This window comes from Rhizobium jaguaris (genome assembly GCF_003627755.1).
GTDB classification, from domain to species: domain Bacteria; phylum Pseudomonadota; class Alphaproteobacteria; order Rhizobiales; family Rhizobiaceae; genus Rhizobium; species Rhizobium jaguaris.
The window spans coordinates 57,672-115,342 of sequence record NZ_CP032697.1; the positions used below are offsets into that span (position 1 = coordinate 57,672).

Here is a 57,671-nt window from a genome sequence, read left to right on the forward strand (position 1 = left end):
CTCGGTATGGAGTTCAAAGCGTCCATGCATCGGGCAAGGATTGCGCCTGGAACTGCCGGCATGGCGCTCGACAGCACCGCGCAGATCAAACCGCAGCCCAACGACAGCAATGTCGCCGCGACGCAAATGAACATCGTTACGCTGCCGGCACGAAGAATTTCGGACAGCATATCGCGGCCTAGATAGTCGGTTCCCAGAAGGTGCACCTGGGACGGGCTTTCAAACAGGTCGCCTCCGGAAAAGCTATCTGCCGGGGTCCCGACGAAAAATGGAGCGATGATGAAGAACAGGATGAAGCCGATGAATATCAGAGCGCGCATTGCTGTGGCCCACTCTCGCTTTTGAAAATAGGTGCGGATAAATAGTGCCCGGATGTGGAGGGCTGCTGACCGTCTCCGATCGGCTGCACCACCTGACCATCGCGCAGTTCGAGAACGTCGCTTGCAAGGCGAGCGACAATCTCTGGCTGGTGCGAAACGAGCAGCATGCCAATGTTCCCCCTTTCTCGGTGCCGGCCGAGAATATCTGCAACGATCCGCGCATTCTCCGGATCCAGAGAGGCCGTGACTTCATCGAGCAGCAGCAGTGACGGACCGCTGGCAAGCGCCAGCGCTATGCCCAATCGCTGACATTCCCCGCCCGACAGTTCCGCGCTTGTTTTGTGGCGATAGTCCTCCGGTAGGAGGACCTTGCCGAGAATGTCCGCGACGGCATCGGCTGAGTGATTACGCCCAGCCTGACGCAACCGCCTGCGAATGAGATAGTCGGCGCTCAGAGACGGGTTCAGGTGCAGCTTCACCGACTGCGGCACATATTCGAGTTGGCGCCTTTGCTCCACCGTCCGACGGGAATAGTGCAGCGGCAACCGCTCGCCATCGACCTCGATCGTCCCCTTTGCATCGCCGTGCTGCCCAAGCAAGCTGCGCAGGATCGTCGTCTTTCCGGCGCCGGAGGGGCCAACGATGCCCAGGCAGCTTCCCGGCCGCACCTGAAAACCGACATTGCGGAGCAGCGGCCGGCCGTTCTGCGCGTTGACGCAGAGGCCTGCGACCCGCAATCGCGGCTGGTCGACCGGCTTCGGCGCGAGTTGCAATGTGGGACGCGTTGCCGTGGCAGGCTGCTCAGTTGGACTGACCGGCTCCGGCTTTCTGTCCGAGACCACAAACCCGCTCAGATCAATTGTTTGATCCGAGCACTCGGCGAAGAATGGCAATTCGTGCGAAATGACAAGCGCTGCAGCACCGATCTCCTCAATGCGAGCCTTTATGTCCTGCATAACGCCAGCTTTGAGGTCGGGCTGCAATGCGGTCGTTGGCTCGTCGAGAATAATCAGTCGAGGCGTGGCGCAGAACACCAACGAGATCAAGACGCGCTGCAATTGCCCGCCGCTATATTGATGCGGATAGCGACCCTCCTGAAATCCTGGAACCTCCAGCCGATCGAAGGCAGCCTGGAGAAGCCTCAGGCGCTCGTTTCGCTCTTGGGCGGTATCGCCCGCGAACTCAGCGATCTGACTGACGACATTGCGCGACGCCACGAGCGCCGTCGCGGAGGATTGCGGAACGTAGAGAATCTCGCGTCCCCAAAGGGACTGCCGCTGGCGCTGTTGCATCTGCAGCAATGGCTGGGTACCCAGAAGGACCTCCCCGCCCAGAATGCGAACGTTGGGTCTCATCCATCCCATGAGGGCGAGACAGAGGCTAGTCTTGCCGACGCCTGAGGGCCCTATCATTGTCGATAGCGTGCCGGGTTTCAAAGCCAGTGAGAGCTTTTCGATACGCCGGGCGCCTGTCGTCGAGTTGGAAATGACCGCTGAAAGGTCTTTGACCTCGAAAGCGTTGGCCGTCACATCTGCCGCACTTTTTTGCTCTGAGCTGGTCGGTTTCATAGGGCACCTCTTTTGCTGAAACGGCCGGCGATCAGGTCGGAAAGGGAATAAATGCCCACATAGATCGCAGTTATGAACACGGCGCAGAACTGCAGGACCGGGACATCGCGCCAAACGACCGATGACACTGCCAGCTCGCCGATCCCGGAAATCCCGAAGACGACCTCGATCACCAGCACGCCGGTTAGCAGGTAGGCGCAGTAGATGAGCAGAAGGTTGAGGATCGAAGGAAGAATAGACGGAACCGCATAATTGAGCGCAATCCAGCTACGGCTAAAGCCGCGCAGGCGAGCAAACTCGAAATAATCCTTCTTTTCTTCCATCAGCAGCAGCGACAGCAGCATGCGAGCGACATAGGCAATCATGCCGATCCCGAGACACGCGCTGGGCAGGAGGAGCACGCGGATGTGCTCGGTCAGCGACTGATCTGGTGCCAGTCGCGAAACGGCCGGCAGCAGATGGAGCTGGACGGCAAAAACATAGATGAAAATATAGGCGATGAGAAACTCCGGTGCGCAGAGCACAATTTGCATGAAGAGCTGGAAACAGCGCCGGACCTGCGGTGGCGCGAGGAACGAAGCCACGCCAGCGGCAAAAGCGAGCGGAAACCAGCAAAGTGCGGCGGCGGCAAGCATGAGCGTGTTGGCAAGACGCGGCTGAACGACCTCCCAGACCGGTATGCGACTGGTAAATGATTGACCGAATTCTCCCTGCAGGAAGTGAAACAGCCAAATGGTGAAGCGCTCCAGCAACGGGCGATCCAGCCCGAGGCTATGGCGCAGTTGGGCGCCCAGTTCCGGCGTATAGTCCTGACCGAGCAATTCCGTCACGAAGTCGCCCGGAATGAGAGCCGTTCCGAAGAATATCAGCGCGGCCGCGCCCAGGAGAATGGCCAACCTGATTGCCAGTTCAAGAGCAATCGATTGGAGGTTCGCCAGGGGCGACCTCCGCTCGTCTTGCTCAAGGGTGAGAGAGTGATCGGACATCGCAGATCAGGCGCCCGGATCCAGCCAAAGGTCGGCCATGGCCGGACCGGTCAGCGAGCCAAGGGGCGAGGGCGAAACGCCCTTCACCTTGCTGGTGATGGCGTCGAGCTGGTCGAAGAACAAGGGGATGCCCGCACCGCCATCGTTATGGATCGTCTCCTGGATTGCCCAGTACAGTTCTCGACGGCGGTTGACATCGGTGGTGGCGACCGCCTCGTCCATCATCGCGTCCACCTTCGGTCGGCTCCAGTGCGTTTCGTTCCATTTCGCACCAGAGCGGTAAGCGACGCGCAGCATAAGGTCGGGTGTGAAACGCGTACCCCATCCGCCCACCATCAGCGGCTGCTTCAGCCAGACATTGTCCCAATAGCCGGTGACCGGATCGCGTTTCGGATCGAGCGAAATACCCGCCTTGCGCGCGCCGTCGGCGTAAATCTGCGCCAGATCAACCGCAACGCCGGGCGTGACCGCGTCGGAGGCATGCAGAACCTGTGTCGGGAAATTCACACCTGCCTTCTGAAGAATGGACTTGGCCCGATCCGGATCATAGGCGCGGACCGGCAACTCGCTGTGGTAGAAGGGACTGAAGGGTGGAATTGGGTGGTCATTGCCAATCTGCGCAAACCCGGCGCAGAGGCGGTCGCGCATCTGCTCGCGATCGAAGAGGTACTTCATAGCTTCGCGTACTTCCGGCCGATCGAAGGGAGGAGTGTCGGTCAGCATGGCCACGACGTTGTGCACGCCGCTGGGGGAATTGACGACCTGGAAACCGGATGTCGCCGCAATGCGCTTCGCGAGCGTAAAGTTGACCGTCTGCACGGCATCGACATCACCGGCGAGAAGAGCAGAAACACGTGCGACAGGATCCTGATTGCCCTGGAATGCCACCTCGTCGAGGTAAGGCTTGCCGTTCTGCCAGTAGTTTTGATAGCGGCGATAAACGTTGACGCTGGTAGGGTTCAGCCCATTCGCCACGAAGGGGCCGGTGCCCACCGGCTTGTCGAAGGTCGAGAAACCTTCCGGGAAGATATAGAACCGATCCTGCGCCAACAATAGGGGAAAGTCAGCGTCGGGGCGCGAGAGTGTGAAGCGGAGGGTATGCGTGTCTTCCTCGACGATGTCGGTGATGTGTTCGAGAAGAACGCGCAACGGCGACTGCAAAACGGGGTCGCGAAGCCGGTTCAGACTGAAGATGACGTCCTTTGCGGTCAGGCCCTTGCCGTTGTGGAACTCCACGCCACGGCGCAGCTTGAACAGCCAGCCATCGACCTTGTTGTTGACCGGCTCCCAACTCTCGGCAAGCATTGGGACGGGATTGAGACGGCTGTCGACACCTACCAGCCTTTCTCCGACTGCCGCATAGGCAAAGTAGACGCTGAAGGAGGCGACCTTGGTGGGATCGAGCAGAGAAGAAGATGCAGTCTCCTGCAACATGACTCTGAGGCGACCACCCTTGCTGGGAGTGGAGTTTGCGTGTGCCAGACCGGGACGCGTTATCGCCGCAAGGGCGGAAGCGCCGAGAGAGACGTTGAACATGCGTCGGGAAATGGGACGATTAAGCATTGCCGAATCCGTTGTTCGAGGAGACTTTGCATTCGCGACCAACCGACGTAATCTCTGCCGGCGATTGAGAACTCGTATATACGAGTGTCAGTGACAACTGCATGACAGAAGGATAATTTTATGAGCTCATCCCCCTCCGGGTCCTCAGCACAACCCCGTTGGAAAACGATTGTGGAGACGTTGCATCGCGAAATTCTGGACGGAGAGTTTGACGCGGAAGGGCGTTTGCCCGCAGACACAAAAGTAGCCGAGCGCTTTGGCGTTAGCCGCATGACCTCGCGCAAGGCGCTCGCGATGCTTCAGAATAAAGGACTTATCAGGATAGAACACGGCCGAGGAGCATTCATCGAAAACGATGTGCTCGAATATCGTATGGCCTCACGCGTTACATTTCCTCAGAATGTCCGGGCCAACAATCAATTGCCCAGCCGAAAGCTGATCTCCTTCGAAAGTAGGCCGGCTGACAGGTGGATATGTTCCTGCCTCGACCTTGTTCCTGGAACTATTGTACTGGCCGTTCAGCTAATCGCAGAAAGCAATGGCCGACCGGTTGCCTTTAGCACCAATTTCCTGGAAAAGCGCAGGTTCTCGGGTTTCGTAGAAGCTATGGGGCCGGAGGCAGATGTCGAATCCGCAATGGCGAAATTTGGATTTGTATCCTTGTGGCCCGGAACTGCCAAGGTAATCGCGCGGATGCCGACAGAAGAGGAAGCAAAGCTACTCGATCAATCCCTGTCGAGACCGATCGTCGAAAAGCAAGCCGTGCAAGTGGACGAGAAGGGTAGTCCCGTATGGTGCCATGTTACCTGCTACGCCGCTGATCGCATCCAGTTTGTTTTCGATGGTGCCGAAGTAGGTAGGTAATGCGGCAGCCTGGCAATTTACGAAGGCTTCGACCGTAATTTCGCGAACCGCTTTCACTTTGCAACCGCTTTGCCCGCCGTTGATCTGCACACCACAGTAGTTAATTGTCCAAACGCGGGCACGAGATGTTCTCTGCGAGCAGACGCCCTTCGTGCCTGACCTCATGCCAGATCTTCGGTACTGTTCCATTGCTTGGTCGAATCATCACCCCACCGGTCATAAGCTCTCACTCGTCATCATAGTGTCATACTGTAGAGAGTATTGAGTGTGCTCAAATCGTGGACATTCAGATGCGGAGAGTTCCAACATCGCTGGCTCCGATCGTGAGCATGAACTCAATTTTTCGGAGATCATCCTCTTGGAGGCTTCCTTTTTCATTCTGGAGCTGAGTGCGCAGGCGCGTTGGTTCGGGCGCGGCTACTGCTAACGGCTCCGTCGGATTCCGGCTGCACAATAGCATCAATCCTGCCTTGCCAAGATCTTGACCAATATGACCGTCGCCCGGGGACCATTGCAGAGTGTGCTGGCAACTCGGGGACCTTCGAGTAGCTGGAGCCATGCCCTTGAGAATCACGTCGGTCAAAGCGACCCCTGTCCTTGTGCCAATCAGCAAAAGCCACGGGGGCTTATGGCTCCGGAGGACCCATATCGACCGCACAATCGTGGAGATTGAGACCGATGTTGGGATTTCGGGTGTTGGGGAAACGCGCGGCTTATGGGCCGCTGATGTCATTAACAGCAAGTTCGCGCCTCAACTGATTGGGCTTCCTCCACTCGCCAGAGGTCTCATGCGTTCACGTTGTCTGAATGGAGTCCTTGATTACGGATTCCCAGAGTATCAGATGGAGCGTTTGGCCTATGCGGCGGTGGATTTGGCTGCATGGGACATTGCAGGAAAATGTGCCGATCTTCCCTTATATACGAGATGATTGGTGGTTTGCAACGCGACAAGGCCCCATTCGTTGCTTACGGCTACCCGGTAAACCCGGAGATTTGCGGCACAAAAGAGGTGCCAGGTCGTCTCGCGGAGTGGGCGGTCGAAGCGGTTGAGCTCACCGGAGCTACTTACTTCGAATTCAAGATCGGCCGTTGCAACGATCTTCAATGCGACATCGACACCGTTCACGCCGTGCGTGAGGCATTAGGGGAAAAGATCGAAATTGGGGTAGATGTCAACATGACGTACTCCTCCGAAGCCGCAACCTACTTTCTCGACAAAACTATGCCGGCATCCATATCGAACGTGGAGGAACCGGTTGCGAGTCTCTCGGAAATGGACCGCCTGCGAGCCGATTACGGAATCCCACTTTCGAGCCATTGCACAAACCTTGATGCAATAAAGCCCTATCCAAATATCGACGCCATTGTTCCAGATATTTCTCTGCTCGGCGGCATCGACTCCACGCTGGAGCTTCTTGCCGCGGCAAGAGCACTGGGAAAACGTTGCTGGCTGAGGTCAATGTGGGAGCTCGGCATCGCCTTCGCGGCAATGTGCCACGTTGGGATTTCCCGGCCGGAGTTGAGCAGGCCTGCTCAATCACTCGCCGGTTTTGCGGAAGACGATCTCATTAAGGGGCAGCCATGGCGCGTCCGGAACGGGGGGGTTCGCCCGCCCGATCGACCCGGGCTTGGTATTGAGTTGAATTATCTGGCCCTTGCCAAGTATAAAGTTGCCTAGCGGCAACTTTATATCCTGCATCACTTCCTGACAGTCCATGAGTATGTTCTGTAAAGTGGGGCGATTTCGTCTGCTAAGCTGATTACATCTTCTATAGCGGCAAGAACCCGTGCCCAACGACTTGGGCCAATCTGGTTTGGTATATCCTGAACACTTCGAAATACGTTGATGTAACGCAGTTTTTCCATATGCACAGTATGATCTGATGCAATATAGATGCAATCGTGCAATGATCCGGATGACTGGAGAGAGGCTTCGACGTTCTCCATTACTTCTAGTGCTCTTCTGTAGGCTCGGTCTAACCCTGGCTCCATCTCTTCGATCTTAGCCTCGATGCATGTCCTCAGCGGGTCGTTTGTGAAGTCGGGTAGGACCCAGATGACTGAGGCATATCCCCCGGGCGACAGAACGCGCTGAAACTCCCCCACAGCCTCGCTGGCGTCCACCCAATGAAAGGCGTTAGCCATGCAAATCCAATCAACAGCCTCATGCTTCAGCCCGGTGCATTCCGCTGTTCCGTTTACCCACTGGAAAGAGAAATCGCGTCCGTGAATGCGCTCACCTTCCGCTCTCATGGAGGCGTTTGGCTCCACGGCATAACCACGAAAACCCCGGTTGGCGAGGGTTGATGCTAGCAGTCCCGTGCCGGCACCGATATCCGCAACGACTGCATTCTCGGCATGCAATTCGGTGTACCGGACGAGGCATGAAATAACATTATCAGATAGCGGCACACGATTTTTGTAGTAGCGTGATGCGACCGAGAACCTCGACCAAGTTTCGTCTTTGAAGTCATGAGTCAATATTTCCTCTCCTGCCTGCCCTGATTTGCAGCCCAACTCGCAAGGCAATCGCGGCTGTCCCGCTGGAGACAAGCTTGCGATCACTAGGCTAGTGTTGATACTGAAGACCCAGTCCCGAATCGGAAGGGAGCAGGCGTTCCGCTGCCCCCTTGAGGGTCGGTGCGAGGCTGTTCCTCCGAGTCTAAGTTATTCGGATCGGCCTGTGACACAGCACCCTCCATAGGCCCAACGGTCGGTTAAGTCCGCGAGGCGTTCCGCCACTTTGATGGTCACCATGGTAGAGCCCCATTACCTCAGCAGCCCCGCGACTAGGTTGATGCCTATTAGCAGGAGAACTCCTGTCATCACATGCGGTACGACGGTGTCTCGGCCCCGAGGGAAATAGAACGAGCAGATGTTCAAAATCGAAAGGGCAATGGTCACAAGCTCAAAGGCAACCCCAAACCCCTTCCCAATGACAATTGGGTACAAAGGCGTGAAAACCGCCAGGAGCGGAATGTTGTGGGCGATCGGCAGTCCTTGTACTCGCCCATCGCCGGTAGCTCCGAAGGCATTGAAATAACTTAAGCGGATAACACCACAGAGGACGATAAACGTGAAGGCGATTGCCTGCCAGGCACCGATACCGTTTAAGGAAAGCGCAATCGTTGCCGGAGCAAGACTGCTGCTTAGGAAATCGGCAAAGCAGTCCAGAAATGGGCCGACCTCACCTGCTGCCGGCATCCTGTTATGTGCGCGGCGTGCAATGATTCCATCGATCCAATCGAGAGCGACAGCGAAGAGCGCGAGGCTCATTGACAGGTGGATGTCGCCGGTGATAGCGGCAATGATGGCCAGCGCTGAGAAGGCTGTCCCGGCCAAAGTCACAAGGTTGGCGGCGTCCTGCAGCGGGCTGAGAATTGACCGGGGCCTATCTGCTTCTGGGGTAACTTTCATCACGTTCTCTCAAGCCGCTACGCCAGTGCCGGGTAGTACGTCGGCAGAAAGCCAATCTCGCGAAGTCCTCCTAGCAGCCGCTTGAGTTGAATCACTCCAATGTCAGGCGCCACCATGACTCCGATCATGCGTCCACTGTGGGCGACTTGAACTCCCAAGCCGCCAGAACACAGGGAGGATTCGAGCACTTCTTGAAAACGTGGCTGGGGCAAGAAGCGTTCGTTGATGAGCGCGCTACGAGTGGCGGTCTGTCCCAACAGAGCGGCGTCGTCATTGGCAATAGCACGAGAGGCCATTCTTAAGAGTTCCTGGAACTCGCCAACTTCATCTTCGTTGTAGCGAGCGGGTTCGAAGCAGATTGTATCGACGGGACGATCAGGGCTGGCATTGAAGCTCACGAGGCCGAAATGCGGGAGGCTCTTGGCAAAGGTCTCGAGAACCCGTCCTTCACGATGGGCGACCAGACAGGCGTTCCCTCTGAACATCGTTCCGTCGCTGGCCTCCTCCGCCTTAACGGCGATCTGGAAGATCTCTTTGGGAGAGATGCCGCACCCTAGGGCACGTGCACATGCGCGCACAGCGGCCACAATGTCGGCTGTGGATGAGCCAAGACCGAAGCCCATTGGTATGTTGGAGCAGACCTGAACGTCAACTCCTTCTCCGCGCTTGAGATGATTCCGCAGGAATAGCATCACAGCCCGATGGGCCTTCTCCCGCTCAATCGGCGAAAACTGCAGCCCGGGTGTTGCGGACGGAGCCGCCCAAGCAATGGTTTGCACATAAGGGAATGCTAAGGTGATTAGGCCCCGGTGGTGTCCCCCGTGCTTGTCGACAAAAACGCCTTGGAGGACCTCACCATGGTGACCGTTTGCGACCCCCATTGCCCCAGCACAAGAATTACGCGGCCTCTGTATTGCCGTGTTCATATTGTTGCTCCCCTGAAGTTGCCAGCCACGGACATTGCGCCGACCTCGCCAGTCGATAGATAAGATGAATTCTCACGTGAAGCACTCCAAGGAGCTGTCCCAAACTGCTCCCGAAAAGCTGAACTATCGTGCTCTCGCCGGGCCATTCCCCCAGACACTCGGCCCCGTATTCCTTTTGGTGTGACCGTCCCCTCAAAGCGGTAATAGATTGTCCACTCGTCGTGGGCTGTTTCGCAGCTAATACGAAGTTTATTGTTATCGATTGATGCCTTTGCGATTACTTCTTGGCCATCAATGTTGACAGTAGCCTCGGAGAGCAATCGACCATTCGGTATAATAATTGTGCCTTCTCTCGCGTGCATCGGGTAGTCGATCCTATACCGCCACAGGCCCTCCAGCGATTTTACTTCGTTTCTCTCTTGCACACCGATTCGCAGAACAGCACTCTTCAGCTCTTCGAGCACGCCGATTGCGACGGCATCGGCTTCATCATCTCGGAGACAGGTCGGGTCAATACTGACTTCGTACGGTAGTCGTCTGGGATCATCGATCATGATCCGCGGCGTTCGCTTCAGCAACCGATTCCGGAGCTCTGATACGGTGGTGGGTATTTTTGCCGGATCCCACGAGATCCGTAACCTTGGAGCAACGTTCCCTGGTGCTCTTGCTATCGAGACCGATATGCCGGCCTCGCAAGCCAAGCGATTTGAGATTAAATTCAGACGACGTTCCAACATCGTGGGGAGTTTGGCGCAGCAGCCGTCACGAAACCACTCCTCCAGCGCTGCCACAGCGCCGGCAATTTGCTCTTTGCCGATCTTGAAGCCTCGGCCAAACCCCTGATGAGGCGCGGCTATCGCTGAAGCAGCCTCCACCAGGTCGCGGCGTCCGGCGAGCAATCCAGAGGCTGCAGGACCGCCGACAAACTTGCCCAAGCTGTACGCAACTAGGTCCGCCCCTTTCGCGAGCCAAGGATCAGGGTGCGTCGGACAAAATCCTGCTGCATCGACCAGAATTGGAATCTGGCCGCCTGTGAGAACCTTTAGGCGACGAATCGACAGAACGGAATCCTCTGAACGACGGGCTAGAGCGCAAATCATGCACGGCTTCTTGCCAAGTTGGCAAAGTAGCTCTTGCTTGTCCCGGGGGAACTCAATGTTGCAGCCGGCCAGGCGCAAAGAATGCTCATAGGAGAACCGTTGGTCGGCCGGCACAAGGACGAGACGTCGGTCAGGATCACTCAGAGGCAATTTGAGGATCCGATGAGGGTCGTTCCCGGCTACGCAAGCGGCAACTGCGAGCGTCAAAGAGGCCGCCGAGCCGGACGTAATCAGTGCGTTCTCAGCCGCTATCATTTCAGCTGTATATCGTCCCGCCGCTCGCTGTAGCTCGTCCATGTTGACGAACACCCGGGATGCTTCGTCCATCGCGGTCCGGACCGACTTAGTCAACCGCGAATTGCCATTGATGGCGCGCACGCCGGTGCAGTTGATGATTGGCTCCACACCAATGCGATGTAGGAGAGGGGAGCCTCGGTTGAGAGGATTGGTCATAATCTGCTCACCAGATTTTTGATTCAGCAAACATTTGCTCCGCGGCTGCAAGGTCCGCGGGCGTATCGATTTCTATCCAGCGTGATCGGGAGCAAATCACGCCACGCGCTCGCATTCTGGAAGCGGTCAAGGAACGCGCGATGTATTCTTCATAGAAAGCTTCACCGGATTGCGCGGAAGCGCACTCTCTCAGTGAGGACACTAGATGCTCCTGGCAAAATGACGCACTGAGCTTGTAAATGCTGAGAGTCTTCCACCAGTTGCCATGCGAAAGCTCGCTGAGGCCTCCTTTCGCAATAACTTGAAAATGCTCTACAGCGAAGTCGTCAGCAAGGCGGACGACTGCACCAGAGGTCGAATTGTCAGGTATATGGTCAACGGGTATCACACAGTGGGCAGGCTCCGCTTGGGTGCGTTTGATGATCGTATCACTAAGAATAGTATCGCCGTCCATAATGAGCGTATTGCAAGTTAGGAACTCACGCGCCGCCCAAAGGGAGGTCGAGTTGTTTTTAGATCGGTAGCAGTCCGTTTCAATGAAGTGCACCTCTTCCAGCGGACTCCACTTGGCTAGACTTTCCCTTATTTGCTCTGCGCGATAGCCGACTACGATGATCGCGCGCTTCAGGCCACACCGAGCCAGCGTCGCCAGAGATCGTTGGATAATTGGGACTCCGGCAACCGGCACGAGCGCTTTGGGGATCTCTGCCGTGATCGGCATCAATCGGCTGCCAAGCCCAGCTGCAAGTATGACAACTTGATCTGCACCGGCATCATTCATGGAAACACTCCGCTAGTCGGCGATGCCGTAAAGGCACATGGCCTCGCAAGCAAATTGTGGTGCAGTGGCGGCAGCCGATGCGGTTCGTGCCATTTGTTGGGGACAGTATTCCGGCATCAAGCTGGAGCCGTGGCGAGTGACGAATGAGCTCGTAATCGTGAATTCTGCAATGCGGGCATTCCTCATTGCAGTGTAACGTCGAACCTCTTCCCGGAGGTTGACTTGCTATCCGTCCAGTTGACCGGGAGTGCTTCTCGGCAGAGCTGTGCATTTCCATATGTGCAACTCCTTCCCGCTACTGCAGCTCGCGGACTTCCCTCTGCAATTTCTTGACATCTAACATAATTCCTTCCCTCAAACGCGCCGCCATCACGCACGCCTCACGTCGGGATTGGGGTCGATGGCTGCGATAGCATTGTCGACCACTTTGGTAGCGGCCCAGTGGGTCTCCAAACGTCTAGGAGCCGGACCGCCGATGTAGTAGTTGGGGCGCTGCGGCCAGGAATATCGACCATGCTCGACCAAATAGTGCGGTCCTGCGCGGCGGGATGGAGGACAGAATCCTCTGCCTTCAGGTACAGGATAGGGCGGGCGGAGCTGCTCTCGGGGTCGCACCCGAGATCAATCTTCCGTCCGACCACTAGGAGGACGCCGGGTCTATTTTGGGACGTGGCAGATTTGCCCATATCTCCTTTCCCAGAAGATGTGATCTGGCGCAGACTTGGCATGTTGCTGTCGCTCCTTCGTGATGTCACATGGCAGTGTAGCTGCCGCCAGCCCACCATGAGAGGCATCCAAAAGTCATGCCAACTACGCAGAAAAATTCCCGGAGATTGATTCTCTGTCTTATTCAATGGCTTAAATAAAAGTGCAGCGGCAAGAGTCGACACTGCAGTGTCGCGGACTCGACAAGTCCCGACAGCTGGTGTCGGCTGCCCGGCAGCTTCTCGGGAGACCGCCAAGGGCTCTGTTGCAAATTTCCATTTTGGTCATGATGGCCGTAGGTCGGGACGCGGATTACCTGGCAGCCTCTCGGTTTTCGAGATTCCGGGCGAGTAATTCTACCGCCGCCGTCAGCGCGCTCGGTCCGATGCCGAAAGCACGTTCAACGATGCGTGCTTCCCCATGGACGTCGCCTGTCAGGTTGAAAATAGCAGCCTGGCCCTTGCGCAGAGCCCGCATAACCTCGAAACCTTTGATCGTCGCATAGGCCGTTTTCAGCGTCTTGAACCCTCTCACCGGCCTGATCAATTGTTTTAGCTTGCCGAGATCGGCCTCAACAACCTTGTTCAGATATTTGACCTATAGCGCGGCAATTTGACCTGCCGGTGCACGAGTTCCTCAGGACATTTGTCCTCAACCATGTCGCCGAAATGCTCGGCGAAGACCTGGAACTCCTGGAGGCGATCGTCAGCAATTCCGACAATCTGACCTATGGAAGTATCATCAGCGTCATACACGGCGACGATGAGAGAATCACCGCCCTGACTGACGACGGCTTCGACGAGCTGACGCAGATGCTTTCCCATGCTCGGCGTTTGCCCGAAGCCTGGAACGATTTCCTTGACGGCTTCGACAGCCTCTCAGATCCAGACGCCATCGCCCGCATCAAAGCGAAATCTCCGCGGTAACAATCGGTCGGTTACCCAGGGTAGCGAACCGATGATTCCACCGCGCCGTCACCGAAAGAGCCGCATGGCTGCGATCGCAACGCCTACAAGGCGCGGTAAGGGATCGAGAGCTTTTTTACAAAGCTCAAGCAATGGCGAATTGCAACGCGCTATGACAAAGCAGCCGGCAATAGCTCTGGCGCAAATGATTAATTATCACTACGGTCTAATTCGATCAGGCGCCTAGATACGCCAAACCGAGCACATTTTTAGAAGTAACGAGCTCAACCGAAAAAGCACAACTGGCCTTTGCCACGTACGCTGATCCGGCGCCAATATCAACTTCGACGTCCTGGAATTCCAGGAATACGCGGTTCATTGGAAAACACGCCTTATAAACCGCCTCCTTTAAAACAAACAGGTCCCTCCGCCGGAGCAGATCTAAGTCATACATGCTTTGCTCCCTGGAAGTTGCGATCAATTCAATGAGATCCTCCGGAAGAGGCTCATTAGGTTCAATGTCGATACCAAGCGCTGCAATGGTTTTCTTCTCTGCAATGGCGGCGGCGGCTACCGTGTCATGATGCGCCAAAGATCCAACAACGCCATCTGGCCAGATCGGAACGCCAGATCGCGTCTTCAAGATCGGCATCGGTGGAAATCCTAGTTCGGCAAGGAGTGTTCGGGCGATAATCCTTGCCGCACCGCTTTGGCGATGGACTTTGGCAACAGCGCGCCCCAACCCGGCAACTTCCGAAGCGAACAAGCCGGCCTCGTCGGAGGTTTCCACTGAACGAATGCCGGCGAGGATCTTCTGTTGTTCAAACGTCATGATCTCCACCTATTTACCCCTCTAAGCTTTCCGAACCAGAACCGCAGCCGTACGCTCTAGTCTAGTAGGTTTTCGACTGGGACGACATGCTCCGCCGACAAGCCAGCTTTGCGACATCGAGACAACAACATCGGCGCTTCATTCTATGGGAACCGCTCTGGCTGATGCGCCTCCATCATTTCTCGAGGCAGACTTCGGCGGAATATGGCATCCATACCACCATTGGCGACGCAACTTCCATGAGATCTGGACCCCGTACAAATCGAGGTCGCCTGGGAGGCTCTCGAGCGCAGCAATGATCGTCTTTTCTTCTCATCGGCCCTACATTCTCCAGCCAAGCCGCGCGGTTCAGATAGCCGCGTGGCGCTTGTCGCGGTGTTTCGTCGACTCGTTTAGAACCATTGAAATGGCTCGTGCCAGTTTTCGTCTGGGCTGGGCATCCTGCTGAATATTTCTGGCCTACTGAGATCAATGTCGTTCCGCAGCCGGAACCAACCCCAGCCGCGGGTGATCGTCAAGGGCAGGCGAACCGATCCCGACCACAAAACACCTAAAGAAAGTAACGGACCCATACATTTGGTTCCACGTAAACTCCGAGGTCTTGCTCAATTGAAATCAGTACTGGAACTAATGCTCCTTCGACGTCTATCATGCCTGAATTTTGAAGCTTTGCCTGCGTCCATTGTGACCATTCGGCGATGGTGCCGACGACAGTCATGGAATATGGGGCAATCTTGTCTATTTTGCCCCCAGCGTTGAAGTGCGTTCGCAACCATGAGTCAAGCGGATATCCGTCGTCCCGTTGCAATTTGATGTACTCGGACATTGGCATTCGTGAATAAAGATGCTTTTGGGTCGGCCGGACAGGGAACGATATCTCGGCAAAGCCCATTTTCTTTGCGCACACCTTTAGTGCATTGAGCATCGCCAGCGCGTTGCCAATTCCTTGCGCTTTTGCGGCAAGAGTGATTTCGAGAGCGCTCATCGTAGTCGGCTTTCGATCGATTAACCGATCTTCATGGGACCACCGAATAACCTCGTCCCACCCACCGTCGGGCAATTCAGTACGTCCCTTGACATTGAATGCAAAAGGCACTCCGAAAGCACGTCCGACTACTTCGTCATCGACAATTCCGGCGAACGCATAATCCAGATAGTCAGAGAAAATAGGAGTTCCAAAGTAGAGTTTAGTTGTAGGATCGTGCCGTATGAACTCAGGCCATACATCGTTCAAATCTTTCGAAAACACCGCCGGGATCAAATCCGGGCGGGCCCGCAATGAGAAAATCTCAAGCTTCACGTTGCAACTCCATTTTACTCAGTCAATACTGTTGTAAGCCACCAGATTACTTGGCAAGGAAGGCAGCTTTTTCCAATACGAGAAGCCCTTGTTCGATCAGGGAAGCGATCCCGCGATCTCCCTCTTCGACAGCCTTCACGATTAACCGCGCGCTGAGAGAAAGTCGCAAGGCAGAAACGCGAGTTCCTTGCAATTCGCCGCACGAGACTGGCTGACCTAGTTCACAGCGCATTGAGGATATCGGGTTGTGTGCTCTGCCTGCTGCGGGGCTGATGTCCTTGCGCATCTGATAGTAAATCTCCTGTGTCGTTTCTGTAGACACTGGAGTTCGTTTTCCTCTCGGATCGTTATGGAATAACAGAAAGGGAAAGATTGTCTGCACTTGATCCCAGGCTGCACCTTCCGCGAAGGGCCGGCACTGTAAGGCTGATTGTTCTAGGAGTTCAAATTCCTGAGTATAGTGCAGTGCGGAGACGATCGCATCGTGAAAGGCACGCACGACCTTTTCGATGTCTTCTTCTGAAATATTACGGAAAGCGCGCAAGTCCGCGAGGGCAGCTTTCCACCGCAGAAGCAACCCGAAGTTACTCGAATTGGGAAGCGAGCGGACGCCATTCCAATGCCGCGGCCATTCTGGTTGGAGGCTAGCTATCCCAAGTGCGGGATTCAGCGACTGCGTCATCAATCGAGAGGCTGCTGCCTCCGGTATTAATAACATCGCCGAAAAAGCGGGGCCGTTTATGAACTTGGATCCGGTAATGACGACCAAACAATTTGCAGCGAGGTAACTTTGTAGCGTGGATGGAGTCAGCCGGAATTGAGATGCATCGACAAGAATTTCGATGATATCAGGCCAACGACGCTTTAAAGCCTGCGCTCGTATTGGACACGGCGCTAATATTCCGGTTTTGGAAACATCGGTTAACGTTATCAAAATGCGGTCGTATCGCGCCACTGCGGTCGAGACCATCGCTTCAAGTTCGTCAGCGACAACCGCAGTTGATCGCAGGCTGCAATCCTTCGCACGGATATCTATTGATTTAACATCAACGGACTTACCGAGAGCGCTTTCGGCTCCCTTCAAAGCTCCGGCGATCCCACTTCCTGTTTCGGTCGATTGAACCGTAATTGCGAGCGTTTTAATCTTTGCGCTCTCATCCACTAGTCGCGCGGCGAGCATGTGTGCGTCGGTACCTGATGACGACACAATCATTTCAAGTCCTGGAAGATTTGTGAGCCTGTAGAGATCAGCGAATTCGCTGCGCAGTCTGGATATCTCCGCCATGTAAATTTCTGCGGGCTCTCTATTCCGCAAAGCCTCCAACAACCTGGTCCGAACCTCTTCGGCAGCATCGAAACCGGCTTCGGAGATCGTAGATGCCGTCGCAGAACCAAATGCGATTAATCCGCAATCCGGTATCGGTCGGCACCCGTATTTATTGGTCTTTGCCCTTGGGTCGAGCTCAATTCGCTCATCACCTCCCTTGGTGAGCAGCTCAAAGGTAGATGGAAGATAAATGTCGTGCCGAAACGAATGGATCATCAGGCTACATCCCTCTCTCGATCGTTGCTAAGGCTCGTTTGCGTCAGCCGCTAAGGCCATTGATAGTAAGAATGCTAAAACCCGGCGGTTCTTCCGATCACTCATCAGGGTTACATGATCGCCGGGAACCGGCACGGCATGAATGGCAGCGACATCTAAGACCCTGTCCCAGCCGCGCATAGGTGACGTTTCTTCCGCCCCCATTGAATCGCCGACGCGCACGCGCCGGCCCATCGAAGGCGCGCTGGCATAAAATTGATGTATCTCGACTGGCAAAACTGGAACGTGATAGGACTGCAGCGCTTGGTGAAACTGTGCATACATCGACGCCGTATCGTAGAGTCCATGGTCTTCCGCTATTGCGCCGATTTCCTCAGCTTTCTGGAGCAACTCAGTAATTGAGCAATCTTTGGCAACACGCTCCAGGAAGTAGAAGCGTTCATCATCTAGCGTTTCGAGAGGCTCGAAAATCATTTCTAGCGCGATTTGCGCATCCGACATGCTTGGTGGAGTAGCGGGGAGGCTGGCATCAATCAAAGCCATGAATTGTACAGCATCATCGATGCTTAGTAAGTGCTGGGCAATTGCATAAGCCAAGATTGCCCCTGATGAATATCCAGCAAGACGGTACGGGCCTTGCGGTTGGATTTTCTTTATAACCCGAGCTACCTGCGCAGCTATTACTTCGAGAGTTGGTGGATCATTTTGGTTGAACGATGGCCATGGCAGAGCATACACAGGGCAGTCTATTTCCATATCCTTCACCAAGGATAGAACGTATGAATAATCTCCGTAACCCGTCGGAACAAAGAATAGTGGTGGTCGAGATCCAATCGTCCGAACGGGCAGGACTCCAGGGGTGTGACGGACGTGATCCAATTGAACTTTGGACGCAATTTGTCTTAGAACAGGAGCTTGGAAGAGATCGGCAGCACTAAACATCAATCCGCGGTTTGCTGCTTGGCTGAGCAGCCGAATGGCGAGCAGCGAGTGTCCGCCGAGTTCGAAGAAGTTGTCATGGCGTCCGACCCGCTCGAGACCGAGAAGCTCGGCCCAGATCCCGGCCAGCATCGTCTCGACCTCGCCGCGTGGCGCCTCATAGGCGGTGCGCGCATAGGCGTCGTCGCCCGGAACCGGCAGTGCCTTGCGGTCGAGCTTGCCGTTTGGTGTCAGCGGCAAGGTATCGATCCGCACGAAGGCCGACGGCACCATGTAGTCCGGCAGCAGGCTACCCAGATGGGCGCGCAGGGAGGCAGCAAGCTGCGCGCCATCGGCCTCGTACGATCCGGCCTCGGGTGCACAGACCACATAGGCGACGAGCCGCTTGTCGCCGGCGCGGTCCTCTTGCGCCACCACGACGGCCTCGCGCACGAAGGCGTGCTCGCAAAGCCGTGCGGCGATCTCGCCCGGCTCGATGCGGAAGCCGCGGATCTTCACCTGCTCGTCGTTGCGGCCGAGGAACTCCAGATTGCCGTCCGGCAGGTAGCGGGCCAGATCGCCGGTGCGGTACATGCGGGCACCGGCTTCGTCACTGAACGGATCGGCCAAAAACCGCTCGGCCGTCAGCTCCGGCCGGTTGAGATAGCCGCGCGCAACGCCAGCCCCGCCAATGTAAAGCTCGCCCACCGCCCCGAACGGAACCGGCGCGCCATGACCGTCCAGCAGGTAAATCCGCGTGTTGGCGATCGGGCGGCCGATCGGGACGATGTGATGGAGTTCAGGGACGTTCGTTTCAATAAGAAAACCGGTTGACCAGATCGTTGTTTCACTCGGACCGTAAAGATTCCTAAGAGAACTTACTTCTCTCTTAAGACGTAACGAAAGATTTGCAGGTAAGGCTTCCCCTCCACACAAGGCACGTGCGTCCGGTGTTCCTTGCCAGCCGGCATCCAATAGCATGCGCCACGTCGCCGGAGTGGCCTGCAACATGGAAATCTTGTGATGGACGAGAAGCCGCTGCAACCCAACAGCGTCCGTAGCATCTCGATGGTTAGCGAGTACGACCGAAGCTCCGGCACTCAATGGAAGATATAACTCCATGCCCGCGATATCAAATGAGATGGTCGTGACAGCTAGCAGTACATCTCGTTCAGAGATCGAGGATGTATCCAAAAAGGCAGATAGGAAATTCAGCACACTCTGGTGCTCGACCATGACACCCTTTGGCGTCCCGGTGGAGCCCGATGTATAGATGATATAGGCGAGATGGCGGGACGTCAGGCCGAGGGCGTGCGGCTCTGGGTCCATGGCCGGCAGTTCGGCCCAGGCCGGGGTGGCGGTATCGAGATCGACCAGCGTCAGACCGGCGATCGCCTCTGGGCCGAGGGCTTGGCGGCCGGCCGCATCGCAAAGCAGCAGCTGCGGGGCGGCATCCCCGAGAACCTGGATCAGCCGCTGAGACGGATAGGCTGGATCGAGCGGCACGTAGGCGCCGCCTGCCTTGAGGATCGCCAGCAGCCCCACCACCATGGCCGGGCTGCGCTGAAGGCAGATCGCCACCGGCTGGTCCGGCTTGACCCCAAGGGCGATCAGATGATGCGCCAGGCGGTTGGCCCGGGCATTGAGTTCGCCATAGCTCAGGTGCTCGTCCTCATGGACCACCGCCACCGCGTCCGGCGTCTTGGCTGCCTGCTGCTCGAACAGCTCGTGGATGCATCTGTCCGCAGGATAAGGCGCCTGCGTCCGGTTCAGATCCTCCAGCAGATAGGTCCGCTCCTCGGCCGGCAGGATGTCGAGATCGCACACCGGCATATCGGGGGCATGCTCCAGTGCTTCGGCCAGTTGCTCGAGCACGTGCTGCATATAACCGCAGACCCGCTCCGCAGAGATGGGCTCGGCCACTTCCGCCGTCAGGCCGAGCGCCTCGCCAAAATCCTCCACCGACAGGGTCAGCGGATAGTTGGTGCGTTCCTCGCTGCCCAGCCATTCCATGCCGGAGAGGATATCGTCCGTGCCCCCTGGCGCTGGCATGTTGTTGTGACGATAGTTCAACAGGGCGCTGAACAGCGGTGCCGGTGCTGCAATTCCGCTGCAGCGTTGCGCCAGTGCCAGCGAGGCATGCTCGTGCGCCAGCAGCTCGGAAAGCCGGCCATGGGTAATGCGAACACTCTCCTCGACCCCGGTCCCGTCGAGATCGAGCCGCACAGGCAGGGTGTTCATGAACAGGCCCATGGCACGGTCTGCACCGGTACCGGCATGCATGCGGCCGAACAGCACCGTGCCGAACACCACCTGCTCTTGGCCACTGCTCAGCGCCAGCGCCTGCCCCCAGGCCAGATGGCACAGGCTCGCCAGGCTCACCCCCAGCCGCCGCGCCTGGCCGCGTAGCCGATCGTTGAGCGCCTGCGGCAGCATCCGCCGCGCTTCGCCAGATCTGCTGCCATCGCCATGGACCTCGCTCAGTCCGAACGGCAGGGTCGGCTCGTCAATGTCGGCCAGCATCCCCCGGAAGAACTCTTCATGCGCCTTGGCATCAATTCCCAGCCGCGCCTGCGCCACCAGATTGCGGAACGGCTGCGGCGCCGGCAGTTCGTGCGCGCGGCCCTGCAGCACGGCCTCGACCTCGGCATGCATCACTTCCAGCGTCGTGTGGTCGCCGATCAGATGATGCTGCAGCTCCAAAAGCAGCCAGCGCCCGCCGCCACCCGGCTCGGGCGCGATCACGAACCGCATCAAGGGTGCCCGGGCCAAATCGATGCGATACTGACGCGGATCGAACCGGTGCCTGAGCTCAGCGGCGCCGGAACCATCACAGCCATCCAGCTCGACCTCGTCTACCTCGAGCGGCGCCTTGCGCCACACCACTTGCGCCGGGCTCGACAGGCCCTCCCAGACAAAGGCCGTGCGCAGGATGTCGTGACGGTCGACCACCTTTTGGAGCGCGCCGAGATAGCGCTCCAGCAGGTCACGGTCGGCAAAGGCCATCTGCGATACCAGCAGATAGGGATCACCGCGGCTGGCCAGAAGATGATGGAACAGGATGCCGTCCTGCAACGGCGACAGGGCATAGATATCCTGGATGTTGCCGACGCCGCCGGGCACCGTTTCCACGATCCGGTCGATCTCCTGTTGGGTAAGATCGATCAGCGGCAGCATCTCTGGCGTGATTGCCGTACTGTGCTCGCCGATCAGGTTGGCCGGGACCGTCACCTCGTGATGGCTGCCGAGGCTGGCGGCCAGATCGGACAGCACCGGTTTGGCAAACAGGGTGCGAACCTCCACGCCGAGCGACAGCCGCCGCAGCCGCTCCATCAGCTGCACGGCGAGCAGCGAGTGTCCGCCGAGTTCGAAGAAGTTGTCATGGCGTCCGACCCGCTCGAGACCGAGAAGCTCGGCCCAGATCCCGGCCAGCATCGTCTCGACCTCGCCGCGTGGCGCCTCATAGGCGGTGCGTGCATAGGCGTCGTCGCCTGGAACCGGCAGTGCCTTGCGGTCGAGCTTGCCGTTCGGTGTCAGCGGCAAGCTATCGATCCGCACGAAGGCCGAGGGCACCATGTAGTCCGGCAGCAGGCTACCCAGATAGGCGCGCAGGGAGGCAGCAAGCTGCGCACCATCTTCCTCGTACGATCCGGCCTCGGGCGCACAGACCACATAGGCGACGAGCCGCTTGTCGCCGGCGCGGTCCTGTTGCGCCACCACGACGGCCTCGCGCACGAAGGCGTGCTCGCAAAGCCGGGCGGCGATCTCGCCCGGCTCGATGCGGAAGCCGCGGATCTTCACCTGCTCGTCGTTGCGGCCGAGGAACTCCAGATTGCCGTCCGGCAGGTAGCGGGCCAGATCGCCGGTGCGGTACAGCCGATCGCCTTCGACAAAGGGACTGGCGATGAACCGCTCGGCCGTCAGCTCCGGCCGGTTGAGGTAGCCGCGCGCAACGCCAGCCCCGCCAATGTAGAGCTCGCCCACCGCCCCGAACGGCACCGGTGCGCCATCGCCGTCGAGAAGATAGACAACCGTATTGCGAATTGGTCGTCCCAGCGGCACTCGTTGCCGGCTATCGAAAACAGCAGGCACCGAATAGCAGAGACTGAAGGTGGTATTCTCTGTCGGACCATAGCCATTTGAGATCCGCAGCGTCAGATGTCGCTTCTGGCAGGCGCTGACGGAAGCGGGGGAGACCTCTTCGCCCCCGACCAGCAGTTGCTTTAGCCGATCAGTACTCCGCTTCTCCCCCACATAGACGTCGAACAATCGGGCAGTCATCCAGGCGATAGTGATACCTTGGTCTTGGATGATCTGAGCCAGTGTTGCGGTCGAGAGGTGATACCCAGGATAGAGCACAACCCTGGCGCCGTTCGCCAAGGCGCCCCAGACCTCGAACGTGGTCGCGTCGAATGTGGGTGAGGATGCGTTGAGAAAGACGTCCCGCGGGGAGATCTCTACGAAATCGTTCCCCGCCACAAGACGCACCATCCCGCGATGCTCGACCATGACGCCCTTTGGCGTCCCGGTGGACCCGGAGGTATAGATGATGTAGGCGAGATGGCGTGAGGTGAGCCCGAGGGCGTGCGGCTCTGGGTCCATGGCCGGCAGTTCGGCCCAGGCCGGGGTGGCGGTATCGAGATCGACCAGCGTCAGACCGGCGATCGCCTCTGGGCCGAGGGCTGCGCGGCCGGCCGCATCGCAAAGCATAAGCCGTGGGTCTGCATCCTCAAGAACCTGGATCAGCCGCTGAGACGGATAGGCCGGGTCGAGCGGCACGTAGGCACCACCTGCCTTGAGGATCGCCAGCAGCCCCACCACCATGGCCGGGCTGCGCTGAAGGCAGATCGCCACCGGCTGGTCCGGCCTGACGCCAAGCGCGATCAGATGATGCGCCAGGCGGTTGGCCTGCGCGTTGAGTTCGCCATAACTCAGCTCTTCGTCTTCATGGACAAGGGCGATGGCATCGGGGGCGCGGCGGACCTGCGCCTCGAACAGCTCGTGGATGCACTTGTCCGACGGATAGTCCGCCACCGTCCGGTTCAACTCCTCCAGCAGATAGCTGCGCTCGTCAGCCGGCAGGATGTCGATGCGGCCGACCGGCTGGCTTGCATCGGCGACCATCGCCCGCAGCAGCGCCAAAAGATAACCACGCTGCCGCACGATCGTCGCTTCCTCGAACAGCGCGCTCGCATAACCCAGCGTTCCGGTGATAACCTCGCCATGCTCGCAAAGGCTCAGTTCGAGATCGAACTTGACCTGATCGAACCCCTCCCCCGCAGCCTCCACACTTAGCCCGGGCAGGTCGAAGGACCCGACCGCGTTGTTCTCCCAGGCCAGCATCACCTGGAACAGTGGCGTGTGATCAAGAGCCCGGGGTGGCTGGACGATCTCCACCACCTGCTCGAACGGAAGGTCTTGATGCTCCTGTGCCGCCAGCGTCGTGCGCCGCGTCCGGTCCAGAAGCGCCGACACGCTCGGCTCGCCCGACAGGTCCAGCCGCAGCGCCAGGGTGTTGACGAAGAAGCCGATCAAGTCTTCGGTCTCGCGCCGCCCGCGATTGGCGCTCGGCACACCGATGACAAGGTCGTCCTGCCCCGACAGACGCGACAGCACCGCAGCCCAGGCCGCCAGCACCGTCATGAACAAGGTCGTGCCATGCTGGTGGCTCAGCCGCTTCAGGTCGCGCGTCAGCTCCGCATCGATGACGACAGGAACATTGGCCCCGGCAAACGACTGCTCGGCCGGCCGTGGCCGATCCGTCGGCAGTGCCAGACGGGCCGGAGCGCCGGCCAGGGTCTCGCGCCAATAGTCCGCCTGGGTCTGCAGCCGTTCCCCCGAAAGCCACTGGCGTTGCCAGGCGGCATAATCGGGATACTGGATCATAAGCGGCGGCAAAGGATCGTCCTGCCCAGCGGCGAATGCCCGGTAAAGGCTGCTCAGCTCCCGCACCAGCACGCCCATCGACCAGCCGTCCGAGACGATGTGATGCTGGGTCAAAAGGAAGACGTGCTCCTCGTCGGCCATGTCGATCAGCCGGGCACGGATCAGCGGTCCGCGCGACAGATCGAAGGGCGTACGCGCTTCCTCCTGGCACAGATCCAAAAGCGCCGTCTCGGCATCCGCCCTGCCCTTGAGATCGTGCTCGATCACCGGCAGCCCCGCATCCGGCGGCAGGATCTCGACCCGGGGCTTGCCCTGTGGCGCGACAAAGACGCTGCGTAGCGCCTCATGGCGCGCAAACAGACGGTTAAGGCTGCGCTGCCAGGCGCTGCGGTCGAGCACACCCCGAAGTCGCAAGCCCAGCGGAATATGATAGTTGGTGCTGCCCTCGTCCAGCTGCGCCAGGAACCAGAGCCGCTGCTGCGCGAACGACAGCACAAGCGGCGCATCGCGCGATACGGCCACGATCGCCGGCAGATCTTGCGGACCGGCCAGGCTCAACTGCTCGACAATGCTTTGTGCCAGATCGGACAGCACCGGTTTGGCAAACAGGGTTCTCAGCGGCAGCTCGACACCAAAAGCCAGCGACAGCCGGCTCAAGAGCCTTACGGCGAGCAGCGAATGGCCGCCGAGTTCGAAGAAGTTGTCGTGGCGTCCGACCCGCTCGAGACCGAGAAGCTCGGCCCAGATCCCGGCCAGCATCGTCTCGACCTCGCCGCGTGGCGCCTCATAGGCGGTGCGTGCATAGGCGTCGTCGCCTGGAACCGGCAGTGCCTTGCGGTCGAGCTTGCCGTTCGGTGTCAGCGGCAAGCTATCGATCCGCACGAAGGCCGAGGGCACCATGTAGTCCGGCAGCAGGCTACCCAGATAGGCGCGCAAGGAGGCAGCAAGCTGCGCGCCATCTTCCTCGTCCGATCCGGCCTCGGGCGCACAGACCACATAGGCGACGAGCCGCTTGTCGCCGGTGCGGTCCTGTTGCGCCACCACGACGGCCTCGCGCACGAAGGCGTGCTCGCAAAGCCGGGCGGCGATCTCGCCCGGCTCGATGCGGAAGCCGCGGATCTTCACCTGCTCGTCGTTGCGGCCGAGGAACTCCAGATTGCCGTCCGGCAGATAGCGGGCCAGATCGCCGGTGCGGTACAGCCGATCGCCTTCGACAAAGGGACTGGCGATGAACCGCTCGGCCGTCAGCTCCGGCCGGTTGAGGTAGCCGCGCGCAACGCCGGCCCCGCCAATGTAGAGCTCGCCCACCGCCCCGAACGGAACCGGCGCACCATGACCGTCCAGCAGATAGAGCCGCGTGTTGGCGATCGGACGGCCGATCGGGACATTTGCCGAGATGGCGGGCTCGCTCGGAATGTCATAGAAGATGCAGCCCACAACTGCCTCGGTCGGGCCATATTCGTTCACCATCCTGGCTGCCGGCTGGGTCCTGCGCCACAATTCTACCGTTGAGGACGACAGCGCTTCACCGCCGATGATAAACGTGCCGACCTCGCTCGACATCTTCCCCGCCAGCAACTGCCGGCCGAGCGCATCCAGGTGGCTCGGGGTGATATTGACCAGCCCGCACGGCGCGCCGATCCTTGTTTTGAGTTCTTCGACTTCATCTCCGTCGTTTACAAGGCGCGCATGGCCTCCACGGAGCAAGGGTGCAAACAGGCTGTTAACCGTTGCATCGAAGGCGAGTGATGAGGAGACCACGGAAGAGGATCTGGGATCATAAACGTCGCAGGCCCAGGACAGATAATTGCCCATCCCGCGGTGCTCGACCATGACGCCCTTTGGCGTTCCGGTGGACCCGGAGGTATAGATGATGTAGGCGAGATGGCGTGAGGTGAGCCCGAGGGCGTGCGGCTCTGGGTCCATGGCCGGCAGTTCGGCCCAGGCCGGGGTGGCGGTATCGAGATCGACCAGCGTCAGACCGGCGATCGCCTCTGGGCCGAGGGCTGCGCGGCCGGCCGCATCGCAAAGCATAAGCCGTGGGTCTGCATCCTCAAGAACCTGGATCAGCCGCTGAGACGGATAGGCCGGGTCGAGCGGCACGTAGGCGCCGCCTGCCTTGAGGATCGCCAGCAGCCCCACCACCATGGCCGGGCTGCGCTGAAGGCAGATCGCCACCGGCTGGTCCGGCCTGACGCCAAGCGCGATCAGATGATGCGCCAGGCGGTTGGCCCGGGCATTGAGTTCGCCATAGCTCAGGTGCTCGTCCTCATGGACCACCGCCACCGCGTCCGGCGTCTTGGCTGCCTGCTGCTCGAACAGCTCGTGGATGCATCTGTCCGCAGGATAAGGCGCCTGCGTCCGGTTCAGATCCTCCAGCAGATAGGTCCGCTCCTCGGCCGGCAGGATGTCGAGATCGCACACCGGCATATCGGGGGCATGCTCCAGTGCTTCGGCCAGTTGCTCGAGCACGTGCTGCATATAACCGCAGACCCGCTCCGCAGAGATGGGCTCGGCCACTTCCGCCGTCAGGCCGAGCGCCTCGCCAAAATCCTCCACCGACAGGGTCAGCGGATAGTTGGTGCGTTCCTCGCTGCCCAGCCATTCCATGCCGGAGAGGATATCGTCCGTGCCCCCTGGCGCTGGCATGTTGTTGTGACGATAGTTCAACAGGGCGCTGAACAGCGGTGCCGGTGCTGCAATTCCGCTGCAGCGTTGCGCCAGTGCCAGCGAGGCATGCTCGTGCGCCAGCAGCTCGGAAAGCCGGCCATGGGTAATGCGAACACTCTCCTCGACCCCGGTCCCGTCGAGATCGAGCCGCACAGGCAGGGTGTTCATGAACAGGCCCATGGCACGGTCTGCACCGGTACCGGCATGCATGCGGCCGAACAGCACCGTGCCGAACACCACCTGCTCTTGGCCACTGCTCAGCGCCAGCGCCTGCCCCCAGGCCAGATGGCACAGGCTCGCCAGGCTCACCCCCAGCCGCCGCGCCTGGCCGCGTAGCCGATCGTTGAGCGCCTGCGGCAGCATCCGCCGCGCTTCGCCAGATCTGCTGCCATCGCCATGGACCTCGCTCAGTCCGAACGGCAGGGTCGGCTCGTCAATGTCGGCCAGCATCCCCCGGAAGAACTCTTCATGCGCCTTGGCATCAATTCCCAGCCGCGCCTGCGCCACCAGATTGCGGAACGGCTGCGGCGCCGGCAGTTCGTGCGCGCGGCCCTGCAGCACGGCCTCGACCTCGGCATGCATCACTTCCAGCGTCGTGTGGTCGCCGATCAGATGATGCTGCAGCTCCAAAAGCAGCCAGCGCCCGCCGCCACCCGGCTCGGGCGCGATCACGAACCGCATCAAGGGTGCCCGGGCCAAATCGATGCGATACTGACGCGGATCGAACCGGTGCCTGAGCTCAGCGGCGCCGGAACCATCACAGCCATCCAGCTCGACCTCGTCTACCTCGAGCGGCGCCTTGCGCCACACCACTTGCGCCGGGCTCGACAGGCCCTCCCAGACAAAGGCCGTGCGCAGGATGTCGTGACGGTCGACCACCTTTTGGAGCGCGCCGAGATAGCGCTCCAGCAGGTCACGGTCGGCAAAGGCCATCTGCGATACCAGCAGATAGGGATCACCGCGGCTGGCCAGAAGATGATGGAACAGGATGCCGTCCTGCAACGGCGACAGGGCATAGATATCCTGGATGTTGCCGACGCCGCCGGGCACCGTTTCCACGATCCGGTCGATCTCCTGTTGGGTAAGATCGATCAGCGGCAGCATCTCTGGCGTGATTGCCGTACTGTGCTCGCCGATCAGGTTGGCCGGGACCGTCACCTCGTGATGGCTGCCGAGGCTGGCGGCCAGATCGGACAGCACCGGTTTGGCAAACAGGGTGCGAACCTCCACGCCGAGCGACAGCCGCCGCAGCCGCTCCATCAGCTGCACGGCGAGCAGCGAGTGTCCGCCGAGTTCGAAGAAGTTGTCATGGCGTCCGACCCGCTCGAGACCGAGAAGCTCGGCCCAGATCCCGGCCAGCATCGTCTCGACCTCGCCGCGTGGCGCCTCATAGGCGGTGCGTGCATAGGCGTCGTCGCCTGGAACCGGCAGTGCCTTGCGGTCGAGCTTGCCGTTCGGTGTCAGCGGCAAGCTATCGATCCGCACGAAGGCCGAGGGCACCATGTAGTCCGGCAGCAGGCTACCCAGATAGGCGCGCAGGGAGGCAGCAAGCTGCGCACCATCTTCCTCGTACGATCCGGCCTCGGGCGCACAGACCACATAGGCGACGAGCCGCTTGTCGCCGGCGCGGTCCTGTTGCGCCACCACGACGGCCTCGCGCACGAAGGCGTGCTCGCAAAGCCGGGCGGCGATCTCGCCCGGCTCGATGCGGAAGCCGCGGATCTTCACCTGCTCGTCGTTGCGGCCGAGGAACTCCAGATTGCCGTCCGGCAGGTAGCGGGCCAGATCGCCGGTGCGGTACAGCCGATCGCCTTCGACAAAGGGACTGGCGATGAACCGCTCGGCCGTCAGCTCCGGCCGGTTGAGGTAGCCGCGCGCAACGCCGGCCCCGCCAATGTAGAGCTCGCCCACCGCCCCGAACGGAACCGGCGCACCATGACCGTCCAGCAGATAGAGCCGCGTGTTGGCGATCGGACGGCCGATCGGGACATTTGCCGAGATGGCGGGCTCGCTCGGAATGTCATAGAAGATGCAGCCCACAACTGCCTCGGTCGGGCCATATTCGTTCACCATCCTGGCTGCCGGCTGGGTCCTGCGCCACAATTCTACCGTTGAGGACGACAGCGCTTCACCGCCGATGATAAACGTGCCGACCTCGCTCGACATCTTCCCCGCCAGCAACTGCCGGCCGAGCGCATCCAGGTGGCTCGGGGTGATATTGACCAGCCCGCACGGCGCGCCGATCCTTGTTTTGAGTTCTTCGACTTCATCTCCGTCGTTTACAAGGCGCGCATGGCCTCCACGGAGCAAGGGTGCAAACAGGCTGTTAACCGTTGCATCGAAGGCGAGTGATGAGGAGACCACGGAAGAGGATCTGGGATCATAAACGTCGCAGGCCCAGGACAGATAATTGCCCATCCCGCGGTGCTCGACCATGACGCCCTTTGGCGTTCCGGTGGACCCGGAGGTATAGATGATGTAGGCGAGATGGCGTGAGGTGAGCCCGAGGGCGTGCGGCTCTGGGTCCATGGCCGGCAGTTCGGCCCAGGCCGGGGTGGCGGTATCGAGATCGACCATCGCCAGACCGGCGATCGCCTCTGGGCCGAGGGCTTGGCGGCCGGCGGCATCGCAAAGCATAAGCCGCGGTGCTGCATCCTCAAGCACCTGCCCCAACCGGGCGCTCGGATAGGCCGGATCGAGCGGCACGTAGGCGCCGCCTGCCTTGAGGATCGCCAGCAGCCCCACCACCATGGCCGGGCTGCGCTGAAGGCAGATCGCCACCGGCTGGTCCGGCCTGACGCCAAGCGCGATCAGATGATGCGCCAGGCGGTTGGCCCGGGCATTGAGTTCGCCATAGCTCAGGTGCTCGTCCTCATGGACCACCGCCACCGCGTCCGGCGTCTTGGCTGCCTGCTGCTCGAACAGCTCGTGGATGCATCTGTCCGCAGGATAAGGCGCCTGCGTCCGGTTCAGATCCTCCAGCAGATAGGTCCGCTCCTCGGCCGGCAGGATGTCGAGATCGCACACCGGCATATCGGGGGCATGCTCCAGTGCTTCGGCCAGTTGCTCGAGCACGTGCTGCATATAACCGCAGACCCGCTCCGCAGAGATGGGCTCGGCCACTTCCGCCGTCAGGCCGAGCGCCTCGCCAAAATCCTCCACCGACAGGGTCAGCGGATAGTTGGTGCGTTCCTCGCTGCCCAGCCATTCCATGCCGGAGAGGATATCGTCCGTGCCCCCTGGCGCTGGCATGTTGTTGTGACGATAGTTCAACAGGGCGCTGAACAGCGGTGCCGGTGCTGCAATTCCGCTGCAGCGTTGCGCCAGTGCCAGCGAGGCATGCTCGTGCGCCAGCAGCTCGGAAAGCCGGCCATGGGTAATGCGAACACTCTCCTCGACCCCGGTCCCGTCGAGATCGAGCCGCACAGGCAGGGTGTTCATGAACAGGCCCATGGCACGGTCTGCACCGGTACCGGCATGCATGCGGCCGAACAGCACCGTGCCGAACACCACCTGCTCTTGGCCACTGCTCAGCGCCAGCGCCTGCCCCCAGGCCAGATGGCACAGGCTCGCCAGGCTCACCCCCAGCCGCCGCGCCTGGCCGCGTAGCCGATCGTTGAGCGCCTGCGGCAGCATCCGCCGCGCTTCGCCAGATCTGCTGCCATCGCCATGGACCTCGCTCAGTCCGAACGGCAGGGTCGGCTCGTCAATGTCGGCCAGCATCCCCCGGAAGAACTCTTCATGCGCCTTGGCATCAATTCCCAGCCGCGCCTGCGCCACCAGATTGCGGAACGGCTGCGGCGCCGGCAGTTCGTGCGCGCGGCCCTGCAGCACGGCCTCGACCTCGGCATGCATCACTTCCAGCGTCGTGTGGTCGCCGATCAGATGATGCTGCAGCTTCAAAAGCAGCCAGCGCCCGCCGCCGCCCGGCTCGGGCGCGATCACGAACCGCATCAAGGGTGCCCGGGCCAAATCGATGCGATACTGACGCGGATCGAACCGGTGCCTGAGCTCAGCGGCGCCGGAACCATCACAGCCATCCAGCTCGACCTCGTCTACCTCGAGCGGCGCCTTGCGCCACACCACTTGCGCCGGGCTCGACAGGCCCTCCCAGACAAAGGCCGTGCGCAGGATGTCGTGACGGTCGACCACCTTTTGGAGCGCGCCGAGATAGCGCTCCAGCAGGTCACGGTCGGCAAAGGCCATCTGCGATACCAGCAGATAGGGATCACCGCGGCTGGCCAGAAGATGATGGAACAGGATGCCGTCCTGCAACGGCGACAGGGCATAGATATCCTGGATGTTGCCGACGCCGCCGGGCACCGTTTCCACGATCCGGTCGATCTCCTGTTGGGTAAGATCGATCAGCGGCAGCATCTCTGGCGTGATTGCCGTACTGTGCTCGCCGATCAGGTTGGCCGGGACCGTCACCTCGTGATGGCTGCCGAGGCTGGCGGCCAGATCGGACAGCACCGGTTTGGCAAACAGGGTGCGAACCTCCACGCCGAGCGACAGCCGCCGCAGCCGCTCCATCAGCTGCACGGCGAGCAGCGAGTGTCCGCCGAGTTCGAAGAAGTTGTCATGGCGTCCGACCCGCTCGAGACCGAGAAGCTCGGCCCAGATCCCGGCCAGCATCGTCTCGACCTCGCCGCGTGGCGCCTCATAGGCGGTGCGTGCATAGGCGTCGTCGCCTGGAACCGGCAGTGCCTTGCGGTCGAGCTTGCCGTTCGGTGTCAGCGGCAAGCTATCGATCCGCACGAAGGCCGAGGGCACCATGTAGTCCGGCAGCAGGCTACCCAGATAGGCGCGCAGGGAGGCAGCAAGCTGCGCACCATCTTCCTCGTACGATCCGGCCTCGGGCGCACAGACCACATAGGCGACGAGCCGCTTGTCGCCGGCGCGGTCCTGTTGCGCCACCACGACGGCCTCGCGCACGAAGGCGTGCTCGCAAAGCCGGGCGGCGATCTCGCCCGGCTCGATGCGGAAGCCGCGGATCTTCACCTGCTCGTCGTTGCGGCCGAGGAACTCCAGATTGCCGTCCGGCAGGTAGCGGGCCAGATCGCCGGTGCGGTACAGCCGATCGCCTTCGACAAAGGGACTGGCGATGAACCGCTCGGCCGTCAGCTCCGGCCGGTTGAGGTAGCCGCGCGCAACGCCGGCCCCGCCAATGTAGAGCTCGCCCACCGCCCCGAACGGAACCGGCGCACCATGACCGTCCAGCAGATAGAGCCGCGTGTTGGCGATCGGACGGCCGATCGGGACATTTGCCGAGATGGCGGGCTCGCTCGGAATGTCATAGAAGATGCAGCCCACAACTGCCTCGGTCGGGCCATATTCGTTCACCATCCTGGCTGCCGGCTGGGTCCTGCGCCACAATTCTACCGTTGAGGACGACAGCGCTTCACCGCCGATGATAAACGTGCCGACCTCGCTCGACATCTTCCCCGCCAGCAACTGCCGGCCGAGCGCATCCAGGTGGCTCGGGGTGATATTGACCAGCCCGCACGGCGCGCCGATCCTTGTTTTGAGTTCTTCGACTTCATCTCCGTCGTTTACAAGGCGCGCATGGCCTCCACGGAGCAAGGGTGCAAACAGGCTGTTAACCGTTGCATCGAAGGCGAGTGATGAGGAGACCACGGAAGAGGATCTGGGATCATAAACGTCGCAGGCCCAGGACAGATAATTGCCCATCCCGCGGTGCTCGACCATGACGCCCTTTGGCGTTCCGGTGGACCCGGAGGTATAGATGATGTAGGCGAGATGGCGTGAGGTGAGCCCGAGGGCGTGCGGCTCTGGGTCTGTGGCCGGCAGTTCGGCCCAGGCCGGGGTGGCGGTATCGAGATCGACCAGCGTCAGACCGGCGATCGCCTCTGGGCCGAGGGCTTGGCGGCCGGCCGCATCGCAAAGCATAAGCCGCGGTGCTGCATCCTCAAGCACCTGCCCCAACCGGGCGCTCGGATAGGCCGGATCGAGCGGCACGTAGGCGCCGCCTGCCTTGAGGATCGCCAGCAGCCCCACCACCATGGCCGGGCTGCGCTGAAGGCAGATCGCCACCGGCTGGTCCGGCCTGACGCCAAGGGCGATCAGATGATGCGCCAGGCGGTTGGCCCGGGCATTGAGTTCGCCATAGCTCAGGTGCTCGTCCTCATGGACCACCGCCACCGCCACCGCGTCCGGCGTCTTGGCTGCCTGCTGCTCGAACAGCTCGTGGATGCATCTGTCCGCAGGATAAGGCGCCTGCGTCCGGTTCAGATCCTCCAGCAGATAGGTCCGCTCCTCGGCCGGCAGGATGTCGATGCGGCCGACCGGCTGGCCCGCATCGGCAACCATCGCCCGCAGCAGCGCCAAAAGATAACCACACTGCCGCGCGATCGTCGCTTCATCGAACAGCGCGCTCGCATAACGCAGCGTTCCGGCGATGACCTCATCACGCTCGCAAAGGTTCAGTTCGAGATCGAACTTGACCTGATCGAACCCCTCCCCGGCAGGCTCGACGCTCAGCCCGGGAAGATCGAATGACCCACCGGCATCGTTCTGCCAGGCCAACCCGACCTGGAACAGCGGCGTGTGATCGAGAGCCCGCGGTGGCTTGACGATCTCCACCACCTGCTCGAACGGCAGGTCCTGATGCTCCTGTGCCGCCAGCGCCGTGCGCCGCGTCCGCTCCAGAAGCGCTGATACGCTCGGCTCGCCCGACAGGTCCAGCCGCAGCGCCAGGGTGTTGACGAAGAAGCCGATCAAGTCTTCGGTCTCGCGCCGCCCGCGATTGGCGCTCGGCACACCGATGACAAGGTCGTCCTGCCCCGACAGACGCGACAGCACCGCAGCCCAGGCCGCCAGCACCGTCATGAACAAGGTCGTGCCATGCTGGTGGCTCAGCCGCTTCAGGTCGCGCGTCAGCTCCGCATCGATGACGACAGGAACATTGGCCCCGGCAAACGACTGCTCGGCCGGCCGTGGCCGGTCCGTCGGCAGTGCCAGACGGGCCGGAGCGCCGGCCAGGGTCTCGCGCCAATAGTCCGCCTGGGTCTGCAGCCGTTCCCCCGAAAGCCACTGGCGTTGCCAGGCGGCATAATCGGGATACTGGATCATAAGCGGCGGCAAAGGATCGTCCTGCCCAGCGGCGAATGCCCGGTAAAGGCTGCTCAGCTCCCGCACCAGCACGCCCATCGACCAGCCGTCCGAGACGATGTGATGCTGGGTCAAAAGGAAGACGTGCTCCTCGTCGGCCATGTCGATCAGCCGGGCACGGATCAGCGGTCCGCGCGACAGATCGAAGGGCGTACGCGCTTCCTCCTGGCACAGATCCAAAAGCGCCGTCTCGGCATCCGCCCTGCCCTTGAGATCGTGCTCGATCACCGGCAGCCCCGCATCCGGCGGCAGGATCTCGACCCGGGGTTCATCCTCCCAGTCGACAAAGATGCTGCGTAGCGCCTCATGGCGTGCAAACAGACGGTCGAGGCTGCGCTGCCAGGCGCTGCGGTCGAGCACACCCCGAAGTCGCAAGACCAGCGGCATGTGGTAGTTCGTGCTCTCCGCATCCAACTGCGCCAGGAACCAGAGCCGCTGCTGCGCGAACGACAGCACAAGCGGCGCATCGCGCGATACGGCCACGATCGCCGGCAGATCTTGCGGACCGGCCAGGCTCAACTGCTCGACAATGCTTTGTGCCAGATCGGACAGCACCGGTTTGGCAAACAGGGTTCTCAGCGGCAGCTCGACACCAAAAGCCAGCGACAGCCGGCTCAAGAGCCTTACGGCGAGCAGCGAATGGCCGCCGAGTTCGAAGAAGTTGTCGTGGCGTCCGACCCGCTCGAGACCGAGAAGCTCGGCCCAGATCCCGGCCAGCATCGTCTCGACCTCGCCGCGTGGCGCCTCATAGGCGGTGCGTGCATAGGCGTCGTCGCCTGGAACCGGCAGTGCCTTGCGGTCGAGCTTGCCGTTCGGTGTCAGCGGCAAGCTATCGATCCGCACGAAGGCCGAGGGCACCATGTAGTCCGGCAGCAGGCTACCCAGATAGGCGCGCAGGGAGGCAGCAAGCTGCGCACCATCTTCCTCGTACGATCCGGCCTCGGGCGCACAGACCACATAGGCGACGAGCCGCTTGTCGCCGGCGCGGTCCTGTTGCGCCACCACGACGGCCTCGCGCACGAAGGCGTGCTCGCAAAGCCGGGCGGCGATCTCGCCCGGCTCGATGCGGAAGCCGCGGATCTTCACCTGCTCGTCGTTGCGGCCGAGGAACTCCAGATTGCCGTCCGGCAGATAGCGGGCCAGATCGCCGGTGCGGTACATGCGGGCGCCGGCTTCGTCACTGAACGGATCGGCCAAAAACCGCTCGGCCGTCAGCTCCGGCCGGTTGAGGTAGCCGCGCGCAACGCCGGCCCCGCCAATGTAGAGCTCGCCCACCGCCCCGAACGGAACCGGTGCACCATGACCGTCCAGCAGATAGAGCCGCGTGTTGGCAATCGGGCGGCCGATCGTCTCAACGACAGCCTCTCCCCTCGCCATGCGCATCCAGGTCGAATAGGTTGTCGTCTCGGAAGGAGCGTACAGATTGCAGATCGTCTCTATCCAGGTGCTCTCGAAGACCCTCTCGATCAGATCCGCCTTCAACCGCTCGCCCGCCAAGTTGATGACGCTTGTCGAGGCTGGCACGGCCCGTTTGTCAAGCAGGGAAGCGATCGCCGAAGGGACTGTGTTGATCAAGGAGACATCCAGAGGCGCCTGTGCCAATGCCAGCGCATTGTCGACAAGATACAGCGTGCCTCCCTGCGAAAGCGGAACGAAGCACTCATAGACGGACAGGTCAAAGCTGATCGAGGTGGAACCCAGCATGCGGCTAGTCTCGGATTCCGCAAACACGCCGCTGTTCCAATGGAGCAGGTTCACGGTGCTTTGGTGCTCGACCATGACGCCCTTTGGCGTTCCGGTGGACCCGGAGGTATAGATGATGTAGGCGAGATGGCGTGAGGTGAGCCCGAGGGCGTGCGGCTCTGGGTCTGTGGCCGGCAGTTCGGCCCAGGCCGGGGTGGCGGTATCGAGATCGACCAGCGTCAGACCGGCGATCGCCTCTGGGCCGAGGGCTTGGCGGCCGGCCGCATCGCAAAGCATAAGCCGCGGTGCTGCATCCTCAAGCACCTGCCCCAACCGGGCGCTCGGATAGGCCGGATCGAGCGGCACGTAGGCGCCGCCTGCCTTGAGGATCGCCAGCAGCCCCACCACCATGGCCGGGCTGCGCTGAAGGCAGATCGCCACCGGCTGGTCCGGCCTGACGCCAAGGGCGATCAGATGATGCGCCAGGCGGTTGGCCCGGGCATTGAGTTCGCCATAGCTCAGGTGCTCGTCCTCATGGACCACCGCCACCGCGTCCGGCGTCTTGGCTGCCTGCTGCTCGAACAGCTCGTGGATGCATCTGTCCGCAGGATAAGGCGCCTGCGTCCGGTTCAGATCCTCCAGCAGATAGGTCCGCTCCTCGGCCGGCAGGATGTCGATGCGGCCGACCGGCTGGCCCGCATCGGCAACCATCGCCCGCAGCAGCGCCAAAAGATAACCACACTGCCGCGCGATCGTCGCTTCATCGAACAGCGCGCTCGCATAACGCAGCGTTCCGGCGATGACCTCATCACGCTCGCAAAGGTTCAGTTCGAGATCGAACTTGACCTGATCGAACCCCTCCCCGGCAGGCTCGACGCTCAGCCCGGGAAGATCGAATGACCCACCGGCATCGTTCTCCCAGGCCAGCATCACCTGGAACAGCGGCGTGTGATCGAGAGCCCGCGGTGGCTTGACGATCTCCACCACCTGCTCGAACGGCAGGTCCTGATGCTCCTGTGCCGCCAGCGTCGTGCGCCGCGTCCGGTCCAGAAGCGCCGACACGCTCGGCTCGCCCGACAGGTCCAGCCGCAGCGCCAGGGTGTTGACGAAGAAGCCGATCAAGTCTTCGGTCTCGCGCCGCCCGCGATTGGCGCTCGGCACACCGATGACAAGGTCGTCCTGCCCCGACAGACGCGACAGCACCGCAGCCCAGGCCGCCAGCACCGTCATGAACAAGGTCGTGCCATGCTGGTGGCTCAGCCGCTTCAGGTCGCGCGTCAGCTCCGCATCGATGACGACAGGAACATTGGCCCCGGCAAACGACTGCTCGGCCGGCCGTGGCCGATCCGTCGGCAGTGCCAGACGGGCCGGAGCGCCGGCCAGGGTCTCGCGCCAATAGTCCGCCTGGGTCTGCAGCCGTTCCCCCGAAAGCCACTGGCGTTGCCAGGCGGCATAATCGGGATACTGGATCACAAGCGGCGGCAAAGGATCGTCCTGCCCAGCGGCGAATGCCCGGTAAAGGCTGCTCAGCTCCCGCACCAGCACGCCCATCGACCAGCCGTCCGAGACGATGTGATGCTGGGTCAAAAGGAAGACGTGCTCCTCGTCGGCCATGTCGATCAGCCGGGCACGGATCAGCGGTCCGCGCGACAGATCGAAGGGCGTACGCGCTTCCTCCTGGCACAGATCCAAAAGCGCCGTCTCGGCATCCGCCCTGCCCTTGAGATCGTGCTCGATCACCGGCAGCCCCGCATCCGGCGGCAGGATCTCGACCCGGGGCTTGCCCTGTGGCGCGACAAAGACGCTGCGTAGCGCCTCATGGCGCGCAAACAGACGGTTAAGGCTGCGCTGCCAGGCGCTGCGGTCGAGCACACCCCGAAGTCGCAAGCCCAGCGGAATATGATAGTTGGTGCTGCCCTCGTCCAGCTGCGCCAGGAACCAGAGCCGCTGCTGCGCGAACGACAGCACAAGCGGCGCATCGCGCGATACGGCCACGATCGCCGGCAGATCTTGCGGACCGGCCAGGCTCAACTGCTCGACAATGCTTTGTGCCAGATCGGACAGCACCGGTTTGGCAAACAGGGTTCTCAGCGGCAGCTCGACACCAAAAGCCAGCGACAGCCGGCTCAAGAGCCTTACGGCGAGCAGCGAATGGCCGCCGAGTTCGAAGAAGTTGTCGTGGCGTCCGACCCGCTCGAGACCGAGAAGCTCGGCCCAGATCCCGGCCAGCATCGTCTCGACCTCGCCGCGTGGCGCCTCATAGGCGGTGCGTGCATAGGCGTCGTCGCCTGGAACCGGCAGTGCCTTGCGGTCGAGCTTGCCGTTCGGTGTCAGCGGCAAGCTATCGATCCGCACGAAGGCCGAGGGCACCATGTAGTCCGGCAGCAGGCTACCCAGATAGGCGCGCAAGGAGGCAGCAAGCTGCGCGCCATCTTCCTCGTCCGATCCGGCCTCGGGCGCACAGACCACATAGGCGACGAGCCGCTTGTCGCCGGTGCGGTCCTGTTGCGCCACCACGACGGCCTCGCGCACGAAGGCGTGCTCGCAAAGCCGGGCGGCGATCTCGCCCGGCTCGATGCGGAAGCCGCGGATCTTCACCTGCTCGTCGTTGCGGCCGAGGAACTCCAGATTGCCGTCCGGCAGATAGCGGGCCAGATCGCCGGTGCGGTACATGCGGGCGCCGGCTTCGTCACTGAACGGATCGGCCAAAAACCGCTCGGCCGTCAGCTCCGGCCGGTTGAGGTAGCCGCGCGCAACGCCGGCCCCGCCAATGTAGAGCTCGCCCACCGCCCCGAACGGAACCGGTGCACCATGACCGTCCAGCAGATAGAGCCGCGTGTTGGCAATCGGGCGGCCGATCGTCTCAACGACAGCCTCTCCCCTCGCCATGCGCATCCAGGTCGAATAGGTTGTCGTCTCGGAAGGAGCGTACAGATTGCAGATCGTCTCTATCCAGGTGCTCTCGAAGACCCTCTCGATCAGATCCGCCTTCAACCGCTCGCCCGCCAAGTTGATGACGCTTGTCGAGGCTGGCACGGCCCGTTTGTCAAGCAGGGAAGCGATCGCCGAAGGGACTGTGTTGATCAAGGAGACATCCAGAGGCGCCTGTGCCAATGCCAGCGCATTGTCGACAAGATACAGCGTGCCTCCCTGCGAAAGCGGAACGAAGCACTCATAGACGGACAGGTCAAAGCTGATCGAGGTGGAACCCAGCATGCGGCTAGTCTCGGATTCCGCAAACACGCCGCTGTTCCAATGGAGCAGGTTCACGGTGCTTTGGTGCTCGACCATGACGCCCTTTGGCGTTCCGGTGGACCCGGAGGTATAGATGATGTAGGCGAGATGGCGTGAGGTGAGCCCGAGGGCGTGCGGCTCTGGGTCCATGGCCGGCAGTTCGGCCCAGGCCGGGGTGGCGGTATCGAGATCGACCAGCGTCAGACCGGCGATCGCCTCTGGGCCGAGGGCTGCGCGGCCGGCCGCATCGCAAAGCATAAGCCGTGGGTCTGCATCCTCAAGAACCTGGATCAGCCGCTGAGACGGATAGGCCGGGTCGAGCGGCACGTAGGCACCACCTGCCTTGAGGATCGCCAGCAGCCCCACCACCATGGCCGGGCTGCGCTGAAGGCAGATCGCCACCGGCTGGTCCGGCCTGACGCCAAGCGCGATCAGATGATGCGCCAGGCGGTTGGCCTGCGCGTTGAGTTCGCCATAACTCAGCTCTTCGTCTTCATGGACAAGGGCGATGGCATCGGGGGCGCGGCGGACCTGCGCCTCGAACAGCTCGTGGATGCACTTGTCCGACGGATAGTCCGCCACCGTCCGGTTCAACTCCTCCAGCAGATAGCTGCGCTCGTCAGCCGGCAGGATGTCGATGCGGCCGACCGGCTGGCTTGCATCGGCGACCATCGCCCGCAGCAGCGCCAAAAGATAACCACGCTGCCGCACGATCGTCGCTTCCTCGAACAGCGCGCTCGCATAACCCAGCGTTCCGGTGATAACCTCGCCATGCTCGCAAAGGCTCAGTTCGAGATCGAACTTGACCTGATCGAACCCCTCCCCCGCAGCCTCCACACTTAGCCCGGGCAGGTCGAAGGACCCGACCGCGTTGTTCTCCCAGGCCAGCATCACCTGGAACAGTGGCGTGTGATCAAGAGCCCGGGGTGGCTGGACGATCTCCACCACCTGCTCGAACGGAAGGTCTTGATGCTCCTGTGCCGCCAGCGTCGTGCGCCGCGTCCGGTCCAGAAGCGCCGACACGCTCGGCTCGCCCGACAGGTCCAGCCGCAGCGCCAGGGTGTTGACGAAGAAGCCGATCAAGTCTTCGGTCTCGCGCCGCCCGCGATTGGCGCTCGGCACACCGATGACAAGGTCGTCCTGCCCCGACAGACGCGACAGCACCGCAGCCCAGGCCGCCAGCACCGTCATGAACAAGGTCGTGCCATGCTGGTGGCTCAGCCGCTTCAGGTCGCGCGTCAGCTCCGCATCGATGACGACAGGAACATTGGCCCCGGCAAACGACTGCTCGGCCGGCCGTGGCCGATCCGTCGGCAGTGCCAGACGGGCCGGAGCGCCGGCCAGGGTCTCGCGCCAATAGTCCGCCTGGGTCTGCAGCCGTTCCCCCGAAAGCCACTGGCGTTGCCAGGCGGCATAATCGGGATACTGGATCACAAGCGGCGGCAAAGGATCGTCCTGCCCAGCGGCGAATGCCCGGTAAAGGCTGCTCAGCTCCCGCACCAGCACGCCCATCGACCAGCCGTCCGAGACGATGTGATGCTGGGTCAAAAGGAAGACGTGCTCCTCGTCGGCCATGTCGATCAGCCGGGCACGGATCAGCGGTCCGCGCGACAGATCGAAGGGCGTACGCGCTTCCTCCTGGCACAGATCCAAAAGCGCCGTCTCGGCATCCGCCCTGCCCTTGAGATCGTGCTCGATCACCGGCAGCCCCGCATCCGGCGGCAGGATCTCGACCCGGGGCTTGCCCTGTGGCGCGACAAAGACGCTGCGTAGCGCCTCATGGCGCGCAAACAGACGGTTAAGGCTGCGCTGCCAGGCGCTGCGGTCGAGCACACCCCGAAGTCGCAAGCCCAGCGGAATATGATAGTTGGTGCTGCCCTCGTCCAGCTGCGCCAGGAACCAGAGCCGCTGCTGCGCGAACGACAGCACAAGCGGCGCATCGCGCGATACGGCCACGATCGCCGGCAGATCTTGCGGACCGGCCAGGCTCAACTGCTCGACAATGCTTTGTGCCAGATCGGACAGCACCGGTTTGGCAAACAGGGTTCTCAGCGGCAGCTCGACACCAAAAGCCAGCGACAGCCGGCTCAAGAGCCTTACGGCGAGCAGCGAGTGTCCGCCGAGTTCGAAGAAGTTGTCGTGGCGTCCGACCCGCTCGAGACCGAGAAGCTCGGCCCAGATCCCGGCCAGCATCGTCTCGACCTCGCCGCGTGGCGCCTCATAGGCGGTGCGTGCATAGGCGTCGTCGCCTGGAACCGGCAGTGCCTTGCGGTCGAGCTTGCCGTTCGGTGTCAGCGGCAAGCTATCGATCCGCACGAAGGCCGAGGGCACCATGTAGTCCGGCAGCAGGCTACCCAGATAGGCGCGCAAGGAGGCAGCAAGCTGCGCGCCATCTTCCTCGTCCGATCCGGCCTCGGGCGCACAGACCACATAGGCGACGAGCCGCTTGTCGCCGGTGCGGTCCTGTTGCGCCACCACGACGGCCTCGCGCACGAAGGCGTGCTCGCAAAGCCGGGCGGCGATCTCGCCCGGCTCGATGCGGAAGCCGCGGATCTTCACCTGCTCGTCGTTGCGGCCGAGGAATTCCAGATTGCCGTCGGGCAGATAGCGGGCCAGATCGCCGGTGCGGTACATGCGGGCGCCGGCTTCGTCACTGAACGGATCGGCCAAAAACCGCTCGGCCGTCAGCTCCGGCCGGTTGAGGTAGCCGCGCGCAACGCCGGCCCCGCCAATGTAGAGCTCGCCCACCGCCCCGAACGGAACCGGTGCACCATGACCGTCCAGAAGGTAGATTCGAAGATCAGAAATCCGCTCGCCAATTGGGCTATGCGAACTGGAAAGGTCAGATCGATTCAAAAGCCGATAGGTTGCATGCACGGTCGTTTCCGTGATGCCGTACATGTTAATGAGCTGCGGAGTGCGATCCGAACATCCGCCATACCATGCTTTCAGAACTGATGGTTCCAAAGCCTCCCCGCCAAGGATAGCGTATCGAAGGTGGTTTTGAATTCTACTCTCACGTTCCGCTTGGATAAGAGTTTTAAAAGCCGAAGGGGTTTGGTTGAGAACGGTGACAGCGGCTTTGCAGATCAGCTGATAGAAATCTGGAGCGGAGCGAGCCGTATCGCTTGGGACTAGAACCAAGCGCCCGCCATAACGCAGAGCTCCCCATAATTCCCAAACGGAAAAGTCGAAGGAGAAAGAATGGAAAAGGCACCAGACGTCGTGTTCGGTGAAGTCATACAAGCCATGAGTCGCCTCGAACAGACGTGCCACCTGAGCATGCTCGACCATGACACCCTTGGGGGTTCCGGTGGACCCGGAGGTATAGATGATGTAGGCGAGATGGCGTGAGGTGAGCCCGAGGGCGTGCGGCTCCGGGTCCATGGCCGGCAGTTCGGCCCAGGCCGGGGTGGCGGTATCGAGATCGACCAGCGTCAGACCGGCGATCGCCTCTGGGCCGAGGGCTGCGCGGCCGGCCGCATCGCAAAGCATAAGCCGTGGGTCTGCATCCTCAAGAACCTGGATCAGCCGCTGAGACGGATAGGCCGGGTCGAGCGGCACGTAGGCACCACCTGCCTTGAGGATCGCCAGCAGCCCCACCACCATGGCCGGGCTGCGCTGAAGGCAGATCGCCACCGGCTGGTCCGGCCTGACGCCAAGCGCGATCAGATGATGCGCCAGGCGGTTGGCCTGCGCGTTGAGTTCGCCATAACTCAGCTCTTCGTCTTCATGGACAAGGGCGATGGCATCGGGGGCGCGGCGGACCTGCGCCTCGAACAGCTCGTGGATGCACTTGTCCGACGGATAGTCCGCCACCGTCCGGTTCAACTCCTCCAGCAGATAGCTGCGCTCGTCAGCCGGCAGGATGTCGATGCGGCCGACCGGCTGGCTTGCATCGGCGACCATCGCCCGCAGCAGCGCCAAAAGATAACCACGCTGCCGCACGATCGTCGCTTCCTCGAACAGCGCGCTCGCATAACCCAGCGTTCCGGTGATAACCTCGCCATGCTCGCAAAGGCTCAGTTCGAGATCGAACTTGACCTGATCGAACCCCTCCCCCGCAGCCTCCACACTTAGCCCGGGCAGGTCGAAGGACCCGACCGCGTTGTTCTCCCAGGCCAGCATCACCTGGAACAGTGGCGTGTGATCAAGAGCCCGGGGTGGCTGGACGATCTCCACCACCTGCTCGAACGGAAGGTCTTGATGCTCCTGTGCCGCCAGCGTCGTGCGCCGCGTCCGGTCCAGAAGCGCCGACACGCTCGGCTCGCCCGACAGGTCCAGCCGCAGCGCCAGGGTGTTGACGAAGAAGCCGATCAAGTCTTCGGTCTCGCGCCGCCCGCGATTGGCGCTCGGCACACCGATGACAAGGTCGTCCTGCCCCGACAGACGCGACAGCACCGCAGCCCAGGCCGCCAGCACCGTCATGAACAAGGTCGTGCCATGCTGGTGGCTCAGCCGCTTCAGGTCGCGCGTCAGCTCCGCATCGATGACGACAGGAACATTGGCCCCGGCAAACGACTGCTCGGCCGGCCGTGGCCGATCCGTCGGCAGTGCCAGACGGGCCGGAGCGCCGGCCAGGGTCTCGCGCCAATAGTCCGCCTGGGTCTGCAGCCGTTCCCCCGAAAGCCACTGGCGTTGCCAGGCGGCATAATCGGGATACTGGATCATAAGCGGCGGCAAAGGATCGTCCTGCCCAGCGGCGAATGCCCGGTAAAGGCTGCTCAGCTCCCGCACCAGCACGCCCATCGACCAGCCGTCCGAGACGATGTGATGCTGGGTCAAAAGGAAGACGTGCTCCTCGTCGGCCATGTCGATCAGCCGGGCACGGATCAGCGGTCCGCGCGACAGATCGAAGGGCGTACGCGCTTCCTCCTGGCACAGATCCAAAAGCGCCGTCTCGGCATCCGCCCTGCCCTTGAGATCGTGCTCGATCACCGGCAGCCCCGCATCCGGCGGCAGGATCTCGACCCGGGGCTTGCCCTGTGGCGCGACAAAGACGCTGCGTAGCGCCTCATGGCGCGCAAACAGACGGTTAAGGCTGCGCTGCCAGGCGCTGCGGTCGAGCACACCCCGAAGTCGCAAGCCCAGCGGAATATGATAGTTGGTGCTGCCCTCGTCCAGCTGCGCCAGGAACCAGAGCCGCTGCTGCGCGAACGACAGCACAAGCGGCGCATCGCGCGATACGGCCACGATCGCCGGCAGATCTTGCGGACCGGCCAGGCTCAACTGCTCGACAATGCTTTGTGCCAGATCGGACAGCACCGGTTTGGCAAACAGGGTTCTCAGCGGCAGCTCGACACCAAAAGCCAGCGACAGCCGGCTCAAGAGCCTTACGGCGAGCAGCGAGTGTCCGCCGAGTTCGAAGAAGTGGTCATGGCGTCCGACCCGCTCGAGACCGAGAAGCTCGGCCCAGATCCCGGCCAGCATCGTCTCGACCTCGCCGCGTGGCGCCTCATAGGCGGTGCGTGCATAGGCGTCGTCGCCTGGAACCGGCAGTGCCTTGCGGTCGAGCTTGCCGTTCGGTGTCAGCGGCAAGCTATCGATCCGCACGAAGGCCGAGGGCACCATGTAGTCCGGCAGCAGGCTACCCAGATAGGCGCGCAGGGAGGCAGCAAGCTGCGCACCATCTTCCTCGTACGATCCGGCCTCGGGCGCACAGACCACATAGGCGACGAGCCGCTTGTCGCCGGCGCGGTCCTGTTGCGCCACCACGACGGCCTCGCGCACGAAGGCGTGCTCGCAAAGCCGGGCGGCGATCTCGCCCGGCTCGATGCGGAAGCCGCGGATCTTCACCTGCTCGTCGTTGCGGCCGAGGAACTCCAGATTGCCGTCCGGCAGATAGCGGGCCAGATCGCCGGTGCGGTACATGCGGGCGCCGGCTTCGTCACTGAACGGATCGGCCAAAAACCGCTCGGCCGTCAGCTCCGGCCGGTTGAGGTAGCCGCGCGCAACGCCGGCCCCGCCAATGTAGAGCTCGCCCACCGCCCCGAACGGAACCGGTGCACCATGACCGTCCAGCAGATAGAGCCGCGTGTTGGCAATCGGGCGGCCGATCGTCTCAACGACAGCCTCTCCCCTCGCCATGCGCATCCAGGTCGAATAGGTTGTCGTCTCGGAAGGAGCGTACAGATTGCAGATCGTCTCTATCCAGGTGCTCTCGAAGACCCTCTCGATCAGATCCGCCTTCAACCGCTCGCCCGCCAAGTTGATGACGCTTGTCGAGGCTGGCACGGCCCGTTTGTCAAGCAGGGAAGCGATCGCCGAAGGGACTGTGTTGATCAAGGAGACATCCAGAGGCGCCTGTGCCAATGCCAGCGCATTGTCGACAAGATACAGCGTGCCTCCCTGCGAAAGCGGAACGAAGCACTCATAGACGGACAGGTCAAAGCTGATCGAGGTGGAACCCAGCATGCGGCTAGTCTCGGATTCCGCAAACACGCCGCTGTTCCAATGGAGCAGGTTCACGGTGCTTTGGTGCTCGACCATGACGCCCTTTGGCGTTCCGGTGGACCCGGAGGTATAGATGATGTAGGCGAGATGGCGTGAGGTGAGCCCGAGGGCGTGCGGCTCTGGGTCCATGGCCGGCAGTTCGGCCCAGGCCGGGGTGGCGGTATCGAGATCGACCAGCGTCAGACCGGCGATCGCCTCTGGGCCGAGGGCTTGGCGGCCGGCCGCATCGCAAAGCATAAGCCGTGGGTCTGCATCCTCAAGAACCTGGATCAGCCGCTGAGACGGATAGGCCGGGTCGAGCGGCACGTAGGCGCCGCCTGCCTTGAGGATCGCCAGCAGCCCCACCACCATGGCCGGGCTGCGCTGAAGGCAGATCGCCACCGGCTGGTCCGGCCTGACGCCAAGCGCGATCAGATGATGCGCCAGGCGGTTGGCCCGGGCATTGAGTTCGCCATAGCTCAGGTGCTCGTCCTCATGGACCACCGCCACCGCGTCCGGCGTCTTGGCTGCCTGCTGCTCGAACAGCTCGTGGATGCATCTGTCCGCAGGATAAGGCGCCTGCGTCCGGTTCAGATCCTCCAGCAGATAGGTCCGCTCCTCGGCCGGCAGGATGTCGAGATCGCACACCGGCATATCGGGGGCATGCTCCAGTGCTTCGGCCAGTTGCTCGAGCACGTGCTGCATATAACCGCAGACCCGCTCCGCAGAGATGGGCTCGGCCACTTCCGCCGTCAGGCCGAGCGCCTCGCCAAAATCCTCCACCGACAGGGTCAGCGGATAGTTGGTGCGTTCCTCGCTGCCCAGCCATTCCATGCCGGAGAGGATATCGTCCGTGCCCCCTGGCGCTGGCATGTTGTTGTGACGATAGTTCAACAGGGCGCTGAACAGCGGTGCCGGTGCTGCAATTCCGCTGCAGCGTTGCGCCAGTGCCAGCGAGGCATGCTCGTGCGCCAGCAGCTCGGAAAGCCGGCCATGGGTAATGCGAACACTCTCCTCGACCCCGGTCCCGTCGAGATCGAGCCGCACAGGCAGGGTGTTCATGAACAGGCCCATGGCACGGTCTGCACCGGTACCGGCATGCATGCGGCCGAACAGCACCGTGCCGAACACCACCTGCTCTTGGCCACTGCTCAGCGCCAGCGCCTGCCCCCAGGCCAGATGGCACAGGCTCGCCAGGCTCACCCCCAGCCGCCGCGCCTGGCCGCGTAGCCGATCGTTGAGCGCCTGCGGCAGCATCCGCCGCGCTTCGCCAGATCTGCTGCCATCGCCATGGACCTCGCTCAGTCCGAACGGCAGGGTCGGCTCGTCAATGTCGGCCAGCATCCCCCGGAAGAACTCTTCATGCGCCTTGGCATCAATTCCCAGCCGCGCCTGCGCCACCAGATTGCGGAACGGCTGCGGCGCCGGCAGTTCGTGCGCGCGGCCCTGCAGCACGGCCTCGACCTCGGCATGCATCACTTCCAGCGTCGTGTGGTCGCCGATCAGATGATGCTGCAGCTCCAAAAGCAGCCAGCGCCCGCCGCCACCCGGCTCGGGCGCGATCACGAACCGCATCAAGGGTGCCCGGGCCAAATCGATGCGATACTGACGCGGATCGAACCGGTGCCTGAGCTCAGCGGCGCCGGAACCATCACAGCCATCCAGCTCGACCTCGTCTACCTCGAGCGGCGCCTTGCGCCACACCACTTGCGCCGGGCTCGACAGGCCCTCCCAGACAAAGGCCGTGCGCAGGATGTCGTGACGGTCGACCACCTTTTGGAGCGCGCCGAGATAGCGCTCCAGCAGGTCACGGTCGGCAAAGGCCATCTGCGATACCAGCAGATAGGGATCACCGCGGCTGGCCAGAAGATGATGGAACAGGATGCCGTCCTGCAACGGCGACAGGGCATAGATATCCTGGATGTTGCCGACGCCGCCGGGCACCGTTTCCACGATCCGGTCGATCTCCTGTTGGGTAAGATCGATCAGCGGCAGCATCTCTGGCGTGATTGCCGTACTGTGCTCGCCGATCAGGTTGGCCGGGACCGTCACCTCGTGATGGCTGCCGAGGCTGGCGGCCAGATCGGACAGCACCGGTTTGGCAAACAGGGTGCGAACCTCCACGCCGAGCGACAGCCGCCGCAGCCGCTCCATCAGCTGCACGGCGAGCAGCGAGTGTCCGCCGAGTTCGAAGAAGTTGTCATGGCGTCCGACCCGCTCGAGACCGAGAAGCTCGGCCCAGATCCCGGCCAGCATCGTCTCGACCTCGCCGCGTGGCGCCTCATAGGCGGTGCGTGCATAGGCGTCGTCGCCTGGAACCGGCAGTGCCTTGCGGTCGAGCTTGCCGTTCGGTGTCAGCGGCAAGCTATCGATCCGCACGAAGGCCGAGGGCACCATGTAGTCCGGCAGCAGGCTACCCAGATAGGCGCGCAGGGAGGCAGCAAGCTGCGCACCATCTTCCTCGTACGATCCGGCCTCGGGCGCACAGACCACATAGGCGACGAGCCGCTTGTCGCCGGCGCGGTCCTGTTGCGCCACCACGACGGCCTCGCGCACGAAGGCGTGCTCGCAAAGCCGGGCGGCGATCTCGCCCGGCTCGATGCGGAAGCCGCGGATCTTCACCTGCTCGTCGTTGCGGCCGAGGAACTCCAGATTGCCGTCCGGCAGGTAGCGGGCCAGATCGCCGGTGCGGTACAGCCGATCGCCTTCGACAAAGGGACTGGCGATGAACCGCTCGGCCGTCAGCTCCGGCCGGTTGAGGTAGCCGCGCGCAACGCCGGCCCCGCCAATGTAGAGCTCGCCCACCGCCCCGAACGGAACCGGCGCACCATGACCGTCCAGCAGATAGAGCCGCGTGTTGGCGATCGGACGGCCGATCGGGACATTTGCCGAGATGGCGGGCTCGCTCGGAATGTCATAGAAGATGCAGCCCACAACTGCCTCGGTCGGGCCATATTCGTTCACCATCCTGGCTGCCGGCTGGGTCCTGCGCCACAATTCTACCGTTGAGGACGACAGCGCTTCACCGCCGATGATAAACGTGCCGACCTCGCTCGACATCTTCCCCGCCAGCAACTGCCGGCCGAGCGCATCCAGGTGGCTCGGGGTGATATTGACCAGCCCGCACGGCGCGCCGATCCTTGTTTTGAGTTCTTCGACTTCATCTCCGTCGTTTACAAGGCGCGCATGGCCTCCACGGAGCAAGGGTGCAAACAGGCTGTTAACCGTTGCATCGAAGGCGAGTGATGAGGAGACCACGGAAGAGGATCTGGGATCATAAACGTCGCAGGCCCAGGACAGATAATTGCCCATCCCGCGGTGCTCGACCATGACGCCCTTTGGCGTTCCGGTGGACCCGGAGGTATAGATGATGTAGGCGAGATGGCGTGAGGTGAGCCCGAGGGCGTGCGGCTCTGGGTCCATGGCCGGCAGTTCGGCCCAGGCCGGGGTGGCGGTATCGAGATCGACCATCGCCAGACCGGCGATCGCCTCTGGGCCGAGGGCTTGGCGGCCGGCGGCATCGCAAAGCATAAGCCGCGGTGCTGCATCCTCAAGCACCTGCCCCAACCGGGCGCTCGGATAGGCCGGATCGAGCGGCACGTAGGCGCCGCCTGCCTTGAGGATCGCCAGCAGCCCCACCACCATGGCCGGGCTGCGCTGAAGGCAGATCGCCACCGGCTGGTCCGGCCTGACGCCAAGCGCGATCAGATGATGCGCCAGGCGGTTGGCCCGGGCATTGAGTTCGCCATAGCTCAGGTGCTCGTCCTCATGGACCACCGCCACCGCGTCCGGCGTCTTGGCTGCCTGCTGCTCGAACAGCTCGTGGATGCATCTGTCCGCAGGATAAGGCGCCTGCGTCCGGTTCAGATCCTCCAGCAGATAGGTCCGCTCCTCGGCCGGCAGGATGTCGATGCGGCCGACCGGCTGGCCCGCATCGGCAACCATCGCCCGCAGCAGCGCCAAAAGATAACCACACTGCCGCGCGATCGTCGCTTCATCGAACAGCGCGCTCGCATAACGCAGCGTTCCGGCGATGACCTCATCACGCTCGCAAAGGTTCAGTTCGAGATCGAACTTGACCTGATCGAACCCCTCCCCGGCAGGCTCGACGCTCAGCCCGGGAAGATCGAATGACCCACCGGCATCGTTCTCCCAGGCCAGCATCACCTGGAACAGCGGCGTGTGATCGAGAGCCCGCGGTGGCTTGACGATCTCCACCACCTGCTCGAACGGCAGGTCCTGATGCTCCTGTGCCGCCAGCGTCGTGCGCCGCGTCCGGTCCAGAAGCGCCGACACGCTCGGCTCGCCCGACAGGTCCAGCCGCAGCGCCAGGGTGTTGACGAAGAAGCCGATCAAGTCTTCGGTCTCGCGCCGCCCGCGATTGGCGCTCGGCACACCGATGACAAGGTCGTCCTGCCCCGACAGACGCGACAGCACCGCAGCCCAGGCCGCCAGCACCGTCATGAACAAGGTCGTGCCATGCTGGTGGCTCAGCCGCTTCAGGTCGCGCGTCAGCTCCGCATCGATGACGACAGGAACATTGGCCCCGGCAAACGACTGCTCGGCCGGCCGTGGCCGATCCGTCGGCAGTGCCAGACGGGCCGGAGCGCCGGCCAGGGTCTCGCGCCAATAGTCCGCCTGGGTCTGCAGCCGTTCCCCCGAAAGCCACTGGCGTTGCCAGGCGGCATAATCGGGATACTGGATCACAAGCGGCGGCAAAGGATCGTCCTGCCCAGCGGCGAATGCCCGGTAAAGGCTGCTCAGCTCCCGCACCAGCACGCCCATCGACCAGCCGTCCGAGACGATGTGATGCTGGGTCAAAAGGAAGACGTGCTCCTCGTCGGCCATGTCGATCAGCCGGGCACGGATCAGCGGTCCGCGCGACAGATCGAAGGGCGTACGCGCTTCCTCCTGGCACAGATCCAAAAGCGCCGTCTCGGCATCCGCCCTGCCCTTGAGATCGTGCTCGATCACCGGCAGCCCCGCATCCGGCGGCAGGATCTCGACCCGGGGCTTGCCCTGTGGCGCGACAAAGACGCTGCGTAGCGCCTCATGGCGCGCAAACAGACGGTTAAGGCTGCGCTGCCAGGCGCTGCGGTCGAGCACACCCCGAAGTCGCAAGCCCAGCGGAATATGATAGTTGGTGCTGCCCTCGTCCAGCTGCGCCAGGAACCAGAGCCGTTGCTGCGCAAACGACAGCACAAGCGGCGCGTTCCGGCTGACCGGTGATATTGCTGTGGCTGCTTCGGTCCGGTTTGCTGCTTTCTCTTTTGCAACTAGGAAAAGCCGGGCCAAGCTTTCGTCGTCCAGGTTTTCTAAGCCGGTCCTAACTAAATTTGTCATCATCTAGCTCCTAGAGAGACCAGCTTTTCAAGCTCGTCACCATCGAATTCTTGTTCAATCAAGGTGATAGAGATTTCACGGGCAAAGTGCGCGAGCACCGGTTCGGCAAACAGGGTTCTCAGCGGCAGCTCGACACCAAAAGCCAGCGACAGCCGGCTCAAGAGCCTTACGGCGAGCAGCGAATGGCCGCCGAGTTCGAAGAAGTTGTCGTGGCGTCCGACCCGCTCGAGACCGAGAAGCTCGGCCCAGATCCCGGCCAGCATCGTCTCGACCTCGCCGCGTGGCGCCTCATAGGCGGTGCGTGCATAGGCGTCGTCGCCTGGAACCGGCAGTGCCTTGCGGTCGAGCTTGCCGTTCGGTGTCAGCGGCAAGCTATCGATCCGCACGAAGGCCGAGGGCACCATGTAGTCCGGCAGCAGGCTACCCAGATAGGCGCGCAGGGAGGCAGCAAGCTGCGCACCATCTTCCTCGTACGATCCGGCCTCGGGCGCACAGACCACATAGGCGACGAGCCGCTTGTCGCCGGCGCGGTCCTGTTGCGCCACCACGACGGCCTCGCGCACGAAGGCGTGCTCGCAAAGCCGGGCGGCGATCTCGCCCGGCTCGATGCGGAAGCCGCGGATCTTCACCTGCTCGTCGTTGCGGCCGAGGAACTCCAGATTGCCGTCCGGCAGATAGCGGGCCAGATCGCCGGTGCGGTACATGCGGGCGCCGGCTTCGTCACTGAACGGATCGGCCAAAAACCGCTCGGCCGTCAGCTCCGGCCGGTTGAGGTAGCCGCGCGCAACGCCGGCCCCGCCAATGTAGAGCTCGCCCACCGCCCCGAACGGAACCGGTGCACCATGACCGTCCAGCAGATAGAGCCGCGTGTTGGCAATCGGGCGGCCGATCGTCTCAACGACAGCCTCTCCCCTCGCCATGCGCATCCAGGTCGAATAGGTTGTCGTCTCGGAAGGAGCGTACAGATTGCAGATCGTCTCTATCCAGGTGCTCTCGAAGACCCTCTCGATCAGATCCGCCTTCAACCGCTCGCCCGCCAAGTTGATGACGCTTGTCGAGGCTGGCACGGCCCGTTTGTCAAGCAGGGAAGCGATCGCCGAAGGGACTGTGTTGATCAAGGAGACATCCAGAGGCGCCTGTGCCAATGCCAGCGCATTGTCGACAAGATACAGCGTGCCTCCCTGCGAAAGCGGAACGAAGCACTCATAGACGGACAGGTCAAAGCTGATCGAGGTGGAACCCAGCATGCGGCTAGTCTCGGATTCCGCAAACACGCCGCTGTTCCAATGGAGCAGGTTCACGGTGCTTTGGTGCTCGACCATGACGCCCTTTGGCGTTCCGGTGGACCCGGAGGTATAGATGATGTAGGCGAGATGGCGTGAGGTGAGCCCGAGGGCGTGCGGCTCTGGGTCCATGGCCGGCAGTTCGGCCCAGGCCGGGGTGGCGGTATCGAGATCGACCAGCGTCAGACCGGCGATCGCCTCTGGGCCGAGGGCTGCGCGGCCGGCCGCATCGCAAAGCATAAGCCGTGGGTCTGCATCCTCAAGAACCTGGATCAGCCGCTGAGACGGATAGGCCGGGTCGAGCGGCACGTAGGCACCACCTGCCTTGAGGATCGCCAGCAGCCCCACCACCATGGCCGGGCTGCGCTGAAGGCAGATCGCCACCGGCTGGTCCGGCCTGACGCCAAGCGCGATCAGATGATGCGCCAGGCGGTTGGCCCGGGCATTGAGTTCGCCATAGCTCAGGTGCTCGTCCTCATGGACCACCGCCACCGCGTCCGGCGTCTTGGCTGCCTGCTGCTCGAACAGCTCGTGGATGCATCTGTCCGCAGGATAAGGCGCCTGCGTCCGGTTCAGATCCTCCAGCAGATAGGTCCGCTCCTCGGCCGGCAGGATGTCGAGATCGCACACCGGCATATCGGGGGCATGCTCCAGTGCTTCGGCCAGTTGCTCGAGCACGTGCTGCATATAACCGCAGACCCGCTCCGCAGAGATGGGCTCGGCCACTTCCGCCGTCAGGCCGAGCGCCTCGCCAAAATCCTCCACCGACAGGGTCAGCGGATAGTTGGTGCGTTCCTCGCTGCCCAGCCATTCCATGCCGGAGAGGATATCGTCCGTGCCCCCTGGCGCTGGCATGTTGTTGTGACGATAGTTCAACAGGGCGCTGAACAGCGGTGCCGGTGCTGCAATTCCGCTGCAGCGTTGCGCCAGTGCCAGCGAGGCATGCTCGTGCGCCAGCAGCTCGGAAAGCCGGCCATGGGTAATGCGAACACTCTCCTCGACCCCGGTCCCGTCGAGATCGAGCCGCACAGGCAGGGTGTTCATGAACAGGCCCATGGCACGGTCTGCACCGGTACCGGCATGCATGCGGCCGAACAGCACCGTGCCGAACACCACCTGCTCTTGGCCACTGCTCAGCGCCAGCGCCTGCCCCCAGGCCAGATGGCACAGGCTCGCCAGGCTCACCCCCAGCCGCCGCGCCTGGCCGCGTAGCCGATCGTTGAGCGCCTGCGGCAGCATCCGCCGCGCTTCGCCAGATCTGCTGCCATCGCCATGGACCTCGCTCAGTCCGAACGGCAGGGTCGGCTCGTCAATGTCGGCCAGCATCCCCCGGAAGAACTCTTCATGCGCCTTGGCATCAATTCCCAGCCGCGCCTGCGCCACCAGATTGCGGAACGGCTGCGGCGCCGGCAGTTCGTGCGCGCGGCCCTGCAGCACGGCCTCGACCTCGGCATGCATCACTTCCAGCGTCGTGTGGTCGCCGATCAGATGATGCCGCAGCTCCAAAAGCAGCCAGCGCCCGCCGCCACCCGGCTCGGGCGCGATCACGAACCGCATCAAGGGTGCCCGGGCCAAATCGATGCGATACTGACGCGGATCGAACCGGTGCCTGAGCTCAGCGGCGCCGGAACCATCACAGCCATCCAGCTCGACCTCGTCTACCTCGAGCGGCGCCTTGCGCCACACCACTTGCGCCGGGCTCGACAGGCCCTCCCAGACAAAGGCCGTGCGCAGGATGTCGTGACGGTCGACCACCTTTTGGAGCGCGCCGAGATAGCGCTCCAGCAGGTCACGGTCGGCAAAGGCCATCTGCGATACCAGCAGATAGGGATCACCGCGGCTGGCCAGAAGATGATGGAACAGGATGCCGTCCTGCAACGGCGACAGGGCATAGATATCCTGGATGTTGCCGACGCCGCCGGGCACCGTTTCCACGATCCGGTCGATCTCCTGTTGGGTAAGATCGATCAGCGGCAGCATCTCTGGCGTGATTGCCGTACTGTGCTCGCCGATCAGGTTGGCCGGGACCGTCACCTCGTGATGGCTGCCGAGGCTGGCGGCCAGATCGGACAGCACCGGTTTGGCAAACAGGGTGCGCACCTCGATGCCGAGCGACAGCCGCCGCAGACGCTCTATCAACTGCACGGCGAGCAGCGAGTGTCCGCCGAGTTCGAAGAAGTGGTCGTGGCGTCCGACCTTCTCGACGCCGAGCAGCTCGGCCCAGATCTGGGCCAGGCTGGTCTCGAGCTCGCCTTGCGGCGCCTCATAGGCGGTGCGCGCATAGGCGTCGTCGTCGGGAACCGGCAGCGCCTTGCGGTCGAGCTTGCCGTTTGGCGTCAGCGGCAGGGTATCGATCCGCACGAAGGCGGCCGGCACCATGTAGTCGGGCAGTCGGGCACTGAGATGCGTGCGCAGGGCGCCGGCAAGCGCACTTGCGTCCTCGTCGTCCAACCCTGCCCCAGGTGCACACACCACATAGGCGACGAGCCGCCGGTCGCCGGCGCGGTCCTCTTGCGCCACCACCACCGCATCGCCGACGAGCTCATGCTCGCAAAGCCGTGCGGCGATCTCGCCCGGCTCGATGCGGAAGCCGCGGATCTTCACCTGCTCGTCGTTGCGGCCGAGGAATTCCAGATTGCCGTCGGGCAGATAGCGGGCCAGATCGCCGGTGCGGTACAGGCGGGCGCCGGGCTCGTTGCAGAACGGATCGGCCAAAAACCGCTCGGCCGTCAGCTCCGGCCGGTTGAGATAGCCGCGCGCAACGCCGGCCCCGCCGATATAGAGCTCACCCACCGCCCCAAACGGAACGGGCGCGCCATCGCCGTCCAGCAGATAGAGCCGCGTGTTGGCGATCGGTCGGCCAATGGGAATTGAGCGTAGTCCACCGACCTCAGTGACTATCTCGAACGTGCTACATCCAACTGTGGCTTCGGTGGGACCAAAATGATTGATCAGACGTACGTTGGGAAAGCGCTGTTGCCAAAAGTGTATATCTGCAGGAACCAAGGCTTCGCCGCCGACCATCAGTGCCTTTGTCGGTGCGGGTCCGTCGTAATCTTCAAGAAGCTTGTTCAACACACTCAAGTGCGTCGGTGTTAGCTTGATCAAATCATAGGTCTTAGCTTCCCTTAAGCGAGTAACGGAATCTAGCTGACCAGAAGGTTTGAACAAATGTAATCGCGCACCTGCCAAAAGAGGTCCGAACAAAGTGGTAATAATTCCGTCAAAGCTCAGCGAATGTAGTAAAGGTGAGCCATTCGAATCTTGCTTATAATATGTAAGAAGTGACCATTGCAGATAATTCGCCACGCTCTGATGCTCGACCATGACGCCTTTTGGTGTTCCGGTGGAGCCGGAGGTATAGATGACGTAGGCGAGATGGCGGGCGGTGAGGCCAAGGGCGTGCGGCTCTGGGTCTGTGGCCGGCAGTTCGGCCCAGGCCGGTGTTGCGGTCTGCAGATCGACCAGCGTCAGACCGGCGATCGCCTCTGGGCCGAGGGCTTGGCGGCCGGCGGCATCGCAAAGCATAAGCCGTGGGTCTGCATCCTCAAGCACCTGGATCAGCCGCTGAGACGGATAGGCCGGGTCGAGCGGCACGTAGGCGCCGCCTGCCTTGAGGATCGCCAGCAGCCCCACCACCATGGCCGGGCTGCGCTGAAGGCAGATCGCCACCGGCTGGTCCGGCTTGACCCCAAGGGCGATCAGATGATGCGCCAGGCGGTTGGCCTGCGCATTGAGTTCGCCATAACTCAGCTCTTCGTCTTCATGGACAAGGGCGATGGCATCGGGGGCGCGGCGGACCTGCTGCTCGAACAGCTCGTGGATGCATCTGTCCGCAGGATAAGGCGCCTGCGTCCGGTTCAGCTCCTCCAAAAGGTAGGTCCGCTCGTCGGCCGGCAGGATGTCGATGCGACCGACCGGCTGGCCCGCATCGGCTAACGCTGCATGCAATAGATTTTCGAGGTGCTGCGTGATGCGGTCGATCTGCTTCGGCGCCAATCGGCTAGCATCAAAGTGCCATCGAAAGCTCCCGTCCGTCGAGCAAACAACCATTGTAAGAGCAGCGCCAGCCGGGATGCTCCCGGAATGCAAATCACTGGCGCCGACGCTATTATATGTGGTTACCGTGATACCAATCGACCACGGTTGGGATGATTGAAGTCCTTCAATACTCTGTAACTTGGGGTCGCGCCAGATGAGGTCTCGCACAAAGCTGTCGTTCTCCTTCAAGAGAAGGCATTCGCCAGCAACAGCCTTGCGCACTTCGTTGAAATTGCAGTTAAGGTCAATGGACACTTCCATTGGGACCACCGAGGCGAGGAGCGCTTCTTCTGCAATCAACCCTATCCTCGAGGCATTCGAGGTTGTGGCCCATCCCAGCTGGAGTTCTGATTCGCCTGTGACACGGGCAAGATAGATCAGCCACGCGCTGATTAGACATTCTGTCCGATATATTGACGACAACTTGGTCAAGGCGCTTGGAACCAGTGCTCCACTCAAATGCCAAGTAGACGAAACTGCAGACGCGGAAGATGTTGAAAATGGAAGCTGCAACAACTTGAATCGTTGCAGCCGTTGTCGCCAGAATTCCTCTTGTGGGGCTAGCGTTTCAAATGCTCTAGTTATGCTCTTTGCCTGATCGTCGCCGATAATTGGAAGGCGAGCGCCCACATCGAGATTGAACTGCCTGGCAAGTGCTACTGTATCGATGAGCTGATCATCAGAACTGCCGAACCAAATATCAATATTGTCGGTTGCTGTCGCCACGCGCCAGTGCTCGTGATGGATCTCAAGCAACGAACCCGATGGAAGTCCAGAGCGCGGCGTCGACACCTCTAGCCGCCGGACTTCGACAGCGTCATTAGCTATAAGCACCTTGGACGAGCACAACGGGTTGAAATAATACGGCCCAAAGTCTAAGCTACGCACCAACGCTGCCAAAGCTTGTGCGGATTGATCCCATTTTATGCACCCCGCAGCCTCAGGCCGTCGGCACTTTGGAAAGTAACTTCTATTTTGAAGTTTTTGTGGCTGGGCTTTGAGCCCCCCATCGATCAAGCCTTCAAGGAGTTCGGCAAACCCTGCTATAGCGGCTTCATAACATTTAAGATTCAGCGTTAATGCTGTGTCGGTTGACGCAATGAACACCGGCCGCTGAATAAGAACTTCACCGGTATCAATTCCAGCATCAATGCGATGCCAAACAATGGCATGTTCAGACTCTTGGGCAAGAAGGGCCCACGATGTCGCGTTAGTTCCTGCATATTTTGGCAGAGGGCCGTCATGATAATTGAAAGCGCCTTGTCGGGCTTGAGCAAACACATTTTTTGGCAAAATGAATGGGTTGGCAACGGAAAATATTGAATCTACACGTTCTGCATGTACGAATGCCGATAACTCCTCCATGCTTTCCAAGCATGGTATACCACTATGGGCAACCCAACCGCGAAATATCCGGTCAGCACACAGCGCTGCTCGGATTGAATAACCCATTTCGATTGCGATCTGGGCACATCGAATCGCCAGCGTACCACTGCCGATGAAGATGCTTGAGAGTTCCGAGGACACTCCAGAAAGTTGCGCATGCCAGGGCTCTAAACTGCGATCGTGGATCCTGTCCTGACGAAACCGATTGGCCATTATGATTCCTCATCTTAACCATCTGATAGTTTCTTGGCGTGTTAAGCCGTCGAGGGCGAGAGCGTGTTCGAGGCATGTAATGCCTGATCAGATCTGCCGGCGTCCGGGCGGATTCCCCTCATGTCGACAAAGCGCCCGCCGCTATTTTCTGTGCGCGCCGAACTACGTCGGCGCGACCTCTCGGTCGA

At 61.7% G+C, this 57,671-nt stretch carries 18 protein-coding genes and 3 pseudogenes (1 of these 21 only partly in view); 5 read left to right on the forward strand and 16 right to left on the reverse strand.

What is annotated here, in order from left to right:
- The 4 genes from CCGE525_RS37095 to CCGE525_RS37110 all read right to left on the reverse strand — a co-directional run.
- Positions 1-320: the 5' end (the start) of an ABC transporter permease gene (locus CCGE525_RS37095; RefSeq protein ID WP_120709256.1), read on the reverse strand. Its footprint begins 463 nt before the window's first position; 320 of the gene's 783 nt are visible here — the first part of the coding sequence; its start codon is at positions 318-320; the stop codon falls past the left edge of the window.
- Positions 308-1,888, reverse strand: coding sequence for an ABC transporter ATP-binding protein (locus tag CCGE525_RS37100; RefSeq protein WP_120709257.1), 1,581 nt, complete (start codon positions 1,886-1,888; stop codon positions 308-310). Before CCGE525_RS37100 ends, CCGE525_RS37095 begins: the two co-directional genes overlap by 13 nt.
- Positions 1,885-2,784: an ABC transporter permease gene (locus CCGE525_RS37105; protein ID WP_162950451.1), complete on the reverse strand. Its 900-nt coding sequence runs from the start codon at positions 2,782-2,784 to the stop codon at positions 1,885-1,887. Before CCGE525_RS37105 ends, CCGE525_RS37100 begins: the two co-directional genes overlap by 4 nt.
- Before the next feature lie 96 nt (positions 2,785-2,880).
- Positions 2,881-4,437, reverse strand: coding sequence for an ABC transporter substrate-binding protein (locus CCGE525_RS37110; protein ID WP_120709259.1), 1,557 nt, complete (start codon positions 4,435-4,437; stop codon positions 2,881-2,883).
- 120 nt (positions 4,438-4,557) lie between these two features.
- On the opposite strand from CCGE525_RS37110, the gene phnF reads away from it, so the two are divergent.
- The 3 genes from phnF (at position 4,558) to CCGE525_RS37125 (ending at position 6,979) form a co-directional block, all read left to right on the forward strand.
- Entirely contained in the window at positions 4,558-5,301 is a 744-nt protein-coding gene (gene phnF, locus CCGE525_RS37115) for a phosphonate metabolism transcriptional regulator PhnF (protein WP_120709260.1), read from the forward strand.
- Positions 5,302-5,858: 557 nt separating this feature from the next.
- Complete coding sequence (locus CCGE525_RS40020; protein ID WP_120709261.1) at positions 5,859-6,230, forward strand: enolase-like domain-containing protein; 372 nt, start codon at positions 5,859-5,861, stop codon at positions 6,228-6,230.
- Positions 6,182-6,979, forward strand: coding sequence for a mandelate racemase/muconate lactonizing enzyme family protein (locus tag CCGE525_RS37125; RefSeq protein WP_120709262.1), 798 nt, complete (start codon positions 6,182-6,184; stop codon positions 6,977-6,979). The genes CCGE525_RS40020 and CCGE525_RS37125 overlap by 49 nt, the downstream gene beginning before the upstream one ends.
- Before the next feature lie 20 nt (positions 6,980-6,999).
- Here the strand turns inward: CCGE525_RS37125 and CCGE525_RS37130 are convergent, their stop codons facing one another.
- The 7 genes and pseudogenes from CCGE525_RS37130 to CCGE525_RS37160 form a co-directional block, all read right to left on the reverse strand.
- Positions 7,000-7,782 (reverse strand): class I SAM-dependent methyltransferase, encoded by a 783-nt coding sequence (locus tag CCGE525_RS37130; protein WP_162950455.1) that lies wholly within the window; start codon positions 7,780-7,782, stop codon positions 7,000-7,002.
- 288 nt (positions 7,783-8,070) lie between these two features.
- Positions 8,071-8,718 carry a CDP-alcohol phosphatidyltransferase family protein gene (locus tag CCGE525_RS37135; RefSeq protein ID WP_120709264.1) on the reverse strand — a complete coding sequence of 216 codons (648 nt, stop codon included), beginning with the start codon at positions 8,716-8,718 and terminating at the stop codon, positions 8,071-8,073.
- A 17-nt stretch (positions 8,719-8,735) separates the two neighbouring features.
- On the reverse strand, positions 8,736-9,497 hold the full coding sequence (locus CCGE525_RS37140; protein ID WP_162950456.1) for a GHMP family kinase ATP-binding protein: 762 nt from the start codon (positions 9,495-9,497) through the stop codon (positions 8,736-8,738).
- Between the two features lie 143 nt (positions 9,498-9,640).
- Complete coding sequence (locus tag CCGE525_RS37145; RefSeq protein WP_162950457.1) at positions 9,641-11,227, reverse strand: hypothetical protein; 1,587 nt, start codon at positions 11,225-11,227, stop codon at positions 9,641-9,643.
- Entirely contained in the window at positions 11,205-11,978 is a 774-nt protein-coding gene (locus CCGE525_RS37150; protein ID WP_120709267.1) for a phosphocholine cytidylyltransferase family protein, read from the reverse strand. Before CCGE525_RS37150 ends, CCGE525_RS37145 begins: the two co-directional genes overlap by 23 nt.
- A 380-nt stretch (positions 11,979-12,358) precedes the next feature.
- On the reverse strand, positions 12,359-12,772 hold the full coding sequence (locus tag CCGE525_RS40025; protein WP_120709268.1) for a P-loop NTPase family protein: 414 nt from the start codon (positions 12,770-12,772) through the stop codon (positions 12,359-12,361).
- Positions 12,773-12,995: 223 nt separating this feature from the next.
- A pseudogene (locus tag CCGE525_RS37160) lies at positions 12,996-13,280 on the reverse strand (DDE-type integrase/transposase/recombinase); the annotation flags it as partial.
- 71 nt (positions 13,281-13,351) lie between these two features.
- Here CCGE525_RS37160 and CCGE525_RS37165 point away from each other — a divergent pair.
- Both CCGE525_RS37165 and CCGE525_RS39445 read left to right on the forward strand, forming a co-directional pair.
- The gene (locus CCGE525_RS37165; protein WP_120709269.1) at positions 13,352-13,609 is read left to right on the forward strand and encodes a hypothetical protein; all 258 of its coding nucleotides are present in this window, start codon (positions 13,352-13,354) and stop codon (positions 13,607-13,609) included.
- Positions 13,610-13,625: 16 nt separating this feature from the next.
- Positions 13,626-13,801 (forward strand): annotated as a pseudogene (locus tag CCGE525_RS39445) (IS5/IS1182 family transposase); the annotation flags it as partial.
- Between the two features lie 22 nt (positions 13,802-13,823).
- Here the strand turns inward: CCGE525_RS39445 and CCGE525_RS37170 are convergent.
- The 5 genes and pseudogenes from CCGE525_RS37170 to CCGE525_RS37190 all read right to left on the reverse strand — a co-directional run bounded on the left by CCGE525_RS37170 (position 13,824) and on the right by CCGE525_RS37190 (position 57,249).
- Positions 13,824-14,420, reverse strand: a complete 597-nt coding sequence (locus tag CCGE525_RS37170) for a 4'-phosphopantetheinyl transferase family protein (protein WP_245472523.1) — start codon at positions 14,418-14,420, stop codon at positions 13,824-13,826.
- Between the two features lie 550 nt (positions 14,421-14,970).
- Positions 14,971-15,720: a hypothetical protein gene (locus tag CCGE525_RS37175; RefSeq protein ID WP_425375943.1), complete on the reverse strand. Its 750-nt coding sequence runs from the start codon at positions 15,718-15,720 to the stop codon at positions 14,971-14,973.
- Positions 15,721-15,766: 46 nt separating this feature from the next.
- Complete coding sequence (locus CCGE525_RS37180; protein ID WP_120709271.1) at positions 15,767-17,263, reverse strand: hypothetical protein; 1,497 nt, start codon at positions 17,261-17,263, stop codon at positions 15,767-15,769.
- A 27-nt stretch (positions 17,264-17,290) separates the two neighbouring features.
- Positions 17,291-50,443, reverse strand: a pseudogene (locus CCGE525_RS37185) (non-ribosomal peptide synthase/polyketide synthase); the annotation flags it as partial.
- A gap of 116 nt (positions 50,444-50,559) precedes the next feature.
- The gene (locus CCGE525_RS37190; protein WP_245472541.1) at positions 50,560-57,249 is read right to left on the reverse strand and encodes a non-ribosomal peptide synthetase; all 6,690 of its coding nucleotides are present in this window, start codon (positions 57,247-57,249) and stop codon (positions 50,560-50,562) included.
- Between the last annotated feature and the right edge of the window lie 422 nt (positions 57,250-57,671).

Excerpts from the sequence above, each read along its gene's own strand:
- CCGE525_RS37100 (WP_120709257.1), bottom strand. The coding sequence starts at position 1,888 with ATGAAACCGACCAGCTCAGAGCAAAAAAGTGCGGCAGATGTGACGGCC.
- CCGE525_RS37110 (WP_120709259.1), bottom strand. The coding sequence starts at position 4,437 with ATGCTTAATCGTCCCATTTCCCGACGCATGTTCAACGTCTCTCTCGGC.
- phnF (WP_120709260.1), top strand. The coding sequence starts at position 4,558 with ATGAGCTCATCCCCCTCCGGGTCCTCAGCACAACCCCGTTGGAAAACG.
- CCGE525_RS40020 (WP_120709261.1), top strand. The coding sequence starts at position 5,859 with ATGCCCTTGAGAATCACGTCGGTCAAAGCGACCCCTGTCCTTGTGCCA.
- CCGE525_RS37125 (WP_120709262.1), top strand. The coding sequence starts at position 6,182 with ATGGGACATTGCAGGAAAATGTGCCGATCTTCCCTTATATACGAGATG.
- CCGE525_RS37135 (WP_120709264.1), bottom strand. The coding sequence starts at position 8,718 with ATGAAAGTTACCCCAGAAGCAGATAGGCCCCGGTCAATTCTCAGCCCG.
- CCGE525_RS37150 (WP_120709267.1), bottom strand. The coding sequence starts at position 11,978 with ATGAATGATGCCGGTGCAGATCAAGTTGTCATACTTGCAGCTGGGCTT.
- CCGE525_RS40025 (WP_120709268.1), bottom strand. The coding sequence starts at position 12,772 with ATGCCTCTCATGGTGGGCTGGCGGCAGCTACACTGCCATGTGACATCA.
- CCGE525_RS37165 (WP_120709269.1), top strand. The coding sequence starts at position 13,352 with ATGCTCGGCGAAGACCTGGAACTCCTGGAGGCGATCGTCAGCAATTCC.
- CCGE525_RS37170 (WP_245472523.1), bottom strand. The coding sequence starts at position 14,420 with ATGACGTTTGAACAACAGAAGATCCTCGCCGGCATTCGTTCAGTGGAA.
- CCGE525_RS37180 (WP_120709271.1), bottom strand. The coding sequence starts at position 17,263 with ATGATCCATTCGTTTCGGCACGACATTTATCTTCCATCTACCTTTGAG.
- CCGE525_RS37190 (WP_245472541.1), bottom strand. The coding sequence starts at position 57,249 with ATGGAGGAGTTATCGGCATTCGTACATGCAGAACGTGTAGATTCAATA.